The following is a 55,672-nucleotide window of genomic DNA, read 5'->3' as shown; positions in this document are numbered from 1 at the left end:
ACGCGGCGCGATGCGCCTGGTACTGATCAGCGGCATGTCCGGCTCGGGCAAGAGCGTTGCGCTCAACGTGCTGGAGGACGCCGGATTTTTTTGTGTCGACAATTTGCCCGCGCCGCTGCTGCCGCAACTGGTCGGCCATCTGCGTGACGCCGGCTACAGTCGCGTCGCGGTCGCGGTCGACGTGCGCTCGGGCAAGAGCATGAGCGCGTTGCCGCCGATGATGGGCGTGCTGCGCAACGGCACCGAACTGCAGACGCTTTTTCTGGATGCGCGCGACGACGCGCTGATCGCGCGCTTTTCCGAGACGCGGCGGCGCCACCCGCTGGGCGACGACCAGACCTCGCTGGCCGAAGCGATCCGCCGCGAACGCGATCTGCTCGAACCCATCGTCGCGCTCGGTCACCGCATCGATACCAGCGACCTGCCGTCGGCAGTGCTGCGCAAATGGGTGCGCGAGCTGGTGCAGATCGACGAGGGCTCCGGCCTGACGCTGATGTTCGAATCCTTCGGCTTCAAGCATGGCATCCCGCTCGACGCCGATCTGGTGTTCGACGTGCGCTGCCTGCCCAATCCCCACTACGACCCGATCCTGCGTCCGCAGACCGGCTGCGATCAGCCGGTGATCGACTATCTGGAGCGCAGTCCGGACGTGCTGCGCATGCGCGACGACATTGCCCGTTTCGTGCACGACTGGCTGCCCTGCTACATCAAGGACAGCCGCAGCTATCTGACAGTGGCCATCGGCTGTACCGGCGGCCAGCACCGTTCGGTCTACATGACGCAGTGGCTGGCCGAACACTTCCGCAAGGAAGCGCGCGTGCTGTTGCGTCACCGTTCGCTGGCTTCGAGCGGCAAATGACGCGCCTGCGGCCCGGTGACTGGCTGATGATCGCAGCCGGCCTGGCCGCAACCGTCGCCACCACCGCGGCGCAGTGGGGCCAGGCTGCGCCGACGTTGGCTCAGGTGCGCCTAGACGGCCGCATCGTCGCCGAAATACCGCTGAACGGTACGCATCGCGTCGCCATCGCCGGCGCGCTGGCCGCGCAGGGCGAAACCGTGATCGAGGTCGAGCCGGGTCGCGCCCGCGTTGCCGCCGACCCGGGCCCGCGCCAGTACTGCGTGCATCAGGGCTGGCTGACGCGCGCCGGCGCGGTCGCGGTCTGCGCACCCAGCCACATTTCGCTGCAACTGGCCGGACCGGACAGTGCGCAGGACACGGTGGCGTTCTGATGAGCACCGCGGTCGAGGTTCAGCCGAGTGCGCGCGACCGTCGCCTGGCGCGCTATGCCGCCGCAGCGATCGCCGCATCGCTGATAGAGGCGGCAATTCCCAGCCCGCTGCCGGGTGTGAAGCCGGGGCTGGCCAACATCGTCATCCTCATCGTGCTCGCCCGCCACGGCTGGCGCGACGCCGCCTGGGTCAGCGTGCTGCGGGTAATCGCCGGCAGTCTGCTGGCCGGGCAGTTCCTCGCGCCCGGTTTTTTCCTCGCCGCCACCGGCGCGCTGGTCAGTCTGGCCGTGCTCGGCGCGCTGCAGGCGCTGCCCTGGCGCTGGCTGGGTCCGGTCGGTCGGTCGGTCGCGGCCGCCTTCGCCCACATCGGTGGCCAGCTGGTGCTGGCGCGGCTGTGGCTGGTGCCGCACGACGGCCTGTTCAATCTGGCGCCGGTGTTCTTCGCCGCCGCGCTGGTGTTCGGCATCGTCAACGGCGTGGTCGCCGACCGGCTGTTGCGGGACAATGCGGCATGAGCTCGACGCCCCGACCGCCCACCATACTCGTCGCGCTGACCGGCGCCTCCGGCATGCCCTACGGCCTGCGCCTGACCGAAATGTTGCTGGCCGCCGGCTGCCGCGTCTGGCTGGTGTACTCGCAGGTGGCACAGATCGTTGCCCGGCAGGAGATGGATGTCGTGCTGCCGGCCAATCCGCAACAGGCGGCACGCGAACTGTCGGCCCGCTTCAACGCCGCGCCGGGTCAGCTCGAAGTGTTCGGCCGCGAGGACTGGAACTGCCCGCCGGCCTCCGGTTCGAACCCGCCCGATGCCATGGTCGTGTGCCCGTGTTCGATGGGCACGCTGGCCGCGATCGCGCACGGTCTGGCGTCCAACCTGATCGAACGCGCCGCCGACGTGGTCATGAAGGAACGCCGCACCCTCATCCTGGTGCCGCGCGAAACGCCTTTCTCGACGCTGCACCTGGAAAACATGCTGAGTCTGTCGCGCAACGGTGCGGTCATCCTGCCGCCCTCGCCCGGCTTCTACCAGCAGCCGCGCGAAATCGCCGATCTGGTCGATTTCGTGGTCGCCCGCATCCTCGACCAGCTGCGCGTTCCGCACACGCTGCTGCCGCGCTGGGGCGAGCCGCAAGCCGGCGACTGACGCTGTCACACGCCTGACATGCAGATGAAACAAGCTGAAGGGCTTTCCGGTCGTGCCGCCGCAGGCGACCGGGCACCTCGGGAGCACGCACATGAAGATGGACAGCCAGCCGCTGGACGGCGGCATCACCCTGATCCGGCTCGACGGTCGCCTCGACATCGAAGGCGCGGAGACGCTGGACCAGCCGCTCACCTACGCCACCAGCACGCACCCGGCCAAGATTGCGATCGATCTGTCGGAAGTGAGCTTTCTCGCCTCGATAGGCATCCGCACGCTGCTGTCGGCGGCGCGCGGCCAGGCCTCGCGTGGCGGCAAGCTGGTCATGTTCGGTGCGCAGCCGATGATACGGCGCGTGCTGCAGACGGCCGGCGTCGACCAGCTGCTGACGCTGTGCGACGACCTCGACGCCGCCCGCCGGGCGCTGGCCGACTGAAGGCCCGGGCAGACCTCCGCGGAGTGCGCGGTGCATAGCGCGCACGCCCGCCGCAGCCTGCGCCTGATCAACGACAGCGGCGCCATTTCCGCCGCCAGCGCCTGGTTGCGCACGCTCGGCGACAGCTTCGATCTGGGCAGCGAACTGGTGTTCCGGCTTGACCTGTGCGCGTCGGAACTGGTCGCCAACATCGTCAGCTACGCCTTCGACGACGAAGCGCCGCACACCATCGCGCTCGACCTGATCCTGGAACCGCAGTCGGTCAAGCTGGTGGTGGCCGACGACGGCCGCGAGTTCGATCCGCTGGAACTGCCGGAGCCGGTGACGCCGGCCACGCTGGAGGAAGCCAGCGTCGGCGGACTGGGCGTACACCTGGTGCGCCAGTTCGCCGATCAGGTCAGCTACGAGCGCGCCAGCGGCCGCAACCAGCTCACGCTGGCATGGACCCGGCCGAGCCGCAGCAGTCCGAGCGGCAGCCGCACCCCGGTACGCCGCGGTGTCGAGCGCCGACGCCGTCAGGCCGCGGTGTTCCCGCTGATCCGTGCCGACGGCAGCCGCGTCAGCCACGACGCACGCGTCAGCGGTGAGCGCCGTGCCCTCGGTTTCATTTCGCGGCTGGACCTGTTCCGCGACGTACCCTACGCGCTGATCGAAGGCCTGCTCGCCCACTGCGCCCAGCGCGACTACCCGGACGAGTACGTGGTGCTGGCGCCCGGCATGCAGAACGATCACGTGGCCCTGGTGCTGGCCGGACGGCTGCGCGTACACCTCGATGATCCGGCCGGCGAGGGCCAGGGCGGCTACACGGTGATCGGCTGCGGCGAATGCGCGGGAGAGCTTTCGATCATCGACGGCGAGCCGGCGTCCGCCTGGGTGGTGGCCGAGCCCGGCACGCGCCTGCTGCTGATCGACGCCCACACCTTCTTTTCCGAGCTGCTGCCACTGCCCCAGGTCGCCCGCAACCTGCTGCGCCTGATGGCGGCGCGCATGCGCCAGGCCAATCATCAGGTGGTCGAGCAGGTGCGCCGTTCGCTGGTGTTGGAGCGCCTGCAGTCCGAGCTGCGCACCGCGCAGGAAATCCAGTCGGGCATGCTGCCGCTGCGCTCACCGATGTTCGCCGAACATCCGGAGATCGAATGCGAAGCCAGCATCCAGCAGGCGCGCGAAATCGGCGGCGACTTCTTCGACGCCTTCTTCATCGACGAGAACCGCCTGTTCGTCGCCATCGGCGACGTCTGCGGCAAGGGCATGCCGGCCGCGCTGCTGATGATGCGCACGCTGACCACGCTGCGCGCCGAAGCGGCACGCAAGCAGGGGCAGAAGGGGCATCTGGAAAGGGTGATGGAGCGCACCAACCGCAAGCTCGCGCTGAACAACGAACGCCTGCTGTTCGCCAGCCTGTTCATCGGCCTGCTGGACACCCGCGACGGCAGCTTCCGCTACGCCAACGCCGGCCATCTGCGGCCGGTGCTGCTGCGTCGTGGCGACGCGCCGGTGCTGCTCAAGGTGCCGCGCAACCCGATTGCCGGCATCGACCCGACCATCGACTACGCACTCGGCGAAACCCGGCTCGGCTTGGGCGACCAGTTGCTGCTCTACACCGACGGCGTGACCGAAGCGCTGAACACGCGCGGCGAACTGTTCGGCGAGACGCGGCTGCTGGCGACGCTGACCGGTCTGCGCGCCGGCGCGGCAGGCGCCATCGACACGGTACGCGAGGCGATGCGCCTGTTCTGCGACGGTCAGGCGCCGTCGGACGACGTGACGCTGCTGGCGCTGCGCTACGTCGGCCACGCGTAGGCACGCCTGCATCCTCCGTACCCTTTCGGGGCGCGGAGGACGCGCGGGCACTTACTGCACCTTGGCCTTCGACATCAGCGATTCGATGTGGGTCTGCACCGCCTGCTGCTGCATCGATTCGATCACACGGTCCTTCACCTCCTCGAACTTCGGCGCTTCGGCGCGGCGGATGTCGTCGAGCTGGATCACGTGGAAGCCGTAGGCGGTCTTGACCGGCTCGGTCGTGAACTGGCCCTTCTCCAGCTTCTGCAGTGCGGCGTCGAATTCCGGCACGAAGGAGCCCGGGCGCGACCAGCCCAGTTCACCGCCGCGCTCCTTGCTGCCCGGATCGTTCGATACCGACACCAGTTCGGCGAACGGCGTGCCGGCCTGCAGCTTGGCGATGATGTCGCGCGCGACCTCTTCGGAATCGACCAGGATGTGGCGCGACGCGTATTCGTTCGGACCGCCCTGGGCGACCACGCGCTCGTACTCGGCGCGGGCGGCCGCCTCGGTCACCGGGTTCTTCTCGACCCAGCGCTCCAGGTAGGCGTTGGCCAGCAGTTCGCCACTGGAATAGGCGATGCGCTGCTGTACCTCGGGCACCTTGTCGGTGCCGGCCTTGCGTGCCGCCTGCAGCAGCACCTCGCGGCGCACCAGATGCTCGCGCACGCGGTTGCGCAGTTCTTCGTTGTCCGGCGCGCCCTGGGCGACCTGCTCACGTACCAGCAGATCCGCCAGCGCAGCGGGCACGGCCACGCCATTGACCTTGGCCAGCGCGGCACCGGCAGCAGGCGCCTTGGTTTCGGCCACAGCGGAGGTGGCAACACTCATCATCAGGGCGGCGGCAAGCACGCCGATACGGTGGTTCATCAGTACATCCTCGTGGGTTGTGTGGGGCTCGATCGAGCGGAATGCTTATACCGCCCTTTTGGCCGGCGTGGCGAGGGCCGCTGTAACCGTGCTGTCGCCGCGGCGTCATATGTGCTGAACACGCGCTGCATATCTTGAAGCGGTACCCTTCACGGAGACGGGAATGCTTCAGATCGATTCGGCACGCGAACGGCGTGCCCAGCGCAACCTCAGCGTCACGCTGGCGGCCTGCGAATCCGAGGTGCTGGCGGCGCAGCAGCTGCGCTGGCGGGTGTTCGCCGACGAGCTTGGCGCACGGCTCGACAGCCCGGTGCACGGCGCCGACATCGACCGCTTCGACGCCCACTGCAAACACCTGATCGTGCGCGACGAGGACAACGGCCGCATCGTCGGCTGCTACCGCATCCTGCCGCCCGAGGCGGCGCGGCGCACCGGCGGCTACTACTCGGAAACAGAATTCGACCTCGGCCGGCTCGACCACCTGCGCTCGCAGATGGTCGAGATCGGCCGCTCCTGCATCGACGCCGACTACCGCAACAACGCGGCGGTGATCGCGCTGCTGTGGTCCGGTCTCGCACGCTACATGCTGGATGGCGGCCACCAGTACCTGATCGGCTGCGCCAGCATCGGTCTGGCCGACGGCGGCCACAATGCGGCGGCCATCTGGGCCGGCCTGAGCGCGCACATGGCGCCGGCCGAGTACCGCGTATTCCCGAAGGTGCGGCTGCCGCTGGAGCGCCTGACACCGAACGCTTCAAGTGTGGTGCCGCCGCTGGTCAAGGGCTATATCCGCGCCGGCGCCGAGGTGTGCGGCGAACCGGCCTGGGACCCGGATTTCAATACCGCCGACCTGCCGCTGCTGCTCACCATGGCCAAGCTGGACGCGCGCTACGCGCGCCACTTCGTGCAGCGCGCCGCCTGATCCGCGAACCGGGGAGGACGTAAGATGTCTGTCATCAGTCTGTTTGCCGACCTCGATCTTCCCTTGTCGCATCCTCATCCGCACCACCCCGTCGCAGCGCGCGCCGCGGCGGCGACACACCACACGTCCGGCCTGCGCGCACAGGCGCGCATGAGCTGGCGCATCGCGCGGCTGGCCGTGCATCTGGCGGCCGGCTGCTCGCGCGTCGCCCTGCTCTATCCGCTGGTCGGCGAGCGCACGCAGCGCAAGATGCGTGCGCGCTGGTCGCGCCAGCTGCTCGGCGTGCTCGGCGTCGAACTGCAGGCGCAGGGGCCGCTGCCCCGGCCCGGCCAGCTGCTGGTGAGCAATCACATCTCCTGGGTGGACGTGTTCGTGATCAACGCCATCTCGCCGCTGTCCTTCGTCTGCAAGGACGAGGTCCGCAACTGGCCGCTGCTCGGCTGGCTGGTGGCGCGCAACCACACGGTATTCATCCGCCGCGCCAGCCGCAGTTCGGCGGCCGAGGTGCGCGACCGGCTGGTCGGCTCGCTGAGCTGTGGACGCAGCGTGATGGTGTTCCCGGAAGGCACGACCACCGACGGCCGCGCCGTGCTGCCCTTCCGCGCCGCGCTGTTCCAGGCGGCGATCGACGCCGGCCGCGCGGTCAAGCCGGTGCGGCTGCGCTATGTCGATCACCGTGGCGAGCACTCGGACGCCGCCGCCTACATCGACGACGTGAGCTTCTGGCAGTCGGTCTGCATGCTGGCGCGCGCACCGCGCACCGTCGCCCGGGTCGAACTGCTGCCGGCCCTGCCCTCGCACGGCCTGACGCGGCAGGATCTGGCGCAGGTGACGCACGCCCAGGTGAGCGCGACCGCCTGAACTGTTGATTCGGATCAACGGCCGCGCAGCACGGCGGCGTACCGTGGAATCGGAGGCTGCGGCACGGTGCCGCAGACCGGACGGTACGAGGAGAACCGCATGATCCGCGAAGTCACCGGAGACATTCTTTTTACGCAGGCCCAGGTCATCGCCCACGGCATCGCCGTGCGCGAACGTTTCGACCACGGTCTGGCGCTGGCACTGCGCGAGCGCTGGCCGTCGATGGCGCGCGACTACCGGCACGCACAGCACGGCCGCCACATGGTGCCGGGCGAGGTGTGGTCGTGGGCTGGCGTCGATAACGACGGCAGCACGCGCAACATCGTGAACATGCTCACCCAGGACATGGTGGGTGAAGGCCCTGCGGCCAAGCCGGGCAAGGCGACGGTCGAGCACGTGCATCACGCGCTGAAAGCGCTGGCCCGGCACCTGCAGGCGATCGGCGCCACCAGCGTGGCACTGCCGCGGCTCGCCACCGGCGTCGGCGGTCTGGACTGGGCCGAAGTGAAGCCGCTGATCGAACAGCATCTGGCGCCGCTGGGCATTCCGGTCGTCGTCTATGAAACCTATCGCAAGGACGTGGTGGCGGACGAGAAGCTGCACTGAAGCTGACGGCGCGGCGGAATTCAGCGCCCGTCGCGCAGGCTGTCGATCAGCGCCATATTGTGTTCGAGCAGGCGATTGCATTCGTCGTCGCGTTGCGCGAACGCGTCGTCCAGCGCCTGCGCCTGTGCCGGGTCGGCGCGGCGTTCGGCCAGCGCCTTGCGCTCGCGCGCCAGCACGGCCGCGACCTGCGGGCGCTCGCCGAGGCGCATGGCCAGCGACAGGTAGTTCTTCGCCGCGTACTGGACGCGCACGGTCCGGCTGGCCTGCGGATGCGCGGCCGCGATATCGCCGTAGATCGCCGAGCAGGCGGCCAGACGCTCGGCCAGCGTCGGCCGGTCCAGCACCTGGGCCTGCGCGGCAGCAGCAAGCAGCAAAAGGGTCATCGAGAGCGCTGTGTGTTTGATGTGCATGCATGTGCCTCCGTGTTCGGCATCGCAGCGTAGACAGCGCACGGCCGCCGCTGCAGCCGCCGAACCGCAATGAGGACCGGGTCACCGCACGATCGGGAGCACATCCCCTGTGCAGCGAGCGCTGGCACTCCGGTGCCCAGGACGGCTTCCCGTGACGCACCTAAGGCAGCACCCGCTCGCGCAGGAAAACAGGAAAGCGCGGCTGGCCACGCGGCGTCAGTTCGCGATAGCGGTAGGTGACGACGGCGCCGATGGCCGGCGGCGCGGCGCGCTGGGCGTCGGTGAAACCGCTGCCGATGCGGAAACGCCGACCCGCTGCATCGACCACTTCGAGCGCGCCCAGCCGGCCGCGATGGCGGCCCTTGCCGGGCAGGTGGGCGAGCACGGTCGCTTCGGCATCGAGCAAGGGCGTGAGCTTGAGCAGTGCGTCGCTGCGACCGGCCGTCCAGCGGGCGTCGGCCCGGTGCAGCATCAGGCCTTCGCCACCGCCAGCGACGACCTCGTCGAACAGCGCCTGCAGCGCGGCGCGGTCGGCGAGTCGCTGCTGCGGCACGACACGTATCCAGTCGGCGGCGGTCACCTCGACCAGCTGCTGCATGCGCGCGAGCCGCTGCGAAAAGTCACCGTCCGCGCCGGGAAGGTCGAACAGCATGTAGCGCACCGCGCGCCAGTCGGCATCCGCCGGACGCTCACGGCGGACGATGCCCGACAGTTCGTCGAAGCGGCCACGCCCCAGCCACAGTTCTCCGTCGAGCGGGAATCCGGGCAGCGGCGCGATAAACCACGCCGGTGCGGCGATGACCGCACCGTTGCGCAGGCGCAGCGCCTGCCCGTCCCAGCGGGCACGGACACCATCAAGCTTCTCGCTGACCCAGTAGCGCGCCGGGTCGATGTCGGCGGGCGCGCGCTGCGCCAGCATCGGTGGCAGCGGGTCGGCGTGGACGAATGACGACAGCAGGCCGCAAAGACAGAACAGCAGTGCGCGCATGGCCAGGGCTCCGGAGACGGAGCGGCGATTATCCGCACATCATGACAATGGCAATAGTGCGGTACGTCGCGCAGCCGCAGCGGACTACGACCTGCCTTCAGCGTGCTTCGCCGGCCTTGTCGCGCTCGCGCCGATAGCGTTCGTATTCGAGGTTCGCCGTATCCAGGCAGCGGCTGCGCTCGGTCGCATCGACGATGCGGTCGCACTCGTTCTGGCGCCAGCCGGCAGCGCCGTCATAGACCTGACGGCTGCTGCAGCCGGCCAGTACGCAGGTCAGCGCAAAGATGCCGACGACGCAACGGATCATGGCTTCACTCCCCGAGATAGGCGGCGCGCACCGCCGGGTTGTCCAGCAATTCAGCGGCCGGTGCGCTCAGCGTGATTTCTCCGCCGTCCATGACGCAGCCGCGGTCGCACAGCGACAGCGCGAGTCGCGCGTTCTGTTCGACCAGCAGCAGTGTCACCCCTTCGCGCGCGACTTCGCGGATCACCTCGAACACGGTGTCGACCATGATGGGCGACAGGCCCATCGACGGCTCGTCGAGCAGCAGGATGCGTGGCCGGCTCATCAGCGCGCGACCGATGGCCACCATCTGCTGCTCGCCGCCGGACAGCGTGCCGGCGGTCTGGCCGGCGCGCTCCTTCAGCCGCGGCAACAGGCCGAACACGCGCTCGATGTCGGCAGCTATGGCGGCCTTGTCGTCGCGCACGTAGGCGCCCATTTCGAGGTTTTCCAGCACCGACAGCCGGGCGAACACGCCGCGACCTTCCGGCACCAGCGCCAGGCCCTTGCGCACCAGCAGGTGCGGCGGCGCGTGCTCGATCGCCTCGCCGCCCAGCTTGACGCTGCCGCGCGCCGGCAGCATGCGGGCGATGGCCTTCAGCGTGCTGGTCTTGCCGGCACCGTTGGCGCCGATCAGCGCCACCTTCTCGCCGGCGGCGACATCGAGGTCGACGCCGCGCACCGCGCAGATGCCGCCGTAATGCACTTCGAGTCCGCGCACCTCAAGCATCGACCGCCTCCGTACCGAGGTAGGCGGCAATCACGCGCGGGTCGCGCCGCACCACGTCCGGCACGTCCTCGGCGATCTTTTCGCCGTAATCGAGCACGGCGACGCGGTCGCACAGCCCCATCACCAGTTTCACGTCGTGCTCGATCAGCAGCACGGTCAGGCCGTCGCCGCGCAGCTTTTCGATCAGCGCGCGCAGGCCGGCGGTTTCGGTCGCGTTCATGCCGGCGGCCGGTTCGTCCAGCGCCAGCAGCTTCGGTTCGGTCGCCAGCGCGCGGGCGATTTCCAGCCGGCGCTGGTCGCCGTAACTCAGGTGGGTGGCCTGCTGGTTGGCCAGCCGGTCGATGCCGACATAGCGCAGCAGCGCATGCGCGCGCGCCTCGGTGTCGGCCTCCTCGCGCCGCGCCGCCGGCGTGCGCAGGATGGCGCCGAGCACACCGGTGCGCAGCCGGATGTGGCGGCCGACCATCACGTTCTCCAGCGCGCTCATCGCGCCGAACAGCCGGATGTTCTGGAAGGTGCGGGCGATGCCGACGTCGGCAATGCGGTGCGGCACGCCCAGCGGCAGCGGCTGGCCGTTGAAGCGCACCTCGCCCTGGTCGGCGCTGTACAGGCCGGTCAGCACGTTGAAGAAGCTGGTCTTGCCGGCGCCATTGGGGCCGATCAGGCCGTACACCTCGCCGGCGCGTATCGCCAGCGACACGTCGCGCAGCGCCTGTACGCCGCCGAAGCGCTTGCTGATGCCGTTCGCTTCGAGCAGAGGTGTGCTCATGCCGCCTCCCCGTGCGCCGCCAGTTCGCGCTTGCGCAACGCCGACGGCCACAGCCCGGCCGGGCGCCAGCGCATCACGAGCACCAGCGCGATGCCGAACAGCAGCAGGCGCAGCGATTCCGGATCGATCAGCACCTTGCCGAACAGCGTCTGCTGCAGCGGTACCGCCCCCCAGCGCAGTGCCTCGGGCAGCAGCGCGAGCAGCACCGCACCGAGAATGACGCCGGCGATATTGCCCATGCCACCGAGCACCACCATGCACAGCACCATGATGGATTCGAGCAGGCCGAAGGATTCCGGGCTGACGAAGCCCTGGAAGCCGGCGAACAGGCCGCCGGCCACGCCGCCGAAGGTGGCGCCGAGACCGAAGGCGAGCAGTTTCACGTTGCGCGTGTTGATGCCGCAGGCGCGCGCGGCGACTTCGTCCTCGCGGATGGCGACCCAGGCGCGGCCGAGCCGCGAATCCTGCAGCCGCACGCAGACGAAGACGACGAGCAGGGTCAGCGCAAGGAAGAAGTAGTACTGCAGATACACCCCGGGCAGCGTGAAACCGAACAGCTCCAGCGGCCGGTTCAGCGCGTGGCCGCCGATCTGCGCGGCGGCAATGTTGTTGATGCCCTGCGGGCCGTTGGTGATGTTGGCCGGCGCATTCAGGTTGTTCAGGAAGATGCGGATGATTTCACCGAAGCCCAGCGTCACGATGGCCAGGTAGTCGCCGCGCAGCTTCAGCGTCGGCGCGCCGAGCATTACACCGAACAGCCCGGCCACCAGCGCGCCGAGCGGCAGCACCGCCCACACCGGCCAGCCTGGCGCGGCGGCGAAGACCTGCGGAAAGGCGCTCGCCAGATGCGGGCTGGACAGCAGCGCATACAGATAGGCGCCGACCGCGTAGAAGGCGATGTAGCCGAGGTCGAGCAGGCCGGCGAAGCCGACCACGATGTTCAGCCCGAGGGCCAGCATGATGTAGAGCAGCGCGAAATCGACGATGCGCACCCAGGAATTGCCGAAGCCCGCGCCGACGACGAAGGGCAGCACCGCCAGCGCCACGCCGATCAGCACGACGCCCAGCCTGGCCTTCAGTTTCGGATCGACGCTCATGCGCGCTCCGCCACTTTCTCGCCCATCAGGCCGGACGGCCGGAACACCAGCACCAGGATGAGCACGAAGAAGGCGAACACGTCCTTGTAGTGGCTGCCGAGGAAACCGCCGGTCAGGTCGCCGATGTAGCCGGCGGCCAGGCTTTCGATGATGCCCAGCAGCAGCCCGCCCAGCATGGCGCCGCCGAGATTGCCGATGCCGCCCAGCACCGCCGCGGTGAAGGCCTTCAGCCCGAGCATGAAGCCCATCGCGTAGTGGGCGATCGAGTAGTTGGCCGCCACCATGACGCCGGCCACCGCCGCCAGCGCCGAACCGAGCACGAAGGTGAAGGAGATGACGCGGTCGACGTCGACACCCATCAGCCGCGCCACCGCGGGGTTCTCGGCGGTCGCACGCATCGCGCGGCCAAGCCGGGTGCGGTTGATCAGCCAGACCAGCGCGGCCATCAGCGCCGCCGCCGTGGCGATGATGATGATCTGCAGATCGGTGATGGCCGCGCCGAGGAACTGGTGCGGAGCTGCCGGCAGCAGCGGCGGAAAGGTGTGGTAGTTGCGGCCCCAGCCGATCATGGCCAGCTGCTGCAGCACGATGGACACGCCGATGGCGGTGATCAGCGGCGCCAGCCGCGGGGCGTTGCGCAGCGGCCGGTAGGCGATGCGCTCTATCGTGAAACCGACCGTCATGCAGACCGGAATCGCGATCAGCAGGCCGCCGAGCACGACGACCGGGCCGGGCAGGCCACTGGGCACCAGCAGGCCGATGGCGGTCAGCGCGGTCAGCGCGCCGATCATCACCACTTCGCCGTGGGCGAAGTTGATCAGACCGAGAATGCCGTAGACCATCGTGTAGCCGAGGGCGACCAGCGCGTAGATGCTGCCGAGCACCAGACCGTTGATGATCTGCTGGATGAAAATGTCCACGAGGTGTCGAGGGAGGCCGGGAGAAGGTGGAAGCGCCGATCAGGCGCCGGCGATGCGCGCCGCCCGGCCCGGGGCCGGTACGGACGCGTAGGACTGCATTGTGCCGCTCAGTTGGCGCTCAGTTGCTCGGCTTGCCGCCCATCGTTTCGAGCGCCGACCACGCACCGGCCCTCGCCTGGTACAGCGTGACCGCGCCGTCCTTGATGTCGCCCTTCTCGTCGAACTGTATCTGCGCGCTCAGACCCGGGTAGTTCAGCGCCGCCAGCGCCGGCAGGAATTTCGCCGTTTCGGTCGAGCCGACCTGCTTCATCGCCTCGGCCACCACGCGCACCGCGTCGTAGGCATAGGGGGCATAGAGCTGGATATCGGTCTTGTACTTCGCCTTGTAGCGGTCGCGGAAGGCGGTGCCACCGGCCATCTGGTCCAGCGGCACGCCGGGCAACGAGCAGTAGTGACCCTCTGCGCCCTCGCCCGCCAGCTTGTGGAACTCGACCGTGCATGCGCCGTCGCCGAACAGCATCGGCGCGGTGATGCCGAGGGTTTTCAACTGGCGCGCCATCGGACCCGCCTGGGTATCCATGCCGCCATAGAACACGAGGTCGGGCTTGGTCGACTTCACCTTGGTCAGGATGGCGGCGAAGTCCGTTTCCTTGTCGGTCGTGTATTCGCGGGTGACCACCTCGGCACCCGCTGCCTTGGCCGCCTTCTCGAACTCGTCGGCCAGGCCCTGACCGTAGGCAGTACGGTCGTCGATGATGGCGATCTTCTTCGCACCCAGCTTGCCCGTGGCGAAGCCGCCGAGCACGCTGCCTTGCTGCACGTCGTCGGCGAACACGCGGAACGCCGTCTTGTAGCCCTGCCGCGTGTAGGTCGGATTGGTGGCAGACGGCGATACCTGGACGATGCCGGCGTCGTGATAGATGCGCGACGCCGGAATCGTCGTGCCGCTGTTCAGGTGACCGATCACCGCGTGTACGTGCGCATCGGCCAGCTTCTGCGCCACCGTCGTGCCCTGACGCGGATCGGCCTGGTCGTCCTCGCCCAGCAGTTCGAACTTCGCCACCTTGCCGCCGATCAGGATCTTCTCGGCGTTCAGGTCGTCGATGGCCAGCCGGGCGCCGTTCTCGTTGTCCTTGCCGAGGTGGGCCTGCGGGCCGGTCAGCGGCGCCACATGACCGAGGCGGATCGTGATCGTCGCCTCGCCGGCATCGGCGGTCACGGCCGGCACGGCGGCCTCTTCCTTCGGACCGCAGGCAGCGAGCAGGCAGGCCGACAGGGCCACGAGTGCGGACAGCGGGCGCGACGGGGTGATCAGGGTCATGTGGAATCTCCGCGAGGGGCTGAAAAGGTTGTCAGCTCCGGATTTTGCGGGCGGGCGCGCGGAGCGTCAATTTGGATGCGGCAGAAACGACGATGCCGGTGCGCACAAGCGCACCGGCATCGTCAGTCTGCATCAACGGACGGCAATCAGCGCGCCATGCGGCGGCGCGCGGCGGCAATCAGGCCGAGGCCGGCGAGGAACATCGCATAGGTTTCCGGCTCCGGAACCGGCACCGTCACGACGATGGGGTTCTGCGACATCGACACCGGGCCGGTCTCGCTGAAGGTGAGGCCGGTCACGAAGGCGGTCGGGTTCAGCGGATCGAGCGCCGCGCCCTCCTCGATGCCGAGGATGCGGAAGCGGGTGACCGCCTCGGCGAAGGTGAAGGTGACGCCGCCGGTCAGCACGTCGCCGCTGGCCACCCAGGCTTCGCCGTTCCACAGCCACAGATCGTACAGGCCGTCGCCGAAGGTCGGCAGCAGCACCGAGGTGATCGACGGGCCACTGTTGACGATGTAGTCGTAGCCGACGGCGATGTCCGGATCGATGAACACCGGCGTACCGGCGGTCACGTTGAAATCGAAGTTCCAGCCCTCGTCACTGGCCACCGGCATCAGCGGATTGGAAGCCGACGAACCCGGCAGCTGGCCGTTGCGGATAGCGAACGACCACAGACCGGCCTCGCCGCCTGCCACATTGGTGGTGTGCTGCAGGTTCAGCACGTCGCCGGTGCGCGAACCGGGCAGCGTCAGGTAATTGACGCCGTCACCGGCGTCGTAGCCGGCCTGCGCCGGAATGCCGCCCAGGCCATTCGAGCCGCCGCTGGCGTTACCGGTGGTCCATTCGAGGCGCTCGTAACGGAAGTCGACGTCGAAGTCGCCGCCGCCCTGATTGCGCAGCACCAGCTGGAAGCTGTTGGTCTTGTCGGTCGCTCCACTGTAGTAGCCGACGGAATCCCAGGTCACGGCCAGTGTGTTCGCGTTCGGCGAGTGGATCCAGACGTTGCCCACGGTGCGCGTGTCGACGTCACCCCAGAAGGGCGCAATCATCGGCTGGCTGGTGATCGGGAAGGGATCTGGCGTGTAGGCACCGATCGCCGACAGGAAACTGATGTTGCCGTTGTTGTTGACAACGAAGTTGCTGAAGGTCTGGCCGAAGAAGTTGATGTCGAACGGCAGCGGCAGCTGGTTGGTCGATTGGTCGTCGTTGGCCGCGAGGAACTGCGAGCCGTAGATATTCTCACCGACGCCGAAGGTGAGCATCGAAACAGCCTGCGCGCCGCCGGACAGCGTGGCGATCAGCGCGGGCAGGAGAAGGGTGCGGAATTTCATCTGTAACGCTCCGGTAATGTTCGACCGGGCGTCAGCAAGTCATATGCCAAAACGTATGACTTTAGTATTAGTCCTTTCGGATCATCGACCTACGCCATGTGGCGGCGGCACGCCGTTTCAGCGGTGTAAGACCGGCCGACACGACCGTCCGGAGGTGCCTAGCACAACGCCGATCGCAACGGCCCCATGTCAGCTGAAGCGATGCGTGACGCGGGTCACGGCCGGCGCATTGCGCGTGATCGCTCAGCTGCGCACCTTGTCGCCGGCCGGCAGCGGGCTCAGCCCACCCTCTTCACGCACGTCGTCCGGCAGGCGTTCGCGCAGATCGCTGATGATGCCGAGCGCGGCCATCAGCTTCAGGATGTAGAAGGTGACGTCGATTTCGTACCAGGCGAAGCCGGCACGCGCGCTGGCGCCGTAGCGGTGGTGATTGTTGTGCCAGCCGCCGCCGAAGGTGAGCAGCGCCAGCAGCGGGCGGTTCACCGAGTCGTCGTCGGTGTCGTAACGACGATAGCCGCCCGGCATGAAACGGAAGTGGCCGACCGAATTGACCATGGACACCGTCTGCACGCCGAGCGCAGTGGGCAGGAAGAAGCCCCACATCAGCGCCGCACCGCCGCTGACGGTCGGGCCGAAGGCACCGGCCTGCGCCAGCAGCCAGATGAAGAAGGCGCCGGACAGCATGAGGAGCGTGTAGTGCTTGTTCACCCAGAGGATTTCCGGGTAGCGGGCAAAGTCGGGCACGACGTCGAGGTCGGTGTCCTTGTAGCGCTCGCACCAGACCCAGCCGACGTGCGAATGGAACAGGCCATGCTGGCGCGGCGAGATCGGATCGTCCGGCGTTTCGACGTTCTGGTGGTGGTGGCGGTGCACCGACGCCCACCACAGTGGACCGTGCTGGCCGCACTGCGAAGCGATCACCGCGAGGATGAACTGCACCGGGCGTGAGCACTTGAAGGCGCGGTGCGAGAAGTAGCGGTGGTAGATGCCTTCGACGCCGAACATGCGCAGCGCGTAGCTCGCCAGCGCCAGCCACACCAGAGGCCAGGTCGGCGGATAGACGAAAGGGGTGGCGATCGCGGCAACGAACAGGATGACGTAGCGCACCCGTGTCTGGTTGATCGACTCGGTGACCTGCTTGCCGTACTGCGTGCGGGACGTTGCTGCGCTCATGCTCGACCTTCTCCGGGAAAAGGAATGCCGGGCGCGAGTCTAGCAAGCGGGGTATTGCAGCCGATGCGTCGAATACAGCCGCCCCTTGCCCCCAATTCGCCGGGTGAACGAAAAAGCCGGCCATGTGGCCGGCTCTTCCCGTACGCGACAGCGTGCTTACTTGGCGCCGCCGAGCACCCAGGCTGCCAGCGTCTTGGCATCGGCGTCCGACAGACCCGGCTGCGCCGGCATCGGCATCGGGCCACCCCAGGACGGCTTGGTGCCGGCCGGCGTGCCGGCCTTGATGAAGGCGGCAACCTTGGCTTCGGCGTCCTTCTGGCCGGCGTACTTCTTCGCGACAGCCTGGTAGCCCGGGCCGATCTTCATGTCGGCGCCCTGCGAATGACAGGCCAGACAGCCCTTGGCGGTGGCCAGGTCCTTGCTGGCGAAAGCCGGCGCGCTCACGAGCGCTGCGGCGCAGACGACGGCGGAAATCAGGGTTTTCATGGTGTTCCTCGACGGAGTGGTTGATCCAACGTTCAGTGGGTCGCGGGGCCGGGCAGATCCGGCGCAGGCTCGGCGGCGCGGCCCGCAAGTCTAAGCCAGCCGACAGCGGGTGAACAAGAGCGTGCCGTGCAGCCTGCCCCGGATACAACGACGGCCAGCCGCCGCACGTTGACCGGGATCAGCGCGCGGACGTTCGCCGCCAGCCGAGGCTGAGCGCCGTGCCGACCAGGATGATGACGGTGCTCGCCAGCATCGCCAGCGTCGGCCGCTCGTCGAACAGCAGATGACCCCACAGCATGGCGAAGGGCGGGATCAGGAAGGTGACGCTGAGCGCCGGGGTCGCCCCCATGCGGCCGATCAGACGGAAATACAGCGCATTGGCCAGCGCCGTCGACAGCAGACCGAGCACCACCACTGCCAGCAGCGGGCGCCAGGACGGCAGTTGATCGGGCAGCGACACCAGCGCCCACGGCAGCAGCAGCAGCGCCCCGACCAGCGAAATGCCGGTAGCGACAGCGGACGGATGCACGTCGTACAACTGTCGCCGGACCCACTGCACACACAGCCCGTAGGAGGCCGACGCGACCAGCCCGAGTGCCACCGCGTCCAGCCCGACCTTGAGTCCGCCCACTTCGCGCAGGCCGGCCAGCAGCGCGACGCCGGTAAAGCCGAGCAGCAGGCCCAGCTGTTTCGAGCGCGACAGCGCCTCGCGCCACACCCACACGCCGAGCAGCGCCGAAAAGAGCGGTGAAGTCGCGTTCAGTACCGCGGCGAAGCCGGCGCTGGAGCGCATGACGGTCTCCGCGAACAGCACGAAGGGCAGCGCCGTGCTGCCGGCACCGGTCAGCAGCAGCCAGCCGCTTACGCGGCGACGCTGGCCTGCAGCCACGTCGCGCAAGGGCCAGCCAAACAGTGCCAGCAGCGCCATCGACGCCAGCGCAAGACGCAGCCCGACCGTCAGCGGCAAACCCAGTTCGGGAATGGCGACACGGTAGAGCGCGAAGGACGCACCCCAGATCAGCGCCAGCAGCAGGAATTCGACACGGGTGCGCACGGTGGAGCGAGGGCGAAGCGGGCCGCCATTGTCGCCGGCCGGCGCCCGGCCCGCCAGCCGGCTAAACTGCCGGCCTGCATCTGCCGCCGCCGGAACATCATGACGCCCCGCTTCGACCTCGCCCCGCCATCCCCCGACCTGTCCGCCACGCTGCAGGCCTGCCTCGACAACAAGACCAAGCCGCTCGGTGCGCTCGGCCGGCTGGAAGCGCTGGCGCTGCAGATCGGTCAGGTGCTGGGCTCGACCGCGCCCGAGCCGGGGCAGGCGCACCTGCTGGTGTGCGCCGGCGACCACGGCACGCTGCGCGACGCGCGCGGTCGCGGCCTGTCGGCCTACCCGGCCGACGTGACCTGGCAGATGGTCGAGAACTTCCTCGCCGGCGGCGCCGCCATCAATGTGCTGGCGCGCGAGGGCGGCATGGCGCTGCACATTGCCGACTGCGGTGTGGCGCACGACTTCGCTCCGCGCGACGGCCTGATAGACGCCAAGGTGGCACACGGCACCGCAAGCTGGTTCGACGGCCCGGCGATGACGCCGGCGCAGTGCGCCCAGGCGCTGAACAACGGCGCCCGCATCGCCCGCGACATCGCGGCCGGCGGCGCCCGCGTGCTCGGCTTCGGCGAGATGGGCATAGGCAACACGGCGTCCGCATCGCTGATCACCCACCTGCTGACCGGCGCGCCGATGGACGACTGCGTCGGCCGCGGCACCGGTCTGGGCGACGCCGCGCTGGCCGACAAGAAGCGCGTGCTGGCCGCGCTGGCTGCCGGCTACGACGGTCCGCGCGACGCGTTTTCGGTGCTGGCCGCATTCGGCGGTTTCGAAATCGCCACCATGGCGGGCGCCATGCTGGGTGCCGCGCAATCGCGCATGCTGCTGCTGATCGACGGCTTCATCAGCTCGGCCGCCGCGCTGGTCGCGCAGGCACACGCACCGGCGCTGCGCCACTACTGCGTGTTCTCGCATCGCTCGCAGGAGCGCGGCCACGCCATCCAGCTCGAACACATGCAGGCGCTGCCCCTGCTCGACCTCGACCTGCGTCTCGGTGAAGGCACCGGGGCGGCACTCGCATGGCCGCTGGTCCGCGCCGCAGCTGCCATCCTGCGTGACATGGCCAGTTTCGAGTCGGCCGGCGTGTCGAAGGCGTGAAGGACACGCCGGGCGCCACGGTGACACGCCGATGATCCGTCGCGAACTCGAACTGTTTTTCAACGCGCTGCGCTTCTTTACGCGGCTGCCGGTGCCGGCCTGGGTCGGCTGGTCGAATGAGCTGATGAACGCCAGCGCACGCTGGTTCCCGGCGGTGGGCTGGGTGGTCGGCGCCGCCGGCGCCGCGGTGTTGTGGGCGACCGGGCAGGTGCTGCCGGCCGCGCTCGCCGCCGTACTGTCGACCGCTGCGACGATACGACTGACCGGCGCCTTCCACGAGGACGGCTGGGGCGACGTCTGCGACGGTTTCGGCGGCGGCTGGTCGCGCGAACAGATCCTGACCATCATGAAGGACTCGCGCATCGGTGCCTACGGCGCCCTCGGCATCGTGCTGATGCTGGCAGGCAAGCTGACGGCGCTGTCCGCGCTGCCGCTGGCGAGCGCGGTCGTTGCGCTGCTGGTCGCACATCCGCTGTCGCGGCTGTGCGCGACCGCGCTGATCTACTTGATGCGCTACGCCCGCGACGAGGGCCCGGACGGCGTGTCGCGCGCCAAGCCGCTGGCAGTGAAGCTGTCGGCGGGCGGCATGCTGTGGGCGGCACTGTGCGGGCTGGTGCCGCTGTCGCTGCTCGCACCGGTACAGATCGCGCTGGTGATCGGGCTGGCGCTGCTCGTCACCGTGATCGCTGCCCGCCACTTCCAGCGCCGCATAGGTGGCTACACCGGCGACTGTCTGGGGGCGGTGCAGCAACTGGCGGAGCTGGCGGTGTATGTGGCGCTGTGCGCGCGGATCTGACCGCGGTTCGGTTTGGTGGTGGTGAGCTTGCTCGCACGAGTAGCCTGAACCGAAGCTTGCGGCCCGTCGCCGCCCTGTCGCGGCCAAGGCCGCTCCCACAATAGGTCGGCTCGATCCACGACCGGAGCCAGAGCGCGGTTCTGTGGGAGGGGTCTTCTGACCCCGACTACAGCCTGTATCGAAGCCGGCGAACCGTCGCCGCCGCGCCGCGGCCGAGGCCGAGGCCAAGACCGCTCCCACAATAGGTCGGCTCGATCCACGATCGGAGCCAGAGCGCGGTTCTGTGGGAGGGGTCTTCTGACCCCGACGGCAGCCTGAATCGAAGCTGACGGACTGCAGCGGCCGCATTGCGGCCAACGCTACTCTCCCAGGATCGCACCGCCGCAGTCAGGGGCCCGGTCTTGTGGGAGCGAGCTTGCTCGCGATTGCAGCCTTCATCGAAATCTGCGGCCGTTCACCGCCCTGTCGCGGCCAAGGCCGCTCCCACAGGGGCTGAGCCCGATCCGCGTACTCGTGTCGCGGGCGCTTGGGTCAGCCGCGCAGGCGCGCGATCAAGCCGTCCAGCTGGTCGAGGTCGTTGAAGCGGATGACCAGCTTGCCGGCGCCGCGCGCGTTGGCGGCGATCGACACTGGCGCGCCGACGATGTCAGACAGTTCCTCTTCTAGGCGCGCCAAGTCGCGCGAGGGCTCGGCTCTTGCCTTGGTGCCCTGCTCGGCCAGACCGCCACGCGCCACCATTTTTTCGGTGTCGCGCACCGTCAGCCCTTGCGCGACGACGCGGTTGGCGAAGGCGATCTGATCCGCCTTGGGCAGGCTCAGCAGCGCACGCGCGTGGCCCATGTCGAGGTCGCCGGTCACCAGCTGTTCCTGCACCGGTTCGGCCAGCTGCAGCAGACGCAGCAGATTGGTGGTGGCCGAGCGCGAACGGCCGATCGCGTTGGCCGCCTGTTCGTGCGTCATGCCGAATTCGTCGATCAGACGCTGTACGCCGGCCGCCTCTTCCAGCGGATTCAGATCCTCACGCTGGATGTTCTCGATCAGGCTCATCGCCAGCGCGGCGTCGTCCGGGATGTCGCGCACCAGCGTCGGCACTTCGCTCAGCCCGGCGAGCTGCGCGGCTCGCCAGCGTCGTTCGCCGGCGATGATTTCGAATCGCCCGCCACCGACGCTGCGCACGATGATGGGCTGCATGATGCCCTGCGACTTGATCGACTCCGCCAGCTCTTCGAGCGAGCCGGGATCCATGCGGGTGCGCGGCTGGTACTTGCCCGGCTGCAGCAGGCCGACCTCCAGCGTGCGCAGTTCGCCCGAATTGCCGGATTCACCGGTATTGCCGGCCAGCAGCGCGTCGAGGCCGCGGCCGAGGCCCTTCAGTTTGGGAGGAGTCATGGCGTTCGGTGTTGTTGTCGTGGGTCGATCAGAAGCTCTTCACACGCTCGATCATTTCCTGCGCGAAGGCGCTGTAGGCCTGCGCGCCCTTGGCGTTCTTGTCGAACAGCACGCCGGGAATGCCGTAGCTGGGCGCCTCGGCCAGCCGCACATTGCGCGGCACGAGGGTGCGGAACACCTTGTCGCCGAAATGCGATTCGAGCTGGCCGGACACCTGCTGCGACAGCGTGCTGCGCGGGTCGAACATGACGCGCAGCAGGCCGATGATCTTCAGGTCGCGGTTCAGGTTGGCGTGCACCTTCTTGATCGTATTGACCAGATCGGACAGGCCTTCCAGTGCGTAGTACTCGCATTGCATCGGAATGATGACGCCGTGCGCCGCGCACAGGCCGTTCAGCGTGAGCAGGCTGAGGCTGGGCGGACAGTCGATCAGCACGAAGTCGTAATCGGCTGCGTGCTCGGCAATCGCCTTCTTCAATCGGTTTTCCCGATTCTCGAGGCCGACCAGTTCGACTTCGGCGCCGGCCAGATCGCGGTTGGCCGGCAGCACATCCAGCCCGGCGTGCGGACTGGTCACGCGTGCGTCCGCCAGCGATGACAGGCCGACCAGCACCTGATAGACGCTGGACTTCAGCGTGCGCTTGTCGACGCCGGCACCCATCGTGGCATTGCCCTGCGGGTCGAGATCGACCAGCAGCGTGCGCTGGCCGGCCTGGCCGAGCGCGGCGGCGAGGTTCACGCTGGTGGTGGTCTTGCCCACCCCGCCCTTCTGGTTGGCGACTGCGAAGATGTAGGGCATGCCGGCTCAGCCGTCCGACTGCAGTTCGCGTGCGAGCCACAGCAGGTGGCGGGCGCCCTCGACACCGGGCACCTGCAGCTCTTCCGAGCGCAGCAATGCCCAGCCCTTCGGGATGGCGCGCACTTCCTCGTCCGGATAGACGCCCTTCATCGCCAGCATGTGGCCACCCGGCTTCAGCAGATGGCCGGCCACCTTGATGAAGTCGGCCAGATCACCGAAGGCGCGCGAAATGATGAAGTCGCATCCTTCCGGCAGCGTCACCTGCTCGGCGCGCGCGGTCTGTACGTCGAAGTTCTCGAGGCCGAGGTCGATGCGCACCTGCTGCTGGAAGGACGCCTTCTTCGAGTTCGGTTCGATCGACACCACATCCAGATCGCTGCGGGCGATGGCCAGCGGAATGCCGGGCACGCCACCGCCGGAACCGATATCGGCCAGCTTCGCGCCTTCCGGCAGGAAGCGCTCGACCGACAGCGCGTCCAGCAGGTGGTGGGTGAGCATGCGGGATTCTTCGCGTATCGCGGTCAGGTTGTAGACCGCGTTCCACTTGGCCATCAGTGCGATGTAGCGCAGCAGACGGGTACGGGCTGTCGCGGTGAGCGGCAGGTCAAGTGCGGCAAGGCCGGCGTCGAGTTCGGTTTGCAAGGTCATGGGCGGATGTTTTCCGGGTGCTTCGAATCTGTCCGGCCTGGCGGCCGGGATGTTCAGGCCGCGCTGCGCACGGCGGCGCGCTTCTTCAGGTACACCAGCAGCAGCGAAATCGCCGCCGGCGTGATGCCCTGGATGCGTGAAGCCTGGCCGAGAGTCTCCGGCCGGTGCAGCGTGAGCTTCTGCTGCACTTCGCGCGACAGGCCGCCGACCGCGCCGTAGTCGATGTCGTCCGGCAGGCGCGTGTCTTCGGTTGCGCGCAGCTTGTCGACCTCGTTCTGCTGGCGGTCGATATAGCCCTGGTACTTGGCCAGGATGTCGAGCTGCTCGATGGCCTGTGCGTGGTCTATCGGTGCCGGGGCGCCCGGCAAGGTCATCAGCGAGGCGTAGCTCACGTCGGGCCGGCGCAGCAGGTCGAACAGCGTGTATTCGCGCTCGATCGCCTTGCCCAGCACGCGCTGTGCATCTTCGGCCGGCAGCGCGTCTGGACGGATCCACGTGGAACGCAGTCGCTGTTCCTCCGCCGCGATGGCGTCGCGCTTGCGGTTGTAGGCATCCCAGCGCAAGTCGTCGATCAGACCCATCGTGCGCGCGACGTCGGTCAGGCGCAGGTCGGCGTTGTCTTCGCGCAGGCTCAGGCGGTACTCGGCGCGCGACGTGAACATGCGGTAGGGCTCGGCCACGCCGCGGGTGCTCAGGTCGTCGACCAGCACGCCCAGATAGGCCTCATCGCGGCGCGGGCACCACGCTTCCAGCCCCTTGGTCTGCCGTGCCGCATTCAGCCCGGCGAGCAGGCCCTGGGCGGCCGCTTCTTCGTAACCGGTGGTGCCATTGATCTGGCCGGCGAAGAACAGGCCCTGGATGGCCTTGGTTTCGAGCGACGATTTCAGTCCGCGCGGATCGTAGTAGTCGTACTCGATCGCGTAGCCCGGACGCAGGATGTGCGCGTTTTCGAGGCCAGGAATGCTGCGCACCAGATCGACCTGCACATCGAAGGGCAGCGAGGTCGAAATCCCGTTCGGGTACACCTCGTGCGTGGTCAGACCTTCCGGTTCGAGGAAGATGTTGTGGCTGTCGCGGTCGGCAAAGCGGTGGATCTTGTCCTCGATGCTCGGGCAGTAGCGCGGGCCGACACCCTCGATCACGCCGGTGTACATCGGCGAGCGGTCGAGGCCGCCGCGAATGATGTCGTGCGTGCGCAGCGTGGTGTGGGTCATCCAGCACGGCAACTGGCGCGGATGCATGTCGCGCGAGCCGATGAAGCTGAACACCGGCACTGGGTCGTCGCCCGGCTGCGCCTGCATGACCGAATAGTCGATCGTCCGTCCGTCGATGCGTGGCGGCGTGCCGGTCTTGAGCCGGCCCTGCGGCAAGGCCAGTTCCTTCAGCTTCTCCGCCAGACGGATGGCCGGCGGATCCCCTGCCCGGCCCGCCGAATGATTCTGCAGACCGACGTGCACGCGGCCATTCAGGAAGGTGCCGGCGGTCAGCACCACCGCCTTCGCGTGGAAGCGGATGCCCACCTCGGTCACCACACCGGCGACGCGCTCGCCTTCCATGATCAGGTCGGCCGCTGCCTGCTGGAACAGGTCGAGATTCGGCTGGTTTTCGAGCCGGCTGCGGATCGCCGCCTTGTACAGAATTCGATCGGCCTGGGCGCGGGTTGCGCGCACCGCGGGACCCTTGCTCGCATTCAAGATACGGAACTGGATGCCGCCCTCGTCGGTGGCCAGCGCCATCGCACCACCCAGTGCATCGACCTCTTTCACCAGATGACCCTTGCCGATACCGCCGATCGACGGATTGCAGGACATCTGGCCCAGCGTTTCGATGTTGTGCGTCAGCAGCAGCGTGCGCGCGCCCACCCGTGCGGCAGCGAGCGCGGCTTCGGTGCCGGCGTGGCCGCCACCGATGACGATCACGTCGTAACGGGTCGGAAAATCCATGTTCGCTGCAATGCAAAAGAGGGCGAAGGGGCTGAATGATACGACCTTGGGCGCGCAACATAAAGGCAGAAAGGTTGACACCGTTTCACTGACTTACAGTTGCTTACCGCACAAAGCGTTTCTGCAATCTAGGCTTGCAGCGTGTTCCCCACACGAGAATGATCATGAAAGCGCTTGGCACTGCACTGGCTGCACTGACGCTGGCCTTCAGCGGCAACGCGATGGCGGATCGTGACGATCATCGACGTCACGGCTATCACGGCGGTCACCATCACAAGCATGGTGGTCACTGGAAGCACCGCGATCGGCACCATCACCACCATCACTATCACGGCCCGAGCGTGCGCTACGGCTACTATCCGGCGCCGGTCTATGCTCCCGCGCCCTATTACGGCTACGCGCCACGCCCGCACTACCGTCACCACGACGGCGTGACCATCATCCTTCCGCCGGTGCGTATCGGCTTCTGATGGTCGTGATGTTCCACGTGGAACATCACGACGTTCATCCGACGAAGGTGTCCCACATCAGTCGCGCGATCAGTATCGACACGACGACGATGAATACACGGCGCACGAAAGCTGCGCCGTTTTTTATGGCGAGGTGGGCACCGACCCAGGCGCCCGCGAGATTGGCAAGCGCCATCGCCGCCGCCACCTTCACCATGATGGCGCCGACCGGTACGAACCAGGCGAGCGCAGCAAGGTTGGTGCTGACGTTTACGACCTTGGCCGCCGCCGATGCGCGCAGGAAATCCCAGGCGTAACAGCGCACGAACAGGAAGATCAGGAAGCTGCCGGTACCTGGTCCGAAGAAGCCATCGTAGAAACCGATGAGCGCACCGAGTACCAGCGCAAGTATGGGTTTCGGGCGATGCGCCGCCGCCTCGGCACGGATCACGCCGAAGTCCTTCTTCTTCAGAGTGTAGGCAAGTACCGCAACCAGCAGCACGATCACGACCGGCCTCAGCATTTGCGGCGGGAACATGCCGACCGCCGCCGCACCGGCGAACGACGCGACGAAGGCGGCAAGCGCTGCGCGCCACAACACCTTCCAGTCCATCTCTACCCGGCCTAGATAGCGGCGCGCGGCGAAGGTCGTACCGACAATGCTGACCGCCTTGTTGGTGCCGAACAGCGTGGCCGGCGCAGTACCCGGAAAGACGTTGAACAGCAGCGGTACCTGTACAAGACCCCCACCACCGACCATGGCGTCGACCAGGCCGGCGAAGAAGGCGCCGGCGCACAGGATCGCCAGTTCGGTCAGCACAACGCCTCCTTGCGATGTTTCACGTGAAACATCCTCATCACTTGCCGATACAGAAGCGCGAGAAGATTTCGCCGAGCAAATCGTCCGGCGTGAACTCGCCGGTGATCTCCCCCAGCGCGCGGTGCGCCAGCCTCAGTTCCTCGGCGAACAGATCGAGCTGCAGCACCTTGCCGGCAATGCAGCGCGCCGCCATATCCAGATGCTCGACCGCCCTGTCGAGCGCGTGCAGGTGGCGGGTGCGAGCGGCCAACGCGTCCTCGGCGCCGCCGTGCCAGGCCACGCGATCGAGCAGCGCGCGCCGCAGCAGATCCAGGCCCTCGCCGACGCGCACCGACAGCCATACTGTCAGGACGCCGGCGTGTTCCTCCGCCCTCGCCTGCTCGCCGCTCAGATCGATCTTGTTGAACACACGGATGCGCGGAAGACCCGCCGGCAGCGCAGCGTCTATCGCCTGCGCTTCGGCGTCGAAGCCGCTGCGCGCGTCGACCAGATGCACCACCGCGTGCGCGCGTTCGAGTTCGCGCCGGGTGCGGGCGATGCCCGCCTGCTCCACCGGGTCGTCGGTCTCTCGCAGTCCGGCGGTGTCGATCACATGCACCGGTACGCCGTCGATGGCGACCAGCTCGCGCAAGGTGTCCCGGGTGGTGCCGGCGATGTCGGTGACGATGGCGCGGTCCTCACCGGCCAGCGCGTTGAGCAGGCTGGACTTGCCCACATTGGGCGCACCGGCCAGTACGACGGTCAGCCCTTCGCGCAACACCGCGCCACAGCGGGCGCGCTCGCGCAAGGCCGTGAGCGCCGACATGACCTCGGCCAGCTTGTTGCGTGCGCCGGCCTGTTCGAGGAATTCGACATCCTCTTCCGGGAAGTCCAGCGTCGCCTCGACGAACATGCGCAGATTGACCAGCGCATCCTCGAGCGCGTGCACGTGGCGGGAAAACTCGCCATCGAGCGAGCGCATCGCCGAACGTGCCGCCGACGTCGTCGTTGCCTCAATCAGATCGGCCACCGCCTCGGCTTGCGCAAGGTCGATGCGATCGTTAAGGAATGCGCGTTCGGTGAATTCACCTGGTCGCGCCGGCCGCGCCCCCAGTTCGAAGCAGCGTGCGAGCACCGCCTGCAGTACCGCCGTTCCACCGTGGCCGTGCAGTTCGAGCACGTGTTCGCCGGTGTAGGACGCCGGCGCCTCGAACCACAGCGCGATGCCGTGATCGATGAGCGCACCGTCCGCCGCGACGAATTTCGCGAAGGTCGCGTGTCGCGCCTCGGGCAGGCGACCGAGCATGCCGCGGGCGACCGCCGCAGCGCCCTGCCCGGACACCCTGACCACACCGATGCCGCCGCGACCCGGTGCGGTGGCGATGGCGGCAATGGTGTCGGTCGGGCGAGCGGACATGGCGATCGGTCAGGTCAGGTTTTCAGGGTGCTGTCGTGACGAGGGCGCCGCCCCCGCATCGATCCGGCCATCATCGCCGGAATCCCGCGGGAGCGGCGCCCTCGCCGCAGTAAAGCCTTCAGTCAGTCAGGCGATGGTCAGGCCTTGGCTGTCTTCCCGCTCTCGATCATGCGCGTGATCTGCCACTGCTGGGCGATCGACAGGATGTTGTTCACCGTCCAGTACAGCACCAGACCGGCCGGGAAGAACAGGAACATACCGGTGAAGACGACCGGCAGGAACAGCATCACCTTGGCCTGGATCGGGTCCGGCGGCGTCGGGTTCAGCTTGGTCTGCACGAACATCGTCACACCCATGATGATGGGCAGCACGAAGTACGGATCCTTGATCGACAGGTCGGTGATCCAGCCTATCCACGGTGCGTTGCGCATTTCGACGCTGCCCAGCAGCACCCAGTACAGCGCGATGAACACCGGAATCTGGATCAGGATGGGCAGGCAGCCGCCGAGCGGATTGATCTTCTCGGTCTTGTACAGCTCCATCATTTCCTGCTGCATGCGCACGCGGTCGTTGCCGTGGCGCTCCTTGATCTGCTGCATGCGCGGCGTGACCAGGCGCAGCTTGGCCATCGACTTGTAGCTCGCAGCCGACAGCGGGAAGAAGATGGCCTTGATCAGGATGGTCAGCAGGATGATGGCCCAACCCCAGTTGCCGACCAGCGCGTACAGTTTTTCCAGCACCCAGTGCATCGGCGAGGCGATGATCTTCAGCCAGCCGTAATCGACCACGTGATCCAGACCCGGCGCCATTGCGTCGAGGTTGGACTGGATCTGCGGGCCGGCGTACAGCGGCACCTCGACGGTCGAGGTCGCACCGGCTGCGGCCGGCTGAACCGGCACGATGACGCCGGCCGTATACAGGTTGTCACCGACCTTCTTCGCGAAGAACTCGCGCTCGACCCCTGCAGCCGGTACGAAGGTGCTGACGAAATAGTGCTGCACCAGCGCCACCCAGCCGTCCGGCGCCTTGGTGACGAACTTGGCCTTGCCCTTGTCGATGTCGCTGAAATCGACCTTCTGGTACTTGCCCGCTTCGGTATAGAAGGCCGGGCCGGTGAAGGTGCTCAGCATGCTGGTGCCGGCCGACACCGCCTTGCCGTCGCGCAGCAGCTGGAAATAGGCGTGGGCTGCGACCGGCGCGCTGCCGTTGTTGGCGATCTCGAAACGGGTGTCGATGCGGTAGCTGCCGCGGTTGAAGGTAAGCACCTTGGTCACCGCCACACCGTCCGGACCGGCGGCCGTCATGCGCAGCTCGACCTTGTCCTGTCCGTCGGCCAGCTTCAGCTCGCCCTCGGGAAGCTGATACACCGTCTTGTGCGTCGGCATGCCGTCGCCGATCAGGCCACTCTGTGCGTGGTAAAGATTGGCGCCACCGTTGTCCAGCAGCACGAAATTGCCTTCGGACTCGGGACCGGCGTGATGCTTGAGCAGTTCGAGGCGGATGATGGAGCCGCCCTCCGCCGACACGTCAGCGATGAACAGATCGGTCACGACGCGCGCGGCGGCGGTCTGCGCGACAGCCGTCGTCTGCGGTACGTCGGACGGTGCGGCGGCGCTGCTCACCGTAGGCACCGGCGCCTGGGCGCCGGCCGACTGTGCAGCCGTCGCGTCGGTGGCCACGGCCGGTGCGGCCGGCGGCTGGTTGAAGCGCTGCCAGCCGTCCCACAACATGAACAGCGAAAACAGGAAAACGATCAACAGGGCGGAGCGTTGGGTATCCATCGTCGGAATCGTCTTGAAAGTAATTGAGGGTGCGCGTGCTCAGGGCACCGGGTCGTAACCGCCCGGATTCCATGGATGACAGCGCAGCACGCGGCGCAGCGCGAGCCAGCCGCCGCGCACGCTGCCGTGGCGGTGGATGGCTTCGCTGGCGTATTCGGAACAGCTCGGCATGAAACGACAGTTGCGGCCGAGCATCGGGCTGATGGCGTAACGGTAGACCGCAATCAGTCCGAGCAGCAGGGATTTCATCGTCCGGTCTCCGCGGCAGGCGCTGCGGCACGTCGCACGCGGCCAAGCAGCGCGTCGATCTCTTCGCGCAACAGACGGCGGTCGAGCACGGCCGGCCGGGCGTTCAGGCGCAGGATGATGTCGAGCGGCTTGAGTTCCGGACGCATGTGGCGGAAAGCTTCGCGCGCCAGGCGCTTGACCAGATTGCGGGTATTCGCCCGCTTCAGGAAGCGCTTCGCGATCACGACGCCCAGACGAGCGCCATCGCAGCCGGACGGACCGTGATGGATCACGAAATGTCGACTGCGCTGGGTACGCCGCAAAGCAAAAACGGATGAGAACTCATCCGTTTTTCTGAGCCTGTATTCAGGTCGGAAAGCAAAGCGACCGGCGGGCTGCGCGGCGATCTGCATTCCGGGCCGTGTCTCGGGGTTCACCTTGGGGGGTTCCCCTGCCAACCGGCCGGAAAAACTGCTGTCTGCGTCAGACTGCCAGACGGGCACGGCCCTTGGCACGACGGGCGCGAATGACTGCACGACCACCGCGGGTGCGCATGCGCTCGAGGAAACCGTGGGTGCGGGCGCGGCGGATCTTCGACGGCTGATAAGTACGCTTCATGGCCTGCTCACTGTGTATTGGCGAAAACGCGCGATTACAGCGCAAAAGAGGTCGCCTGTCAATCGCCGCCAGGCCTCACGCCGATGTCCAGACAGCGCGCCGAAAAAATATTTCGCTGGCGTGAATACGTGATCACAGCGCGAAACGAGCGCCAAGCCGGCCTGCCTTGCGGGTATGCGTCACCGCCTCGGCGGTGGATAAGAGGGCCTGAAGTCGCTAGAATCGATCCCCTAAAAACAGCACATAAAGCTGCTCCGACCCGGCGCCCCCGATCATGCATCGGTCCACGCGCATCAAATCCGGGGTCAGGACGCATCCCGCTACGCTGTCCCGCAACCTCACGACATCGACCCGGCGACCACGCAGACCATGATGCAACAGTTTTGGGAAGTCTGCCTCAGCCGCTTCGAACAGGAACTCCCCGCACAGCAGTATCAGACCTGGATCAAGGGTCTGCGCATCGGTCAGAGCGACGACGATTCGCTGGCGCTGGTCGCGCCGAACCGGTTCGTTCTGCAGTGGGTCCGCGAGCGCTATCTGGCGCGTATCGAAGCACTGGGGCTGGAGTATTTCTCCCAGCCGCTGTCGGTCAGGCTCAGCCTGCCCGACCCGGCAACGAAGGCCGCAGCCGCCGACGACACCCCGATGGTCGCCGCCCGCAATGGCACGCCGGCCGACAACGACGGCGAACGTCCGGCGCGTGCCGCACTGCGCGCCGCCGGCGAGCCCGACAGCACGCGCGTCGCAGCGCCGGCACTCATCGTCCGTCCGTCTGCCGGCAACAACGGGAGCGAACGCGACCGTTCACGTCTTAACCCGGGCTTCACCTTCGACAATCTGGTCACCGGCCGCGCCAACGAACTGGCCCGCGCCGCCGCGATACAGGTCGCGCAGAATCCGGGCATGTCCTACAACCCCATCTTCATCTATGGCGGTGTGGGCCTGGGCAAGACCCACCTGGTGCATGCGCTCGGCAACGAGGTGATGAAGCACAATCCGGATGCGGTCATCCGCTATGTGCATGCCGACGACTACTACGCCGACGTGGTGCGCGCCTATCAGCAGAAGAGCTTCGACGCCTTCAAGCGCTACTACCGCTCGCTCGACGTGCTGCTGATCGACGACATCCAGTTCTTCAACAACAAGACGCGCACGCAGGAAGAGTTCTTCTACGCCTTCAATGCGCTGACCGATGCGAAGAAGCAGATCGTCATCACCTGTGACACCTATCCGAAGAACATCCAGGGCGTCGAGGAACGCCTGACGACGCGCTTCGGCTGGGGCCTGACGGTGCAGATCGAGCCGCCCGAGCTGGAAATGCGGGTGGCCATCCTGAAGAAGAAGGCCGAGATGGAACGGGTGAAGGTGGGCGAGGACGTCGCCTTCCTGATCGCCAAGAACATCCGCAGCAACGTGCGCGAGCTCGAAGGGGCGCTGAAGAAGGTGATCGCCTTCGCCCACTTCCATACGCTGCCGATCTCGCTCGAAGTGGCGCGTGAGGCGCTGAAGGACCTGCTCGGTGCGCACAACCGGCAGATCACGCTGGAGTTCATCCAGAAGACCGTATCCGACTACTACAAGATCAAGGTGTCGGAGATGTATTCGAAGAAGCGGACGCGCGCGATCGCGCGGCCGCGGCAGGTGGCGATGTGGCTGGCCAAGGAACTGACGCCGGAGAGCTATCCGGCCATCGGCGAATCCTTCGGCGGCCGCGACCATACGACCGTGCTGCACGCCTGCCGCACGATCGCCGACCTGCGCCTGAAGGACGAAGTGCTGAACCATGACCTGCACGTACTGACGCAGACGCTGCGCAAGTAAAAAGGGGTCGGTGCAGAAGCTGTTGAAGCTGTATGGATAAACAGGCCGGCAAATCTGTATGAACGCTGTGGATAACCAGGGCTTTTTCCACCTGGTCGACTTTCACCCACATTTGTTCATGCGTTGACCGGGCCCTTATACAGACAACGATACATACTGCAGGTCATTGAAGTTCATTGTTTTTTTGATGTTCTCCACAGAAATCGGTCGACGTTAACGGTTTACAGAGGTTTATAAAATGCTCTTAATGAAGATAGAACGCGAACAGCTGCTGCGACCGCTGCAGTCGGTCAGCGGCATCGTCGAGAAGCGTCACACCCTGCCCATCCTGTCCAACGTCCTGATCGAAACCGAGGGCGATGCGCTCACCCTGCTCGCCACCGACATCGAGATCCAGATCCGCACCCGCTCGACCGGCAGCATCAGCGGCGCCCAGCCGGCGGCCCTGACCGTCGCCGCCCGCAAGCTGCAGGACATCCTGCGTGCGCTGCCCGAAGGCCAGGAAGTCAGCCTCGACGCCGACGACCGCAAGCTCACCGTGCGTGCCGGCAAGAGCCGCTTCACGCTGCAGACCCTGCCGGCGCAGGACTACCCGCGCATGCAGCTGGCCGACGGCGAAACCGTCAAGCTCAGCCTGTCGCAGAAAAAGCTGAAGCGTCTGCTGTCGCTGGTGCAGTACTCGATGGCCCAGCAGGACATCCGCTACTACCTGAACGGCCTGCTGCTGTCGGTCGGCAACGAGGAACTGCGTCTGGTCGCCACCGACGGTCACCGTCTGGCCTACGTGTCGGAAGCGATGCCCGGCGTGACCGACAAGCTCGACGTCATCCTGCCGCGCAAGACCGTGCTCGAACTGGCCCGTCAGCTGGCCGATATCGACGACCCGGTCGATATCGAACTGGGTTCGAACCAGGCCCGCCTGCGCTTCGGCGCGGTCGAGCTGATCACCAAGCTGATCGACGGCAAGTTCCCCGACTACGAGCGCGTCATCCCGAAGGACCATCCGAAGGAACTGATGCTGCAGCGCTCGACCTTTCTGCCCGCACTGCAGCGTGCCGCCATCCTGACCAACGAGAAGTTCAAGGGCGTGCGCGTCGTGCTGTCGGCCGGCACGCTGAAGCTCATCTCCAGCAACGCCGAGCAGGAAGAGGCGGTGGAAGAGCTCGAAGTCGAATACGACGGCGACGGCCTCGACATCGGTTTCAACGTGAGCTACCTGCTCGACGTGCTGAACAACGTCGGCGGCGACACGCTGAGCCTCAAGCTCAACGACGGCAACAGCAGCGCGCTGATCACGCTGCCCGGCACCGACGCCTTCAAGTACGTCGTGATGCCGATGCGCGTGTAAGCCGCCCTGCCCGCACGACCGCCCGGCCTGCGCGCCGGGCTTTATGCTTTTTTGATGGACCCCGCGCACAGTGTGCGCAGCACCGGAATACGCCATGTCTGACGAAGCACAGAGCCCGAATACACCCAACCCTGACGCTTACGGCGAAGGCAGCATCCAGATCCTCGAAGGTCTGGAAGCCGTCCGCAAGCGGCCGGGCATGTACATCGGCGACACCTCGGACGGCACCGGTCTGCACCACCTGGTGTTCGAAGTGGTCGACAACTCGATCGACGAGGCGCTGGCTGGCCACTGCGACGACATCGTCATCACCATCCACACCGACAACTCGATCTCGGTCACCGACAACGGTCGCGGCATCCCGACCGGCATCAAGTTCGACGACAAGCACGAGCCCAAGCGTTCGGCCGCCGAAATCGCGCTGACCGAGCTGCACGCGGGCGGCAAGTTCAACCAGAACTCGTACAAGGTGTCCGGCGGTCTGCACGGCGTCGGCGTGAGCTGCGTGAACGCACTGTCGAAGTGGTTGCGCCTCACCGTGCGCCGCGACGGTCAGAAGCACTTCATCGAATTCGAACGCGGCGTGCCGCTCGATCGTCAGATCGAAGTGCAGAACGGCGTCGAGGTGTCGCCGCTGAAAGTGATCGGCCCGACCGAGAAGCGCGGCACCGAAGTGCACTTCCTCGCCGACGAAACGATTTTCGAGAACATCGAATTCCACTACGACATCCTGGCCAAGCGCCTGCGCGAGCTCTCGTTCCTGAACAACGGCGTCAAGATCAAGCTGATCGATCAGCGCAACGCCAAGGAAGAGGACTTCGCCTTCGCCGGCGGCGTGAAGGGCTTCGTCGATTACATCAACCGCAACAAGACGGTGCTGCACCCCAACGTGTTCTACAGCGCCGGCTCGTCGGTGCTGAACGGCGTGCAGATCGACGTCGAAGTGGCGATGCAGTGGAACGACAGCTATGCCGAACAGGTGCTGTGCTTCACCAACAACATTCCGCAGTCCGACGGTGGCACCCACCTGACCGGCCTGCGTGCGGCGATGACCCGCATCATCAACAAGTACATCGAAGAAAACGAGATCGCGAAGAAGGCCAAGGTCGACATCACCGGCGATGACATGCGCGAAGGCCTGGCCTGCGTGCTGTCGGTGAAGATGCCGGATCCGAAGTTCGCGTCGCAGACCAAGATGAAGCTGGTGTCGTCGGAAGCGCGCCCGGCGGTGGAAGAAGTGGTGGCGCAGAAGCTCGCCGACTTCCTGCTCGAGCGCCCGAACGACGCCAAGACCATCTGCGGCAAGATCGTCGAGGCCGCGCGTGCGCGCGACGCCGCCCGCAAGGCGCGCGACATGACCCGACGCAAGGGCGTGCTCGACTCCTTCGGCCTGTCGGGCAAGCTCGCCGACTGCCAGGAGAAGGACCCGGCCAAGGCCGAGCTCTACCTGGTCGAGGGTGACTCCGCAGGCGGCTCCGCCAAGCAGGGCCGCGACCGGAAGTTCCAGGCCATCCTGCCGCTCAAGGGCAAGATCCTGAACGTCGAGAAGGCGCGCTTCGACAAGCTCATTTCCAGCCAGGAAATCGTCACGCTGATCCAGACGCTGGGCACCGGCATCGGCAAGGACGAGTACAAGCCGGAAAAGCTGCGCTACCACCGCATCATCATCATGACCGACGCCGACGTCGACGGCGCCCACATCCGCACCCTGCTGCTCACCTTCTTCTACCGCCAGATGCCCGAGCTGGTTGAAGGCGGCCACATCTACATCGCCCAGCCGCCGCTGTACAAGATCAAGCACGGCCGCACCGAGCTGTACGTGAAGGACGACCACGAACTGAACCAGTACCTGCTCAAGCTCGCCTTCGACGACGCCAGCCTGCTGCCGCGCGCCGGCGCCGAACCGCTGTCCGGCAGCGCCTTCGAAGAGATGGCGCGCGAATACCTCACCGCCGAAGCCATCGTCGAACGCCTGGCCGAATACGCCGACGGCGAGCTGCTGCGCACCCTGCTCGAACACAACATCGCGCTCGACCTGGCCGACGAAGCCGCCGCCCGCGCCAGCGCCGCCCGCCTCACGCAGTCGCTGCCGGCCAATGTCACGCTGGCCGCCGAGTACAACGACAAGACCGAAAGCTGGCAGCTGCGCGTCGAGCGCATGCACCACGGCAACCGCAAGGTCGGCCACGTCGACGTCGAATTCCTGCTGTCCGGCGACTACCAGCGCATCCGCCACGCCGCCGAACTGGTCGCCGGCCTGATCGGCGAAGGCGCCACCGTCAAGCGCGGCGAGAAGTCACAGGAAGTGAAGACCTTCTCCGAAGCCGCCCGCTGGCTGCTGAACGAAGTCGAACGCAACCTCGGCAAGCAGCGCTACAAGGGCCTGGGCGAGATGAACCCCGAGCAGCTGTGGGAAACCACGATGGACCCCACCGTGCGCCGCCTGCTGAAAGTGCAGATCGACGACGCCATCGCCGCCGACGAAATCTTCACCACGCTGATGGGCGACAACGTCGAACCGCGCAGGGCATTCATCGAGAGCAATGCGCTGAATGCGCGGAATATTGATGTGTGAGTTTTGTCGGGTGACACGGATAGTGAGATCCGTGTCAGGTAAGTGAAATATTGCTGACGCAGTTGTTGAAAGATTCCTGGAGGGGACTGCGGCGCCAGACATGGCGTGAGAGGTTGGGCTCGGAAGTGCTTCTAGCTGGCTCCAAATAGGCGGAGACCGGTGCCCCTCTAGTTAAATTGGGAGAGCTCACAGAAGAGCCTCCGCGCACGATATAGAGGAATAGTCGTGTCACGCCCCCTCCGCAAGTACACCCTTGACGGCGTTCGCTATTGCCGTCGCGAGTTAGTTGAAGCAGAGCTAGTCGATCTAGCCGCCACCAGCCCTCAGGAGTTGGAGGCACGCGCTGCTGCAATGAAAAGTAGTGCGCCAGGCTTTGTATCGTCTGAGGCACTGCTGTACTTCATCCGTAACGCGCCTGCCGGCGCTCACCGCGACAAGCTCACACAAACGCTTCTTGACCGCGTTGTTCGGCTGGCCAGGCCGACTTCCAGGTCGGGCGGGGCCGTCGCGTCGTTGACCGAGAAGAATATCCAGGAGGAAGTCGTCGACCGCTTCGTTGACCTGCTGCTCTGCGACCGGTTGGAGTACGAGGAGCGTCTCGATTTCTACGAAGTCAACTTTAACTCGGCCGTCGCAGGTGATCGCTACGACGCAAGCGACCGCCATTGGAAGCACGAGAATCGGTCAGAGGAGCTTGGCACGAACGATGATGATGTGCCCGAGCATGTCCACGAGGCCATGGGCGAGTACGACCCATTCAACGCCGACGCGCTCGACGAAAAAAATTACTGGTTGCTCCTCGATGAAGCGATTGACAACCTGCCTGAATTCCAAAGGAGGATCGTCGTGATGCTGCGCCAGGAAGTCCCCATCGAGTCGAGCGACCCCTCAGTCAGCTCTATCAGCGAAGTGCTGGGCAAGACCCCGAAGACCATCGCTACGCACCGGGATAAGGCCTTCGCATCGTTGCGTCGTCGTCTCGAGAGCAAGGGGAGGCTGTGATGACCAGAAATCACGCAATCCCGGCAGAAGACGTCCTCAGGGCCTTTGCCATGGACTTTGAACCTGGCGCAGGAGTCCTTCAGCGCTACCTTGCAAAGTACCCTGAGTACGCAATCGCGTTGGTCGATCTTTCCAGAGAACTTTCTCGTGAGATTGACGACGACGATCCGCCAAGCGCCGCGGAAGTAGCTCTCGTTTCCTCACGGATGGAACGGCTTCGCGAGAGCAGTGTGTCCCTGGAGGCCCTTCAAGCCGCTCCGGCGAAGACCTTCACACAGGCGTTCGATGCACTTGCCCTGCCGTTGCAAGTTGGTCTTGCATTCCGCGAACGTCGAATTGACGTAACGACCTTACCCCGACGCATGGCCTCGACTGTGGCGGAGGCGTTGAAAACATCGACAGAGACGCTTCTCTCGTATCTCACGCTTCCTCCGATGGTCTCAGCAGTCCGCGCTAAGAAGTCGACTGTCAAGCCAACGGCCCCTGAGAAGGTGTCATTCGAGACGGTCTTGCGAGACGCTGGTCTCGACGAACATCAGATTTCGAACCTGCTCCGCGAGGAGTAGTCATGGACCCCATAGAGCTGGGGAGGCAGCACGCTCGGCGACTGCACGACGCGGCCGTTCAGAGTGGACGCAATCCGTGGTCACCGTATGAATTTGCTGTCGGCATAGCCAAGGACCTCGGCATCAAGGTCGAAAGCTGCGCTCCAGGTGGCGCACTCCTCGATGGAGGGCGAGCCAACTTTGACCCCGACGTCCCCCTCATCGTCCATGAGAAAACAGGGTCGCCCTTCGAACAGGCGTTCCTGGTAGCGCACGAAATCGGGCACGCACAACTGGGTGACGGCGAAGAAGAGGCTGAACCTGTGGCGAACATCGACCCGGCCCGTACATCGGAAGCGGCACCTGTCGGGATGGACCGCGTCGTAGACTACAGTCGGCGCCAGCGAAGGGAGGTCCAGATGGACCTCTTTGCGCGGGAGCTTCTTCTTCCTCGGCACGTAGTTGTCGATCAGCATGTAGCCCAAAGCCAAACCTGCTCCGACATTGCGGCGCGCCTTGGGGCCCCGTTCGAAGTCGTCGCGCAGCAGATGCTGGACGCCCTGTTGCTCCCAGCCTTTCCGAACGTCGTCGCTGCGGAACCGGTCGAAATACCGTTGAACGACAAGCAGAGAACCGCGGCCGAACACCGTGGCGCTGCGTTCTTGCTCCAGGCAGGTCCAGGCACGGGGAAGACGCGCACACTGGTGGCCCGCGTCGAGGGCTTGCTCGACGATGGCGTTGACCCCAGGCGCATCCTCCTCCTTACCTTCTCGAACAAGGCCGCCGGAGAGATGGCAGAGCGGCTTGCGCAAAAGCGCCCACAACAAGCGGCCGCGCTGTGCATTGGTACGTTTCACAGCTTCGGCCTGGACATCCTCAGGCGGTTCAACGACCGGTGTGGGCTACCCGCGGACCCTCGGCTCATGGACCGCACCGAGGCCGTTGAATTGCTCGAAAACGAGTTCCCTCGGCTCGGCCTGAAGCACTACCGAAATCTGTACGACCCCTCTCAGACAGTGGCCGACATCCTGACCGCGGTCTTCCGTGCCAAGGACGAAGTCACTGGCCCTCATGCTTACCTTGCCCTGGCTCAGGACATGCGCGCAGCGGCGACAGACGCAGCCGCCCTCGAAGCCGCTGAGAAGGCAGAAGAGGTTGCCAAGGTCTACGCGCTCTACGAGGAGCTCAAGGCCACGGCGGGGAGCGTCGATTTCGGCGACTTGGTCATGCAGCCAGCGCTCCTGCTAGAGCGCGACGAGGAGGTCAGGACCCAGCTGCAAGGCGATTATGACCACATCTTGGTCGACGAGTACCAGGACGTGAATCGAAGCAGCGTGCGGCTGCTCACGGCCCTCAAACCCACCGGGGAGAACCTGTGGGTCGTTGGGGATGCCAAGCAGTCCATCTATCGCTTCCGGGGGGCCTCGTCGTTCAACATGGCGCGGTTTGGCCACCAGGACTTCCCAGGAGGGGTCCGAGACAGCCTGGACATCAACTACCGCTCCACCTCGGAAATCGTCGGCGCCTTCTCGACCTTCGCGGCCACCATGAGTGCAGCGGACGGGGCCACGGCGCTCAGAGCCGACCGCGGCGCCGGTGGCGCAAAGCCAGAAATCACCACGGTCGGTGGTGGCGCACTGGTGACGCCAGCGCTCGTCGACAGCATCGAGCGCTTCCGAACAGCAGGCTTCCGCTATCGCGACCAGGCGGTTCTCTGCAGAGGCAATGACAGGCTGTCCGACACCGGCCAAGAGCTTGAGCGGGCCGGCGTGCCCGTACTGTTCCTCGGCAGCCTTTTCGAGCGTACCGAGATAAAGGACCTGGTTGCGGTGCTGACGCTCCTCGTGGACAGGCGTGCAATGGGCCTGATTCGCACCGCTTGCTGGCCCGAGTTCGCGATGACGCTTGAAGACGCAGTGCGCGTGTTTGAGTACTTGCGCAATGTAGAGGTTGAGCCTGGAGCATGGCTGCAAGGAGCACCCGACGTCACGCCAGGCGGGCAGGCCGCCCTGGCTGCACTTGGCGTCGCGCTGGACGGTTTCACTGCCACTTCTCAACCCTGGACGGTGCTGGCGACCCTATTGCTCGACCGGACCAGAATGGCTGCGCGCATTGCCGTGTCGTCCAGCGTTCCCGACCAGGCCCAAGGCATCGCCATCTGGCAGTTCATGAACTTCGTGCGGGTCCAGCCCAACGGCCAAGGTCTCCCGATCCAGCGCCTGGCGGAGCGCGTCCGAAGGCTTCTACGCTTGCGCGATGACAGGGACCTCAGGCAACTTCCTGCCGCGGCGCAGGGCATCGACGCAGTGCGCCTGATGACGATCCACGGGTCAAAGGGCCTGGAGTTCCCTGTCGTTCACATGGTCGGTGTGAATCAGGACTCGATCCCGGGCGCCATCCGGCCCTCCAAGTGCCCGCCGCCGAACGGCATGGTCACGGGCGGGGAGGGCAGCCCAGACGAAATTGCCCGAGCCGCGCACAACGAGGAGCAGGAGTGCCTCTTCTACGTGGCAATGTCGCGCGCCAGGGACCGTCTAGCGTTCTACGCCGCCACGGCGAAGTCCAACGGCTCCTCCAGGCCGTTGTCCAAGTTCCTCGAACGAATCGGCGGCGTAAAGCCAGAGCTCGTCACGCCATCGACGGTGTTGCCGCCGGCCCCGGATGTCGCGCACATACCGGTGAACTTCTCAGGTACGCCGCGCTTCAGCGCTGAGGCGATTGCGCTCTACGAGGGGTGCGGGCGGCGGTTTCTGTACACGCACCTGCTGCAGGTCGGCGGCCGCCGTCGAGTGAGCGCTTTCATGTTGATGCATGAGGCCGTCCGGGACGTATATAGGGCCGTCATCGCCCAGGGCACCATTTCAGCCGGTCAGTGCGACGCGCTGCTTGCAGAGGCGATTGTCGCCCATGGACTCCATGGCCACGGCTACGTTGAAGAGTTCCGTGCCATGGCGTCGTCGATGCTTGGCTACTTCCTGGAGTCGCGGAACGGCGCCTTGGTGGAAGCGCCCACTGCGTTGCGAATCACCTTTGACAACCATGAGGTTGAGGTCAGGCCTGACGAGGTCTTGGTGCGAAATGGGGTTCGAACGCTGCGTCGGGTCAAGACCGGGCACGCCACCAGTAGTGCAGGCAAGGACATCGGAGCCGCCGCGTTTGTACTTGCGGCCCGCGCCGCCTTCCCGGAAGCAATCGTGGAGTTGGTGTACCTGGCCGACGCCGCCGCCAGGCCGTTGGTGTTGACGGCCAATCAACTGACCAAAAGTCAGGCCAAGTTGGGCGGCATCCTGGGCGACATCCGTGCTGGCAACTTCCGGGCAGAGGCGTCTGACATGACGTGTCCCAACTGCCCGGCGTTTTTCGTGTGCGGCGCCGTGCCGCGAGGGACCTTGCTGAAGTCCTTCTAAAAAAGTTTTACCGGCGACGTCAGATCGATCCGATTGAGTGAATGTAGGGCAGCAGTGGAGCTGCCTACAGACTCCAAGAGGAACATATGAACTACGACGACGTTGGTGATGCGATCCGCGAGGGTCGTGCTTTGAGGGAGGCTTCTGCCTACCGCATCCGGTTTGCCCTGGAGGGGCTGACCTTCCGCAACATTGATGTGCCGGACCCGGTTCCCACCGGCCGGCAAATCCTGGCCAGCGCGGGCCTGGACCACCGCGCTGACTACATCCTGTTCGCCTACCTGGACACAGGTGACTTCGAGGACGTCCGCCTGGACGAGTCCTTCGACCTGCGCGGCAAGGGCGCTGAGCGCTTCATCGCGTTCAAGTCCGACCGCGACTTCAAGTTCTCGATCAACGACCGCCAGCTGGCCTGGGGCCGCGCCGAAATCCTGGGCAGCGTCCTGTACGACCTCGCCGACGCCGCGCCGGACGAGGCCGTCTTCCTGGAGGTTCGTGGTGGTGAAGACCGCCTGATCGACCCGGATGAGCGCATCAACCTCGACGCCCCCGGCATCGAGCGCTTCATCACCGCGCCCAAGCCGGACACGGGCTACGTCATCTTGGTCAACTCTGAAGAGAAGTCCGTGCCGGACAAGCACGTCACCTTCGAGCAGGTGGTCAAGCTGTACTACCCGAATGCGGGCAGCGAGACGAACGTCAAGTTCTCGATGACCTACCGCAATGCGGCCTCGCTCCCCCACGCCGGCGAGCTCGGCGAGGGCGGCTCCGTCGAAGTCAAGAAGCAAGGGACGATCTTCAATGTCACCCGCACTGTTCAGTCTTAATCCCGACCTCGCCCGCCTTCGTTCGGAGGGCTATTTCATGCGCATCCAGGGCAGCCTCCTGGTGATGCTGAAAGTGCCCTACGTCAACGCGCAGCGCGAGGTGCGCTTCGGCACGCTGTCGTCGGCCCTTGACTTGGCCGGCGACCGAACCCGCAAGCCTGAGACGCACGTCATCAACTGGGACGGCGACTTCCCGTGCAATGCCGACGGGACGCGGCTGCAGGGCATCTCGCATGCGGAGCCGAACACCGACCTTGGCCACGGGCTCAAGGCACGTTTCAGCTTCTCCAGCAAGCCGAACGATCTGGGCTACCCGGACTACTACGCCAAGATGTCGACCTACGCGACCATCGTGTCCGGGCCGGCCGCGGTGCTGCAGCCGGGGATCAGCCCGCGCGTGTTCCGCGGCGGCGACGAGGAAGAGGAGGCCAGCGTTTTCAGCTACCTCGACACGGCCTCCAGCCGCGTCGGGATCGGCGCGCTGGCCGCCAAGCTGGAGCAGGAGGTCGTGGCCATCATCGGCCTCGGCGGGACCGGCGGCTACATCCTCGACTTCGTGGCGAAGACGCCCGTCAAGCAGATTCACCTGTTCGACCCCGACGTCTTCCTGTCGCACAACGCCTTCCGTGCGCCCGGTGCGCCGACCCTGGAGGAGTTGCGGGATGCCCCGATGAAGGTGCACTACCTGAAGGGCATCTACGGGCGCATGCACCGCTTCATCGAGGCGCACCCTGTGGAGATGAAGGCGGAGACGCTCGGCCTGCTGGACGGCATCACCTTTGCGTTCGTCAGCATGGATGCCGGCGAGGCGAAGCGCGCCGTCGTGGCCAAGTTTGAGGCCCTAGGCGTGCCCTTCATCGACGTCGGCATGGGCCTGGAACTCACGAACGGCAGCCTCGGCGGCATCCTGCGCGTCACGACTAGCACGCCCGAGAAGCGCGAACACGTCCATCTGGGCCGCATCTCCTTCGCCGGCGGTGGTGGCCAGGACCCGTATGCGTCCAACATCCAGGTAGCCGACCTGAATGCGCTGAACGCGTGCTTGGCAGTGGTGAAGTGGAAGAAGCTCCGAGGTTTCTACCGCGATCTGGAAAAAGAACACCACAGCACGTACACCACCGATGGCGGCATGCTGCTCAATGGAGACCAGACATGATGCGTCACCAGAATCTGGAGCACCGCTTCGTCCGCAATGTCCCTCGCGATCTGGATCCCGGCGTGCTGTACATCTCGGTGGAATACGCGACCGCAGTTCACTCGTGCTGCTGCGGCTGTGGCGACCGAGTCGTGACGCCGTTTACGCCGACAGACTGGCGCATGACATTCGACGGTGAGTCGGTCTCGCTTGATCCGTCGGTGGGCAACTGGAACCAGAAGTGCCGGTCACACTACGTGATACGCCGGAACCGGGTTCTGGAGGCTGGCCCTTGGTCAAACGCCCAGGTCGAAGCAGAGCGTCGCCGAGACAAAAAGGCCAAAGCCGCCTATTTCGGCAAGACGGCAGACGCCCAACCCAGCGTAGTTACCCATATGGATGACCGTGCGCCTAGCGCAGCCATGCATCAGACGAACCACTCGTCGCAGAGCCTCTGGGCGCGGGTCAAGTCGTGGCTCACTGGTTGAGCAGAGCGGAGGACGACTGGGCGGGTGGGCGCCAAGTAGACATAGCGGCCGCGCCTAAAGCTCGAGCGCGGGCAGTTCCCTTACGATCCTCGTCGTTTCCAAACTGACGGTAACCACGCGCTGGAACAGTTCCAGAGGGTAACGGGGGTTGCCCATGGTCTCGACCGCCCAGTCGTTCGGATCGTTGACGATGCCGATGTCCTTGTCGGTCTTGACGCCCTGGCGTTCGACTACCCAGTCCAAGGCAGGCTTGCCCCTCACCGGCGATCTACAGCAAGGACCTGATCGAGGTCATCTTCCGGCACACGTACACCAAGATCCAGTTCGTCGTCGACGCAGGCATCGCCAAGCGGCAGACCGCTTCGACCTACCTGCAGACGCTTGCCGGGCTGGGTATCCTGCGCGAGCAGAAGCATGGCCGCGAGAAGTACTACATCAACGAAGCCCTGTTCAACGAACTGGCCAGTTGAGCGCGGGACGCGTCGACGTGATCGACACGTCCGGAAAACGTGTCGATTTTCAACCGGTTTTTAAGCACGAATTTTGGATGTGTCGATTTGCTCGACAGGTTTCAGTGCATCCTGAACGTCGAGCAACGTTTGCCTGAGCTTGGCTGTGCGCACGCAACAGCTTCAATCGCGTCGACGACGCGCCGCCGAACCTACGCCGTAACTGCAGCAGAACCTGCGCCGCAAACAACATCATGAGCGAACTGATTCTCTAAACGACCGAAGATGGACGCAGCCAGATCAAGTTGCGCGCCAAGGATCAGACCGTCTGGCTCACGTAGCGGGAAATGGCAGAGCGATTCGATGTGACGACTGACAATGCCGGCCTGCATCTGAAGAACATCTTTGAAGATGCGGAGTTGAGTCGTGCGGCAACTACCGAGGATTCCTCGGTAGTTCAGATCGAAGGTTCGCGCGAGGTGAAGCGACCGGTCACGCGCTACAACCTCGACGCCATCCTCGCCGTCGGCTACCGGGTACGCTCCCCGCGCGATCTGTAAGCACCTTAGGACTACGCCCCTTGGAGAACTTCCAGACGGCGATCCAGCGGGCGACGGATTCCTGCGTAGCGGCTGAGCGGGCGTTTCCGATCATCTTCGTGGCGCCACGAAATTGATCGGACTTGGCATGGTGCATGTACTGAGCGGAAAAGAACTGCGCTCACATCTGCTGGCGATCCGCCGCGCCCAGCCGGTGGGCGATCAGCATCAGGCGCAGATCGCCTACCAGCTCGAACAGCGCTGTCGGAACATCGTGCCGATGTACGCGCAGTAAGCGCGGTTCAACCGGCCGCGTGCCCACCCTCACGCATGCACGATCCCGAAGATCATGTAGTAGATCATCGCCGCCATCAGTGCCGACGCCGGCACGGTGACGATCCACGCGGCGGCGATCTTGAACAGGGCTGAGCGCTTCACCAGTTCGTGCCGGTGCGTGCGTTTGATCGCCTTGCGTTCCTGCTTGGACAGATGCGCCTGCGCGGTGTGCGCCTTCAGCGCGTCGAGCATCGCGCGCTTGCCCTTCTTGTCGGCCTTGTCGAAATCGTTCAGGAAGGCTTCGACGACTTCCTTGTCGGCGCCCTGGTGGTGGCTCTTGATCTCGGCAAGGGTCTGCGCGTAGCTGGTCTTGATGTATTCGCGCAGGAAGCCGACGCCGAACACGCCGCCCAGCGCGATGTGGGTCGAGCTGACCGGCAGGCCCAGTTGCGAGGCGATGATGACGGTCAGCGCGGCCGCCATCGCGATGCTGAACGCGCGCATCGGGTCGAGCTCGGTGATTTCGTGGCCGACGGTGCGGATCAGCTTGGGTCCGTACAGCGCCAGACCGATGGCGATGCCGATGGCGCCTATCATCATCACCCACAGCGGCACGCTGGCCTTCGTGGACACGGCGCCATGGAGCACGGTGTCGGTGATCGCCGCGAGCGGGCCGATGGCGTTCGCGACGTCGTTGGCGCCGTGGGCGAAGCTCAGCAGCGCGGCGGCGAATACCAGCGGGAGGCCGAACAGCGAATTGATGCTGGCCTTGCTGTTGTTCAGCCGGAAGGCGTTGCGCCGCAGATGGGCGCGCACCAGCAGCCAGGTCAGAACACCAAGGCCGGCGCCGATCGCACAGGCGGTGCCGAAGTCGACCTTCCACACCTTGTTCAGCCCCTTCAGGATGAGATAGGTGGCGAACGACGCGGCCATGATGCCCATCAGCACCGGCACCGTGCGCTGCGCGGCGGCGACCATGTCGCTGCGGTAGGTGATGGCGCGCTTGATCCAGTACAGGAAGCCGGCCGCCACCAGACCGCCCAGCACCGGCGACACGATCCAGCTGGCGACGATGCCGCCCACCATGTCCCACTTGCCGGCGGCCATGCCGCCAGCGGCGACGCCGGCGCCGAGCACCGCGCCGACGATGGAGTGCGTGGTCGACACCGGCGCGCCGACCGCGGTGGCGATGTTGAGCCACAGCGCGCCGGCCAGCAGCGCGGCCGTCATCACCCAGACGAAGCGGTTGCTGTCGGCGATCGCGGACGGGTCGATGATGCCGCCGCGTATGGTCGAGGTGACGTCGCCGCCGGCGATCAGTGCCCCGGCCACTTCGAAGATGGCGGCGATGACGATGGCGCCGGTCATGCTCAGTGCGCGCGAACCGACCGCCGGGCCGACGTTGTTGGCCACGTCGTTGGCGCCGATGTTCATCGCCATGTAGCCGCCTATCATGGCCGCCACCACCAGCATGATGCCGCCCGGGCCCTGCAGGCCCACGCCGAGGGCGGCGTAGATCATGGTGCCGACGACGAACAGCAGGCCGATGCCCAGACGAAGGATTTCACGGCGGCCGCGCAGCGCAGCCTTTTCAATATCGGAATAGTTTTCGAGTTCCATGCGCTTTCGGGGGCGGTCTGACCGTCTGATCCGGAGGCGCTCGCGGCGGTTGCCGGCGAGGGCGGATTCCGGGGAGCGCGAAGTTTATTACACGTCACAATCGCACCCTCACCCGTTTGCACAAACCCTGCTCAGGTTGCGTCGCGGCCCTGTTGCAGTGCGCAACGCACCCCTTCCGTGCGCTTCGGCGGCGGATCCCCATTGATTTTCAAGGCTTTTCCATCCGGCACGATTGATGCACCGCCGCACGCGGTGTTTCACATCCCCACTGACCAGAAGGAGAACGCCCCATGTCTGCCTGCACCCATCCCGCGCACCAGCACTGCAGCTTCTGCGATCCGAACGGCCGCCTGACGGTGAAGGTGGACGGCAACGGCGAGCCCGAACTGCGCACGCCCGCGCCACCCGATCCGGCGCGGCGCGGTCTGCTCAAGGGTTCACTGGCGGCGGGGTTCGGCACGCTGAGCGCCGGCTGGGTCGGCCAGTCGATGGCGCGCGAGGCCGACGGCTCGATGAAGACGCGCAACCACTACTACATCGCCGCCAGCGCCGACACCGTGCACTGGGGCTATTTCTCGAAATCGCTGAAGCCGCAGGTCGAAATCAACCCGGGTGACTTCGTCACCATCGAAACGCTGACCCACCACGCCGGCGACGACTACGAGCGCATGATCAAGGGCGACCCCGGCGCCGAAAGCGTCTTCTACTGGGACAAGAAGAAGAAGGGTGTGATCCGTCGCGGCGCCGGTCCGATGGACGCCAGCCTGTTCGGGCGCGGCGCCGGCGAAGGCCTCGGTGTACACATATGCACTGGCCCGGTTTACGTGAAGGGCGCCGAAGAAGGCGACGTGCTCGAAGTGCGCATCGTCGACGTCGCGCCGCGGCCGAGCGCCAACCCGAGCTACAAGGGCAAGAGCTTCGGCGTCAACGCGGCGGCCTGGTGGGGCTTCCACTACAAGGATCTGATCACCGAGCCGAAGAACCGCGAGGTGATCACCATCTACGAAATCGACGCCGGGCTGGACCGCAACTGGGCGCAGGCGGTGTACAACTTCCAATGGACGCCGCAGACCGATCCTTTCGGCGTCGTGCACAAGACCATCGACTACCCGGGCGTCATCGTTGATCACTCGACGGTGAAGGAAAACCACGGCGTGCTGAAGAACATCCGCGTGCCAGTGCGGCCGCACTTCGGCGTCGCAGGCGTCGCGCCGAAGGAAGCGGACATGGTCGATTCCATCCCGCCCAGCTATACCGGCGGCAATATCGACAACTGGCGCATCGGCAAGGGCGCGACGATGTACTACCCGGTGGCGGTCAAGGGTGCGCTGTTCTCGGTTGGTGACCCGCACGCCGGCCAGGGCGATTCCGAACTGTGTGGCACCGCGATCGAGTGCTCGCTGACCGGCACCTTCCAGTTCATCCTGCACAAGAAAGCCGATCTCGCCGGCACCTCGCTCGCCAAGCTCGAATACCCGCTGCTCGAAACGCAGGACGAGTGGGTGATCCACGGCTTCAGCTTCGCGAACTACCTGGCCGAACTGGGCGACAAGGCGCAGAGCGACATCTACGCCAAGTCCTCGGTCGACCTTGCGCTGCGCGACGCCTTCCGCAAGAGCCGCGCCTTCCTGATGGACACCCAGGGCCTGACCGAGGACGAAGCGATATCGCTGCTGTCGGTCGGCGTCGACTTCGCCGTCACCCAGGTGGTCGACGGCAACTGGGGTGTGCATGCGGTGATCAGGAAGGCGCTGTTCTCCGGCGGCAGCCTGTAGCGGCTTCGGCGCCCGGGTCTGTTGTGGGAGGCAGCGAGAGCTGCCGAAAGGGCTTGGGCCGGGCACGATCCCCGTGGGAGCGGCCTTGGCCGCGACACGGCCGCCGCAGTCCGCCGGCTCCGATCCAGGCCGCTGTCGGGGTCAGAAGACCCCTCCCACAGAATCCGGGCTCCGGCCTCAGGTCGGGCGCGATCCCGGTGGGAGCGGCCTTGGCCGCGGCAGGGCCGCCGCACTCTTCAGGCTTCGATGCAGGCTGCCGTCGGGGTCAAGACCCCTCTCACAAAACCCCGGCTCCGACCACGGATCGAGCGCGATCCCCGTGGGAGCGGCCTTGGCCGCGACAGGGCCGCCGCACTCTTCAGGCTTCGATGCAGGCTGCCGTCGGGGTCAAGACCCCTCCCACAAAACCCCGGCTCCGACCACGGATCGAGCACGATCCCCGTGGGAGCGGCCTTGGCCGCGACAAGGCCGCCGCACTCGTCAGGCTTCGATGCAGGCTGCCGTCGGGGTCAAGACCCCTCCCACAAAACCCCGGCTCCGACCACGGATCGAGCGCGATCCCGGTGGGAGCGGCCTTGGCCGCGACGCGACCGATGCAGGCCGCCGGCTCCGCTATGAGCAGCAACCGCGAGCAAGCGCGCGCCCACAAAGCCCCAAGTCACCCGGCACGGTCGGCCACTCGTGACGCGCTGCGCAGGCCTTCGCGCCCCGCCCGCTCCATCATGCGCGGCTGTCGACTATCGCCCTGCTCCATGTCCACCCAATTCCCTCTCGATGCCTACCTTGCTCGCCTGGACTGGACTTCTGCCGCCCGTCCGGTCGCCGATGCACCGACGCTCGATGCGCTGGTGCTTGCGCACACGATGGCCATCCCCTTCGAGAACCTCGACCCGCTGCGGCGCAAGCCGGTCGCCGTGGACTCGGAAACGGTCGCTGCCAAGCTGATCGATGCCCGCCGCGGCGGCTTCTGTTTCGAGCACGGCCGACTGTTCGCCGATGCGCTGCGCGCGCTCGGCTACCCGGTGCGCGAACTGGCGGCACGCGTCATGTGGATGCAGCCCGACGACGCGCTGACGCCGCAATCGCACATGCTGCTCGATGTCGACACGCCGGATGGCGAGCGTCTCGTCGACGTCGGCTTCGGCGGCCTCACGGTCACCGCCGGTCTGCGCTGGGAAGACGGGCTGGAGCAGCGCACGCCGCATGGCGCCTACCGCCTGCTGCGGCGCGACGACTACTGGTGGCTGCAGTCGCAGATCGCGGGCGAATGGAAGAATCTGTACCGCGTGCGCCGCATCGACATGCACGGCTGCGACTACGAGGCGTCGAGCTACTTCCTGTCCACCCACCCGCAGTCCATCTTCACCGGCAATCTGATGCTCGCGCGGGCCGGGGTCGATCGCCGGTGGACGCTGTTCAACCGCGACCTGTCCGAATACCGCGCCGACGGCAGCGTGGCGCGCCGCACGCTGGCCGACGGCGACGCGCTGATCGCCACGGTGCAGGACCTGTTCGGCCTGCCCGTCGCGGATCAGCCTGACCTGCTCACCCCGCTGCGGGCGCTGGCCGCGGACTGAGCCAGCCGGCCTGCGCTCAGCCGTTCGACTTCCGGCTGCCGCCGGCCAGTCCGAATGCGCGCGAAAACTGTTCCGCCGACAGTGCCTGCCCGAACAGATAACCCTGCCCGTGCACGCAGCCTTCGCGGAACAGGCGTATGCGCTGCACGTCGCGCTCTATGCCTTCGGCGATGCTGTCCAGCTCGAAGCTGCGCGTGATGTCGAGTATGGCGCGCACGACCGAGGCGTCGCGCTCCGATTCCAGCATGCCCTCGACGAAGGATCGGTCGATCTTGATCCGCGTCAGCGGGTAGCGCTTGAGCAGGCTCAGCGACGCGTAACCGGTGCCGAAGTCGTCGAAGGACACGCCGACGCCGAGTGCGCGCACGCGCTGCAGCGTGTCCAGCACCAGGTCGTCGTGATCGAGCACGATGTTCTCGGTCACTTCCAGTTCGAGTGCTTCCGGCGGCAAGCCGTGCTTGTCGAGCGCTGCCTGCACCTGCGCTGCCAGATCGCCGACGCGGAACTGGGCGCCGAACAGGTTCACGCCCATGCGGAAATCCGGCGCGCCGTTGCGGCGCCAGTACGCAGCCTGCGCGCAGGCTTCTTCCAGCACCCAGGCGCCGACTGTCGCGGCGAGCGGCCCACCTTCGAGCGCCGGCAGGAAAGCGGCCGGCGACAGCAGGCCGCGTTCCGGGTGCAGCCAGCGTATCAGCGCCTCGGCGCCGGTCAGCGCACCGTCGTACAGCCTCACCTGCGGCTGGTAGAACAGCAGGAACTCGCCGGCGTGCGCAGCGCGGTGCAGTTCCATGCTGTACAGCCGGCGCGCCATCGCTTCCATGCGCAGTGCCGGCTGGTAGGTGAAGCACTGCGCGCGGCCTATGCTCTTCGCCTTGAACAGCGCGAGGTCGGCATTGCCTATCAGTTCCAGCGCCTCGTCGGCCTGCTGCGGCGCCACCGAAATGCCGCAGCTGGCGGCGACGCGCACCTCGTGGCCGTCGGCGACGATGGGCATCTCAATCGCCCGCAGCACGATATGGGCCACCATCGCGGCACTTTCCGGGTCGTCGGTGCCGACCAGCAGCAGCGCGAATTCGTCGCCGCCGATGCGTGCCGCGAAACCCTGCATGCCGGCCACTGCCTCCAGGCGGCGACCGACCTCCTGCAGGATGTTGTCGCCGATCGCGTGGCCCAGCGTGTCATTCACGTCCTTGAAGCCGTCGAGGTCGATCATGACGACGGCAGCCGGCAGAGGTCGCGTCAGCGTGTCTTCGACGCGGCGGAAGAAGCCGGCGCGGTTGGCCAGGCCGGTCAGGCCGTCGGTATTGGCCATGCGGCGCAGCGCGTTTTCCCGCTCGCGCCGTTCGGTGCAGTCCTGCAGGTGGGCGCTGAAGGTGACGCCCGTCGCCTCGCGGTGCATGAACAGCGTCAGCCCGAGCAGCAGTTCGACGCCGTCGCTGCGCAGTCCGATGATGTCCTTCGGCACGTCCAGCCCTTCGAGCGAGCCCTGTGCAACGGCACGGGCGAGCAGGTCGCGGAAGGCGGCCCGGTCGCGTTCGGGCAGCAGTGCATCGACCGGCTCGCCCAGGCCTTGCGTCGGCGAGCGACCGAGCAGCGCGGCGGCTGCACTGTTGCAGCCGATCAGCCTCGCCGCTGCGTCGAAGGCGATCAGCGGGTTCGGTGCGTTCTTCGCGAAGTCGTCGAACGCCGGGCGGCCGTGTTCGGGCGACACCTCGATGCGGCGCAGTTCCATGCGGTCGGCCGCCATCTTCGCCAGTTCGCGCAGCCGCTCGCGATCCTCTTCGGTGAAGTCGTCGTGCGGCCGGTTGTCGATCACGCACAGCGCGCCGAGCGCGTGCCCGTCCGGCGCCAGCAAGGGCGCGCCGGCGTAGAAGCGCAGATTGGCGCTGCCGGTGACCAGCGGATTGTCGTGGAAGCGTTCGTCGAGGCGTGCGTCCGGCACCACCATCACGTCGTGCTGGTTGATCGCGTGCGCGCAGAAGGACACGTCGCGCCGCATGTCGACCGCTTCGTCGATACCGGTGCTGGCGGCGAAGAACACGTGATCGCTGCCGATCAGGTTCACCGCGGCGACCGGCATGCCGAACATGCGGGCGGCGATGCGCACCACCGGGTCGAGGCTGGGTAGCTGGTGGTCGCTGTCCAGCCCGTAGGCCGACAGCGCTTCGAGCCGCTCAGGCTCGGTCGGAAAAATCGAGGGGCATTTCATCGAGACCTCCTGCAAGGTGCCGGGAGCGCCGTGCATCGGCGATACGAGCCCGGCATGGACGGCCCGTCGAGGACGCCCTGCTTGATGCGATCACAGTGAATGGAAATTGTTTCATCGAATGCACGGACCTTGCCGTGCTGAAATTGCCGATTACATATATGCAAAGCGATAGCGGGAAATCATCACAGCCCGCCGGCGCGCGCATCTGTACCGCACAATCTGTACGTGCTGTGCCGGTCCCCGGCTCAGCTCGCTGCAGTTTTCGACAAGACAGGCCGGCACCGGCGGCGGCAGACTGCGGTCTTTGCCTCGCCCGTACGCCCGTGTCAGCGCTGTTCGCCCCTGCCCTCTTCGTCCTCGTCTGGTCCACCGGTTTCATCGTCGCGCGGGCCATAGACGGCGTGGCCGACCCGGCTCTCTTCCTGCTCGCCCGCTTCACGCTGACCACGCTGCTGTACAGCGCCATCGCGTTCGCGCTGCGTGCCGTCTGGCCGGCGCGCGCGCAGTGGCCCAAACATCTGCTGGCCGGTGCGCTGCTGCAGGGCGTGTACATGGGCGGCGGCTACTGGGCGGTGGCGCACGGGCTGTCGCCGGCGGTGATGGCGCTGCTCGCCACGCTGCAGCCGATGTTCACGGCGCTGATCGCGCAGCGCCTGTTCGACGAACCGCTGGGCCGCCATTTCTGGGGCGGTCTGCTGGCCGGTGCGCTGGGTGTCGTACTGGTGCTGGCGCCGCGGCTGGCCAGCGTCGGCCCGGAGGCGCTGTCGCCGCTGGTTGTCGGCGTGGCGCTGGTGGCGGTGGCCGGCATCACCGCCGGCACGCTGGTGCAGAAGAGCTCCATAGCCGCCGCCGACCTGTTCAGTTCGAGCGCCATCCAGAACGCCGGCGGTGCGCTGGTCTGCCTGGTGATCGCGCTGGCACTCGGCGAGTCGCTGTGGGTGCCGGGCCTCGCGCTGTGGGCGGCGCTCGCCTGGGCGGTGCTCGGCCTGTCGGCCATCGGCAGCACGCTGCTGGTATGGATGGTGCGCCGCGGCTCGGCGGCGAAGGTGAGCGTGCTGGTGCTGCTGGCGCCGCCGCTGGCCGCGGCGCAGGCGGCGCTGCTGTTCGGCGAACGGCTGGCGCCGCTGCAGATGGCGGGCTTCGCGCTGGCGCTGGGCGGCATGCTACTGTGCCGGCGTCGCTGAAAGTCATGTCATGCACGCTGCCGATCCCAACGTCGATACCCGCTGCTACGCGGCCGAACCGGCCGGGCACGCGCACGACTTTCACCAGGTCGTGTTGGGCGGCGACGGCGGTACCGAACTGGAGGTGGACGGCCACCTGCACCGCGTCGATGCCGGCGCCGGGCTGGTGATTCCGGCCGGCACCCGGCACGACTACCGCGGGCTGGACGCGGCCAACCGCCAGCTGGTGGTCGATCTGCCGGCGGCGTCGGTCGCATTGCCGGCGTCGCTGTTCCGACGCCCGCGCGCCTTCGCGATCGACGCCGCGCTGCGCCGGCGCGTGCAGCCGCTGCTCGGGCTGGCCGGAGAGCGTGTGTCGCGGCCGCGTCACTGGCTGCTCGCCACCCGTTTTGCTGACGACCTGGCGCAGCGACTGCATGCCGCATCCGCCGCCGCCGACGCGCGCCGCTTTCCGGTCGACCGCATCGACGCCTGGCTGCGCCGCCACGCCGGCGAGGCGCCGTCGCTGCAGTTAATGGCGGAACGCTTCGGCTACGGTCCGCGCCGCTTCCACGACCTCTTCGTCGACGCCTTCGGCGAACCGCCGCACCGTTACCTGGTCCGCCTGCGCCTGGACGCTGCGCTCGCACTGCTCGACGACCGCACGCGCTCGCTCGGCGACATCGCGCTCGACACCGGTTTCGCGGACCAGAGCGCCTTCACCCGCCGTTTCACGCAGCGTTTCGGCCTGCCGCCCGGACACTGGCGGCGCGCTGCCGGCGCTACGATGCGCCGTTGACGACACCTGCCCGCTGCCGCGATGACCGATCTGCCGAAATCCGCCGACACCGACGCCCTGATCGCGCGTGCTCACATCGAGGGCGTGGACGAATCGACCTGGCTGGACGTGATCCAGCGCATGGACGAGGTGTATTCGCAGCTGGTCAGCGACGAAATCGCGCTGGAGCAGAAGAACGTCGAGCTCGAACAGTCGCAGCAGTTCATCTTCAGCGTCATGTCGGCGATGTCGGACGTGCTGCTGGTATGCAACGAACGCGGCGAGATCGAGGAAACCAACGCCGCACTGTGCGAACTGGTCGGCCGCAGCGACGACGAGCTGCGCGGCACGCCGGTGTTCGCGCTGCTGGCTGACGACGCCAGCCGCGCCCGCATGCGCGGCGTGCTCGACGACGCCAACCCGTCGCGCCGCGGCCAAGCGGTCGAACTGAACCTGCGCGACGCCGAGGGCAGGCCGGTGCCGGTCGACACCAACCTGACGCCGCGTTTCGCACGCAACGGCAAGCGCGCCGGCACCGTGTTCGTCGGCCGGCCGACGGCCGAGCTGAAACGCGCCTACCACGAGCTGCGCGAAGCGCACGAGGCCTTGAAGCTGGCGCAGCAACAGCTGCTGCATTCGGAAAAGATGGCTTCGCTCGGCCGTCTGGTGGCCGGCGTTGCGCACGAACTGAACAACCCGATCAGCTTCGTGCTCGGCAATGTGCACGCACTGAAGAAGTACAGCGAACGCATGGGTCGCTACATCGACGCGGTACATGCGGGCGCTTCCGACGAGGAACTGGGCGAGCTGCGCACCAGGCTGCGCATCGAGCATCTGCTGAAGGACCTGCCGTCGCTGATCGAAGGCACGATGGAAGGCGCGCAACGCACGGCCGACATCGTGAACGGCCTGAAGCGCTTCTCGGCGGTGGACCCGGAAGGTCGCACCGCGGTCGACCTGAATACCGTGATCGAGCGCGCAATCCACTGGATACGCAAGGGCACCACAGCGGCGGTCGACATGCACTGGGAAGCCGGCGCGCCCTGCGTCGTCATGGGCAGCGCCGGCCAGCTGCAGCAGGTGGTGATGAACCTGCTGCAGAACGCCTGCGATGCCGCCGGTGCCGACGGCCGCACCGCCGAACTGACCATCGCCTGCACGGCCACCGGTGAGCGCGTGCGCATGACCCTGCGCGACAACGGCCCCGGCATTCCCGATGAATACCTGTCCCGCATTTTCGAACCCTTCTTCACCACCAAGCCGGTCGGCAAGGGCACGGGCCTCGGCCTGTCGATCAGCTACGGCATCGTCGAACAGCACGGCGGCACACTGGTCGCCCGCAACCACCCGGACGGCGGCGCCGAATTCGTGCTCGAACTGCCGGCGGCTGCCTCGCTGACCTGATCGCGCTTGCGTCGTTGTCGGAGGGTCTCCCGACTCCGACTGCACCCTGGATCGAAGCCGGCGGACTGCGAAGGCCCGTCGCGGCCAAGGCCGCTCCCACAGGAACTGCGCCGGATCCGCGGCCGGAGCCCGCGCCGGGGTTCTGTGGGAGGGGTCTTCCGACCCCGACGGGGCCTGTGATCAAGCGCCGTCTGCCGCTCAGGCGCCGCGGTCGCGGTCAGAAGACCGCTCCTACAGGGGGCGTGCTCTCGACCCGCGGCCCGAGCCTGGACCGGGGTTCTGTGGGAGGGGTCTTCCGACCCCGACGC

The 55,672-nt window shown here is 66.5% G+C and carries 55 protein-coding genes; 29 read left to right on the top strand and 26 right to left on the bottom strand.

The features are described 5' to 3' along the window. The first annotated feature begins 10 nt into the window (after positions 1 to 10). The 6 genes from rapZ to WJU27_RS17085 all read left to right on the top strand — a co-directional run bounded on the left by rapZ (position 11) and on the right by WJU27_RS17085 (position 4,607). Entirely contained in the window at positions 11 to 859 is an 849-nt protein-coding gene (gene rapZ / locus WJU27_RS17110; RefSeq protein ID WP_020166354.1) for an RNase adapter RapZ, read from the top strand. Further along, positions 856 to 1,230 carry a NusG domain II-containing protein gene (locus WJU27_RS17105; protein WP_341422867.1) on the top strand — a complete coding sequence of 125 codons (375 nt, stop codon included), beginning with the start codon at positions 856 to 858 and terminating at the stop codon, positions 1,228 to 1,230. The genes rapZ and WJU27_RS17105 overlap by 4 nt, the downstream gene beginning before the upstream one ends. Continuing rightward, complete coding sequence (locus WJU27_RS17100; protein ID WP_341422866.1) at positions 1,230 to 1,745, top strand: Gx transporter family protein; 516 nt, start codon at positions 1,230 to 1,232, stop codon at positions 1,743 to 1,745. Before WJU27_RS17105 ends, WJU27_RS17100 begins: the two co-directional genes overlap by 1 nt. After that, positions 1,742 to 2,374: a flavin prenyltransferase UbiX gene (locus WJU27_RS17095; RefSeq protein WP_341422865.1), complete on the top strand. Its 633-nt coding sequence runs from the start codon at positions 1,742 to 1,744 to the stop codon at positions 2,372 to 2,374. Before WJU27_RS17100 ends, WJU27_RS17095 begins: the two co-directional genes overlap by 4 nt. 91 nt (positions 2,375 to 2,465) lie before the next feature. Further along, positions 2,466 to 2,807: an STAS domain-containing protein gene (locus WJU27_RS17090; protein ID WP_020166358.1), complete on the top strand. Its 342-nt coding sequence runs from the start codon at positions 2,466 to 2,468 to the stop codon at positions 2,805 to 2,807. A gap of 30 nt (positions 2,808 to 2,837) precedes the next feature. After that, entirely contained in the window at positions 2,838 to 4,607 is a 1,770-nt protein-coding gene (locus WJU27_RS17085) for a SpoIIE family protein phosphatase (RefSeq protein WP_341422864.1), read from the top strand. A gap of 51 nt (positions 4,608 to 4,658) precedes the next feature. Here the strand turns inward: WJU27_RS17085 and WJU27_RS17080 are convergent, their stop codons facing one another. Further along, positions 4,659 to 5,459, bottom strand: coding sequence for a peptidylprolyl isomerase (locus WJU27_RS17080; protein ID WP_341422863.1), 801 nt, complete (start codon positions 5,457 to 5,459; stop codon positions 4,659 to 4,661). A 163-nt stretch (positions 5,460 to 5,622) separates the two neighbouring features. On the opposite strand from WJU27_RS17080, the gene WJU27_RS17075 reads away from it, so the two are divergent. The 3 genes from WJU27_RS17075 (at position 5,623) to WJU27_RS17065 (ending at position 7,848) form a co-directional block, all read left to right on the top strand. After that, on the top strand, positions 5,623 to 6,381 hold the full coding sequence (locus WJU27_RS17075; RefSeq protein ID WP_341422862.1) for a GNAT family N-acetyltransferase: 759 nt from the start codon (positions 5,623 to 5,625) through the stop codon (positions 6,379 to 6,381). Positions 6,382 to 6,405: 24 nt separating this feature from the next. Next, the gene (locus WJU27_RS17070; protein WP_341422861.1) at positions 6,406 to 7,242 is read left to right on the top strand and encodes a lysophospholipid acyltransferase family protein; all 837 of its coding nucleotides are present in this window, start codon (positions 6,406 to 6,408) and stop codon (positions 7,240 to 7,242) included. Positions 7,243 to 7,341: 99 nt separating this feature from the next. Then, positions 7,342 to 7,848 carry a macro domain-containing protein gene (locus WJU27_RS17065; RefSeq protein ID WP_020166363.1) on the top strand — a complete coding sequence of 169 codons (507 nt, stop codon included), beginning with the start codon at positions 7,342 to 7,344 and terminating at the stop codon, positions 7,846 to 7,848. A 20-nt stretch (positions 7,849 to 7,868) separates the two neighbouring features. Here the strand turns inward: WJU27_RS17065 and WJU27_RS17060 are convergent, their stop codons facing one another. The 12 genes from WJU27_RS17060 to WJU27_RS17005 all read right to left on the bottom strand — a co-directional run bounded on the left by WJU27_RS17060 (position 7,869) and on the right by WJU27_RS17005 (position 18,410). Continuing rightward, the gene (locus WJU27_RS17060) at positions 7,869 to 8,258 is read right to left on the bottom strand and encodes a hypothetical protein (protein WP_341422860.1); all 390 of its coding nucleotides are present in this window, start codon (positions 8,256 to 8,258) and stop codon (positions 7,869 to 7,871) included. A gap of 160 nt (positions 8,259 to 8,418) precedes the next feature. Further along, positions 8,419 to 9,246 carry a DNA ligase gene (locus WJU27_RS17055; RefSeq protein ID WP_341422859.1) on the bottom strand — a complete coding sequence of 276 codons (828 nt, stop codon included), beginning with the start codon at positions 9,244 to 9,246 and terminating at the stop codon, positions 8,419 to 8,421. 97 nt (positions 9,247 to 9,343) lie between these two features. Further along, positions 9,344 to 9,553, bottom strand: coding sequence for a hypothetical protein (locus tag WJU27_RS17050; RefSeq protein WP_341422858.1), 210 nt, complete (start codon positions 9,551 to 9,553; stop codon positions 9,344 to 9,346). A gap of 4 nt (positions 9,554 to 9,557) precedes the next feature. Continuing rightward, entirely contained in the window at positions 9,558 to 10,259 is a 702-nt protein-coding gene (locus tag WJU27_RS17045; RefSeq protein ID WP_341422857.1) for an ABC transporter ATP-binding protein, read from the bottom strand. Further along, positions 10,252 to 11,028 carry an ABC transporter ATP-binding protein gene (locus tag WJU27_RS17040; RefSeq protein WP_341422856.1) on the bottom strand — a complete coding sequence of 259 codons (777 nt, stop codon included), beginning with the start codon at positions 11,026 to 11,028 and terminating at the stop codon, positions 10,252 to 10,254. Before WJU27_RS17040 ends, WJU27_RS17045 begins: the two co-directional genes overlap by 8 nt. Beyond that, entirely contained in the window at positions 11,025 to 12,125 is a 1,101-nt protein-coding gene (locus WJU27_RS17035; RefSeq protein WP_296813447.1) for an ABC transporter permease subunit, read from the bottom strand. The genes WJU27_RS17040 and WJU27_RS17035 overlap by 4 nt, the downstream gene beginning before the upstream one ends. Then, on the bottom strand, positions 12,122 to 13,045 hold the full coding sequence (locus WJU27_RS17030) for a branched-chain amino acid ABC transporter permease (protein WP_296813446.1): 924 nt from the start codon (positions 13,043 to 13,045) through the stop codon (positions 12,122 to 12,124). The genes WJU27_RS17035 and WJU27_RS17030 overlap by 4 nt, the downstream gene beginning before the upstream one ends. A gap of 118 nt (positions 13,046 to 13,163) precedes the next feature. Then, complete coding sequence (locus WJU27_RS17025; protein WP_341422855.1) at positions 13,164 to 14,366, bottom strand: branched-chain amino acid ABC transporter substrate-binding protein; 1,203 nt, start codon at positions 14,364 to 14,366, stop codon at positions 13,164 to 13,166. Between the two features lie 146 nt (positions 14,367 to 14,512). Beyond that, a complete protein-coding gene (locus WJU27_RS17020; protein WP_341422854.1) occupies positions 14,513 to 15,697 on the bottom strand; it encodes a nidogen-like domain-containing protein in 1,185 nt (394 codons plus the stop codon). A gap of 243 nt (positions 15,698 to 15,940) precedes the next feature. Beyond that, positions 15,941 to 16,870 (bottom strand): acyl-CoA desaturase, encoded by a 930-nt coding sequence (locus tag WJU27_RS17015; protein ID WP_020166373.1) that lies wholly within the window; start codon positions 16,868 to 16,870, stop codon positions 15,941 to 15,943. Positions 16,871 to 17,026: 156 nt separating this feature from the next. Beyond that, positions 17,027 to 17,356, bottom strand: a complete 330-nt coding sequence (locus WJU27_RS17010) for a c-type cytochrome (protein ID WP_020166374.1) — start codon at positions 17,354 to 17,356, stop codon at positions 17,027 to 17,029. A gap of 178 nt (positions 17,357 to 17,534) precedes the next feature. Then, complete coding sequence (locus tag WJU27_RS17005) at positions 17,535 to 18,410, bottom strand: DMT family transporter (RefSeq protein WP_341422853.1); 876 nt, start codon at positions 18,408 to 18,410, stop codon at positions 17,535 to 17,537. A 99-nt stretch (positions 18,411 to 18,509) separates the two neighbouring features. On the opposite strand from WJU27_RS17005, the gene cobT reads away from it, so the two are divergent. Continuing rightward, positions 18,510 to 19,559, top strand: coding sequence for a nicotinate-nucleotide--dimethylbenzimidazole phosphoribosyltransferase (cobT, locus tag WJU27_RS17000; protein WP_341422852.1), 1,050 nt, complete (start codon positions 18,510 to 18,512; stop codon positions 19,557 to 19,559). A 31-nt stretch (positions 19,560 to 19,590) separates the two neighbouring features. Then, positions 19,591 to 20,355, top strand: a complete 765-nt coding sequence (locus tag WJU27_RS16995) for an adenosylcobinamide-GDP ribazoletransferase (protein WP_341422851.1) — start codon at positions 19,591 to 19,593, stop codon at positions 20,353 to 20,355. A gap of 531 nt (positions 20,356 to 20,886) precedes the next feature. Here the strand turns inward: WJU27_RS16995 and WJU27_RS16990 are convergent. The 4 genes from WJU27_RS16990 to mnmG are packed head-to-tail and all read right to left on the bottom strand — an operon-like array spanning position 20,887 to position 25,134. Beyond that, on the bottom strand, positions 20,887 to 21,744 hold the full coding sequence (locus tag WJU27_RS16990; RefSeq protein WP_341422850.1) for a ParB/RepB/Spo0J family partition protein: 858 nt from the start codon (positions 21,742 to 21,744) through the stop codon (positions 20,887 to 20,889). 28 nt (positions 21,745 to 21,772) lie between these two features. Next, positions 21,773 to 22,543, bottom strand: coding sequence for a ParA family protein (locus WJU27_RS16985; protein ID WP_019916079.1), 771 nt, complete (start codon positions 22,541 to 22,543; stop codon positions 21,773 to 21,775). Between the two features lie 6 nt (positions 22,544 to 22,549). Beyond that, positions 22,550 to 23,191: a 16S rRNA (guanine(527)-N(7))-methyltransferase RsmG gene (rsmG, locus tag WJU27_RS16980; protein WP_019916078.1), complete on the bottom strand. Its 642-nt coding sequence runs from the start codon at positions 23,189 to 23,191 to the stop codon at positions 22,550 to 22,552. 53 nt (positions 23,192 to 23,244) lie between these two features. Then, positions 23,245 to 25,134, bottom strand: coding sequence for a tRNA uridine-5-carboxymethylaminomethyl(34) synthesis enzyme MnmG (mnmG, locus tag WJU27_RS16975; RefSeq protein WP_304014180.1), 1,890 nt, complete (start codon positions 25,132 to 25,134; stop codon positions 23,245 to 23,247). A gap of 164 nt (positions 25,135 to 25,298) precedes the next feature. Here mnmG and WJU27_RS16970 point away from each other — a divergent pair, with 164 nt between their 5' ends. Then, positions 25,299 to 25,604, top strand: coding sequence for a hypothetical protein (locus WJU27_RS16970; RefSeq protein WP_198291407.1), 306 nt, complete (start codon positions 25,299 to 25,301; stop codon positions 25,602 to 25,604). A gap of 34 nt (positions 25,605 to 25,638) precedes the next feature. On the opposite strand, the gene WJU27_RS16965 is transcribed toward WJU27_RS16970, so the two are convergent. The 6 genes from WJU27_RS16965 to rpmH form a co-directional block, all read right to left on the bottom strand. After that, the gene (locus WJU27_RS16965; protein ID WP_304004338.1) at positions 25,639 to 26,403 is read right to left on the bottom strand and encodes a sulfite exporter TauE/SafE family protein; all 765 of its coding nucleotides are present in this window, start codon (positions 26,401 to 26,403) and stop codon (positions 25,639 to 25,641) included. A gap of 37 nt (positions 26,404 to 26,440) precedes the next feature. Beyond that, entirely contained in the window at positions 26,441 to 27,799 is a 1,359-nt protein-coding gene (gene mnmE, locus WJU27_RS16960; protein WP_341422849.1) for a tRNA uridine-5-carboxymethylaminomethyl(34) synthesis GTPase MnmE, read from the bottom strand. Positions 27,800 to 27,936: 137 nt separating this feature from the next. Then, positions 27,937 to 29,580, bottom strand: coding sequence for a membrane protein insertase YidC (yidC, locus tag WJU27_RS16955; protein ID WP_341422848.1), 1,644 nt, complete (start codon positions 29,578 to 29,580; stop codon positions 27,937 to 27,939). A gap of 39 nt (positions 29,581 to 29,619) precedes the next feature. After that, positions 29,620 to 29,829 carry a membrane protein insertion efficiency factor YidD gene (gene yidD, locus WJU27_RS16950; RefSeq protein WP_019916071.1) on the bottom strand — a complete coding sequence of 70 codons (210 nt, stop codon included), beginning with the start codon at positions 29,827 to 29,829 and terminating at the stop codon, positions 29,620 to 29,622. Further along, the gene (gene rnpA, locus WJU27_RS16945) at positions 29,826 to 30,221 is read right to left on the bottom strand and encodes a ribonuclease P protein component (RefSeq protein ID WP_296813429.1); all 396 of its coding nucleotides are present in this window, start codon (positions 30,219 to 30,221) and stop codon (positions 29,826 to 29,828) included. Before rnpA ends, yidD begins: the two co-directional genes overlap by 4 nt. Positions 30,222 to 30,291: 70 nt before the next feature. After that, the gene (gene rpmH, locus WJU27_RS16940) at positions 30,292 to 30,426 is read right to left on the bottom strand and encodes a 50S ribosomal protein L34 (RefSeq protein WP_019916069.1); all 135 of its coding nucleotides are present in this window, start codon (positions 30,424 to 30,426) and stop codon (positions 30,292 to 30,294) included. A 372-nt stretch (positions 30,427 to 30,798) separates the two neighbouring features. Between rpmH and dnaA the strand changes: the two genes are divergently transcribed. The 9 genes from dnaA (at position 30,799) to WJU27_RS16895 (ending at position 43,574) form a co-directional block, all read left to right on the top strand. After that, positions 30,799 to 32,247 carry a chromosomal replication initiator protein DnaA gene (gene dnaA / locus WJU27_RS16935; RefSeq protein ID WP_304004345.1) on the top strand — a complete coding sequence of 483 codons (1,449 nt, stop codon included), beginning with the start codon at positions 30,799 to 30,801 and terminating at the stop codon, positions 32,245 to 32,247. A 247-nt stretch (positions 32,248 to 32,494) separates the two neighbouring features. Then, complete coding sequence (gene dnaN, locus WJU27_RS16930) at positions 32,495 to 33,595, top strand: DNA polymerase III subunit beta (RefSeq protein ID WP_020162794.1); 1,101 nt, start codon at positions 32,495 to 32,497, stop codon at positions 33,593 to 33,595. A gap of 94 nt (positions 33,596 to 33,689) precedes the next feature. After that, positions 33,690 to 36,170 carry a DNA topoisomerase (ATP-hydrolyzing) subunit B gene (gyrB, locus tag WJU27_RS16925; protein ID WP_304014191.1) on the top strand — a complete coding sequence of 827 codons (2,481 nt, stop codon included), beginning with the start codon at positions 33,690 to 33,692 and terminating at the stop codon, positions 36,168 to 36,170. 225 nt (positions 36,171 to 36,395) lie between these two features. Then, positions 36,396 to 37,172 (top strand): hypothetical protein, encoded by a 777-nt coding sequence (locus tag WJU27_RS16920; protein ID WP_341422847.1) that lies wholly within the window; start codon positions 36,396 to 36,398, stop codon positions 37,170 to 37,172. Beyond that, positions 37,172 to 37,738 carry a hypothetical protein gene (locus WJU27_RS16915; RefSeq protein ID WP_341422845.1) on the top strand — a complete coding sequence of 189 codons (567 nt, stop codon included), beginning with the start codon at positions 37,172 to 37,174 and terminating at the stop codon, positions 37,736 to 37,738. Before WJU27_RS16920 ends, WJU27_RS16915 begins: the two co-directional genes overlap by 1 nt. A gap of 2 nt (positions 37,739 to 37,740) precedes the next feature. Beyond that, a complete protein-coding gene (locus tag WJU27_RS16910) occupies positions 37,741 to 41,124 on the top strand; it encodes a UvrD-helicase domain-containing protein (protein ID WP_341422844.1) in 3,384 nt (1,127 codons plus the stop codon). Between the two features lie 86 nt (positions 41,125 to 41,210). Continuing rightward, complete coding sequence (locus WJU27_RS16905; protein WP_341422843.1) at positions 41,211 to 41,951, top strand: multiubiquitin domain-containing protein; 741 nt, start codon at positions 41,211 to 41,213, stop codon at positions 41,949 to 41,951. After that, entirely contained in the window at positions 41,926 to 43,107 is a 1,182-nt protein-coding gene (locus tag WJU27_RS16900; RefSeq protein WP_341422842.1) for a ThiF family adenylyltransferase, read from the top strand. The genes WJU27_RS16905 and WJU27_RS16900 overlap by 26 nt, the downstream gene beginning before the upstream one ends. Then, entirely contained in the window at positions 43,104 to 43,574 is a 471-nt protein-coding gene (locus tag WJU27_RS16895) for a DUF6527 family protein (RefSeq protein WP_341422841.1), read from the top strand. Before WJU27_RS16900 ends, WJU27_RS16895 begins: the two co-directional genes overlap by 4 nt. A 54-nt stretch (positions 43,575 to 43,628) precedes the next feature. On the opposite strand, the gene WJU27_RS16890 is transcribed toward WJU27_RS16895, so the two are convergent. Beyond that, positions 43,629 to 43,817, bottom strand: a complete 189-nt coding sequence (locus WJU27_RS16890) for a hypothetical protein (RefSeq protein ID WP_341422840.1) — start codon at positions 43,815 to 43,817, stop codon at positions 43,629 to 43,631. Between the two features lie 23 nt (positions 43,818 to 43,840). Here WJU27_RS16890 and WJU27_RS16885 point away from each other — a divergent pair, with 23 nt between their 5' ends. The 3 genes from WJU27_RS16885 (at position 43,841) to WJU27_RS16875 (ending at position 44,857) form a co-directional block, all read left to right on the top strand. After that, positions 43,841 to 44,044 (top strand): hypothetical protein, encoded by a 204-nt coding sequence (locus tag WJU27_RS16885; RefSeq protein WP_341423030.1) that lies wholly within the window; start codon positions 43,841 to 43,843, stop codon positions 44,042 to 44,044. A 326-nt stretch (positions 44,045 to 44,370) separates the two neighbouring features. After that, positions 44,371 to 44,583: a RhuM family protein gene (gene rhuM / locus WJU27_RS16880; RefSeq protein WP_341422839.1), complete on the top strand. Its 213-nt coding sequence runs from the start codon at positions 44,371 to 44,373 to the stop codon at positions 44,581 to 44,583. A gap of 127 nt (positions 44,584 to 44,710) precedes the next feature. Further along, positions 44,711 to 44,857 (top strand): hypothetical protein, encoded by a 147-nt coding sequence (locus tag WJU27_RS16875; protein ID WP_341422838.1) that lies wholly within the window; start codon positions 44,711 to 44,713, stop codon positions 44,855 to 44,857. A gap of 29 nt (positions 44,858 to 44,886) precedes the next feature. On the opposite strand, the gene WJU27_RS16870 is transcribed toward WJU27_RS16875, so the two are convergent. After that, complete coding sequence (locus tag WJU27_RS16870) at positions 44,887 to 46,458, bottom strand: inorganic phosphate transporter (protein WP_341422837.1); 1,572 nt, start codon at positions 46,456 to 46,458, stop codon at positions 44,887 to 44,889. Positions 46,459 to 46,748: 290 nt separating this feature from the next. Here WJU27_RS16870 and WJU27_RS16865 point away from each other — a divergent pair, with 290 nt between their 5' ends. Together WJU27_RS16865 and WJU27_RS16860 are read left to right on the top strand one after the other, a co-directional pair. Next, positions 46,749 to 48,233 (top strand): acetamidase/formamidase family protein, encoded by a 1,485-nt coding sequence (locus WJU27_RS16865; RefSeq protein WP_341422836.1) that lies wholly within the window; start codon positions 46,749 to 46,751, stop codon positions 48,231 to 48,233. 752 nt (positions 48,234 to 48,985) lie between these two features. Beyond that, the gene (locus WJU27_RS16860; protein ID WP_020162804.1) at positions 48,986 to 49,810 is read left to right on the top strand and encodes an arylamine N-acetyltransferase family protein; all 825 of its coding nucleotides are present in this window, start codon (positions 48,986 to 48,988) and stop codon (positions 49,808 to 49,810) included. A 16-nt stretch (positions 49,811 to 49,826) separates the two neighbouring features. On the opposite strand, the gene WJU27_RS16855 is transcribed toward WJU27_RS16860, so the two are convergent. Further along, on the bottom strand, positions 49,827 to 52,019 hold the full coding sequence (locus tag WJU27_RS16855; RefSeq protein ID WP_341422835.1) for a putative bifunctional diguanylate cyclase/phosphodiesterase: 2,193 nt from the start codon (positions 52,017 to 52,019) through the stop codon (positions 49,827 to 49,829). 323 nt (positions 52,020 to 52,342) lie between these two features. Here WJU27_RS16855 and WJU27_RS16850 point away from each other — a divergent pair, with 323 nt between their 5' ends. Genes WJU27_RS16850 through WJU27_RS16840 form a run of 3 tightly spaced genes read left to right on the top strand, consistent with a single transcriptional unit; the run spans position 52,343 to position 55,364 of the window. Further along, positions 52,343 to 53,203: a DMT family transporter gene (locus WJU27_RS16850; RefSeq protein WP_341422834.1), complete on the top strand. Its 861-nt coding sequence runs from the start codon at positions 52,343 to 52,345 to the stop codon at positions 53,201 to 53,203. Between the two features lie 10 nt (positions 53,204 to 53,213). After that, the gene (locus WJU27_RS16845; RefSeq protein ID WP_341422833.1) at positions 53,214 to 53,981 is read left to right on the top strand and encodes a helix-turn-helix domain-containing protein; all 768 of its coding nucleotides are present in this window, start codon (positions 53,214 to 53,216) and stop codon (positions 53,979 to 53,981) included. Between the two features lie 21 nt (positions 53,982 to 54,002). Beyond that, entirely contained in the window at positions 54,003 to 55,364 is a 1,362-nt protein-coding gene (locus tag WJU27_RS16840) for a sensor histidine kinase (protein ID WP_296813406.1), read from the top strand. Positions 55,365 to 55,672: the final 308 nt, after the last annotated feature.

The sequence above is a fragment of the Methyloversatilis sp. NSM2 genome (assembly GCF_038066675.1).
Taxonomy (GTDB): Bacteria; Pseudomonadota; Gammaproteobacteria; order Burkholderiales; family Rhodocyclaceae; genus Methyloversatilis; species Methyloversatilis discipulorum_A.
The sequence above is the reverse complement of the archived record's forward strand: the minus strand, read 5'-3'. Positions and strand labels throughout refer to the sequence as shown.

Bases quoted from the DNA above. Each gene is read 5' to 3' on its own strand.
- WJU27_RS16845 (WP_341422833.1), top strand. From the start codon at position 53,214: ATGCACGCTGCCGATCCCAACGTCGATACCCGCTGCTACGCGGCCGAA.
- WJU27_RS16990 (WP_341422850.1), bottom strand. From the start codon at position 21,744: ATGACTCCTCCCAAACTGAAGGGCCTCGGCCGCGGCCTCGACGCGCTG.
- WJU27_RS17100 (WP_341422866.1), top strand. From the start codon at position 1,230: ATGAGCACCGCGGTCGAGGTTCAGCCGAGTGCGCGCGACCGTCGCCTG.
- WJU27_RS17035 (WP_296813447.1), bottom strand. From the start codon at position 12,125: ATGAGCGTCGATCCGAAACTGAAGGCCAGGCTGGGCGTCGTGCTGATC.
- cobT (WP_341422852.1), top strand. From the start codon at position 18,510: ATGACGCCCCGCTTCGACCTCGCCCCGCCATCCCCCGACCTGTCCGCC.
- WJU27_RS16915 (WP_341422845.1), top strand. From the start codon at position 37,172: ATGACCAGAAATCACGCAATCCCGGCAGAAGACGTCCTCAGGGCCTTT.
- WJU27_RS16840 (WP_296813406.1), top strand. From the start codon at position 54,003: ATGACCGATCTGCCGAAATCCGCCGACACCGACGCCCTGATCGCGCGT.
- WJU27_RS17080 (WP_341422863.1), bottom strand. From the start codon at position 5,459: ATGAACCACCGTATCGGCGTGCTTGCCGCCGCCCTGATGATGAGTGTT.
- dnaN (WP_020162794.1), top strand. From the start codon at position 32,495: ATGAAGATAGAACGCGAACAGCTGCTGCGACCGCTGCAGTCGGTCAGC.
- WJU27_RS16900 (WP_341422842.1), top strand. From the start codon at position 41,926: ATGTCACCCGCACTGTTCAGTCTTAATCCCGACCTCGCCCGCCTTCGT.
- WJU27_RS17065 (WP_020166363.1), top strand. From the start codon at position 7,342: ATGATCCGCGAAGTCACCGGAGACATTCTTTTTACGCAGGCCCAGGTC.
- yidC (WP_341422848.1), bottom strand. From the start codon at position 29,580: ATGGATACCCAACGCTCCGCCCTGTTGATCGTTTTCCTGTTTTCGCTG.
- yidD (WP_019916071.1), bottom strand. From the start codon at position 29,829: ATGAAATCCCTGCTGCTCGGACTGATTGCGGTCTACCGTTACGCCATC.
- WJU27_RS16985 (WP_019916079.1), bottom strand. From the start codon at position 22,543: ATGCCCTACATCTTCGCAGTCGCCAACCAGAAGGGCGGGGTGGGCAAG.
- WJU27_RS17020 (WP_341422854.1), bottom strand. From the start codon at position 15,697: ATGAAATTCCGCACCCTTCTCCTGCCCGCGCTGATCGCCACGCTGTCC.
- WJU27_RS16875 (WP_341422838.1), top strand. From the start codon at position 44,711: ATGGTGCATGTACTGAGCGGAAAAGAACTGCGCTCACATCTGCTGGCG.
- WJU27_RS17010 (WP_020166374.1), bottom strand. From the start codon at position 17,356: ATGAAAACCCTGATTTCCGCCGTCGTCTGCGCCGCAGCGCTCGTGAGC.
- WJU27_RS17015 (WP_020166373.1), bottom strand. From the start codon at position 16,870: ATGAGCGCAGCAACGTCCCGCACGCAGTACGGCAAGCAGGTCACCGAG.
- rsmG (WP_019916078.1), bottom strand. From the start codon at position 23,191: ATGACCTTGCAAACCGAACTCGACGCCGGCCTTGCCGCACTTGACCTG.
- WJU27_RS17045 (WP_341422857.1), bottom strand. From the start codon at position 10,259: ATGCTTGAGGTGCGCGGACTCGAAGTGCATTACGGCGGCATCTGCGCG.
- WJU27_RS17050 (WP_341422858.1), bottom strand. From the start codon at position 9,553: ATGATCCGTTGCGTCGTCGGCATCTTTGCGCTGACCTGCGTACTGGCC.
- WJU27_RS16970 (WP_198291407.1), top strand. From the start codon at position 25,299: ATGAAAGCGCTTGGCACTGCACTGGCTGCACTGACGCTGGCCTTCAGC.
- WJU27_RS16895 (WP_341422841.1), top strand. From the start codon at position 43,104: ATGATGCGTCACCAGAATCTGGAGCACCGCTTCGTCCGCAATGTCCCT.
- WJU27_RS16865 (WP_341422836.1), top strand. From the start codon at position 46,749: ATGTCTGCCTGCACCCATCCCGCGCACCAGCACTGCAGCTTCTGCGAT.
- WJU27_RS17075 (WP_341422862.1), top strand. From the start codon at position 5,623: ATGCTTCAGATCGATTCGGCACGCGAACGGCGTGCCCAGCGCAACCTC.
- WJU27_RS16860 (WP_020162804.1), top strand. From the start codon at position 48,986: ATGTCCACCCAATTCCCTCTCGATGCCTACCTTGCTCGCCTGGACTGG.
- WJU27_RS17090 (WP_020166358.1), top strand. From the start codon at position 2,466: ATGAAGATGGACAGCCAGCCGCTGGACGGCGGCATCACCCTGATCCGG.
- WJU27_RS17060 (WP_341422860.1), bottom strand. From the start codon at position 8,258: ATGCACATCAAACACACAGCGCTCTCGATGACCCTTTTGCTGCTTGCT.
- rnpA (WP_296813429.1), bottom strand. From the start codon at position 30,221: ATGCAGATCGCCGCGCAGCCCGCCGGTCGCTTTGCTTTCCGACCTGAA.
- rhuM (WP_341422839.1), top strand. From the start codon at position 44,371: ATGGCAGAGCGATTCGATGTGACGACTGACAATGCCGGCCTGCATCTG.
- dnaA (WP_304004345.1), top strand. From the start codon at position 30,799: ATGCAACAGTTTTGGGAAGTCTGCCTCAGCCGCTTCGAACAGGAACTC.
- WJU27_RS17070 (WP_341422861.1), top strand. From the start codon at position 6,406: ATGTCTGTCATCAGTCTGTTTGCCGACCTCGATCTTCCCTTGTCGCAT.
- rpmH (WP_019916069.1), bottom strand. From the start codon at position 30,426: ATGAAGCGTACTTATCAGCCGTCGAAGATCCGCCGCGCCCGCACCCAC.
- WJU27_RS17025 (WP_341422855.1), bottom strand. From the start codon at position 14,366: ATGACCCTGATCACCCCGTCGCGCCCGCTGTCCGCACTCGTGGCCCTG.
- gyrB (WP_304014191.1), top strand. From the start codon at position 33,690: ATGTCTGACGAAGCACAGAGCCCGAATACACCCAACCCTGACGCTTAC.
- WJU27_RS16855 (WP_341422835.1), bottom strand. From the start codon at position 52,019: ATGAAATGCCCCTCGATTTTTCCGACCGAGCCTGAGCGGCTCGAAGCG.
- WJU27_RS16905 (WP_341422843.1), top strand. From the start codon at position 41,211: ATGAACTACGACGACGTTGGTGATGCGATCCGCGAGGGTCGTGCTTTG.
- WJU27_RS16995 (WP_341422851.1), top strand. From the start codon at position 19,591: ATGATCCGTCGCGAACTCGAACTGTTTTTCAACGCGCTGCGCTTCTTT.
- WJU27_RS17095 (WP_341422865.1), top strand. From the start codon at position 1,742: ATGAGCTCGACGCCCCGACCGCCCACCATACTCGTCGCGCTGACCGGC.
- WJU27_RS17055 (WP_341422859.1), bottom strand. From the start codon at position 9,246: ATGCGCGCACTGCTGTTCTGTCTTTGCGGCCTGCTGTCGTCATTCGTC.
- WJU27_RS17105 (WP_341422867.1), top strand. From the start codon at position 856: ATGACGCGCCTGCGGCCCGGTGACTGGCTGATGATCGCAGCCGGCCTG.
- WJU27_RS16910 (WP_341422844.1), top strand. From the start codon at position 37,741: ATGGACCCCATAGAGCTGGGGAGGCAGCACGCTCGGCGACTGCACGAC.
- WJU27_RS16870 (WP_341422837.1), bottom strand. From the start codon at position 46,458: ATGGAACTCGAAAACTATTCCGATATTGAAAAGGCTGCGCTGCGCGGC.
- mnmE (WP_341422849.1), bottom strand. From the start codon at position 27,799: ATGTCCGCTCGCCCGACCGACACCATTGCCGCCATCGCCACCGCACCG.
- WJU27_RS17040 (WP_341422856.1), bottom strand. From the start codon at position 11,028: ATGAGCACACCTCTGCTCGAAGCGAACGGCATCAGCAAGCGCTTCGGC.
- mnmG (WP_304014180.1), bottom strand. From the start codon at position 25,134: ATGGATTTTCCGACCCGTTACGACGTGATCGTCATCGGTGGCGGCCAC.
- rapZ (WP_020166354.1), top strand. From the start codon at position 11: ATGCGCCTGGTACTGATCAGCGGCATGTCCGGCTCGGGCAAGAGCGTT.